This is a genomic window from Methylobacterium persicinum, from assembly GCF_022179525.1.
Taxonomy (GTDB): Bacteria; Pseudomonadota; Alphaproteobacteria; order Rhizobiales; family Beijerinckiaceae; genus Methylobacterium; species Methylobacterium persicinum.
The window spans coordinates 1-57,671 of record NZ_BPQX01000020.1; the positions used below are offsets into that span (position 1 = coordinate 1).

Annotated in this window: 43 protein-coding genes, 1 tRNA gene and 2 pseudogenes (1 of these 46 running past the window's edge); 18 read left to right on the forward strand and 28 right to left on the reverse strand. The window is 67.9% G+C overall.

The annotated features are described in order from the left end of the window. The first annotated feature begins 150 nt into the window (after window positions 1–150). The 8 genes and pseudogenes from MFF22_RS08355 to MFF22_RS08395 all read left to right on the forward strand — a co-directional run. Window positions 151–7,887: a peroxidase family protein gene (locus tag MFF22_RS08355; protein WP_238248509.1), complete on the forward strand. Its 7,737-nt coding sequence runs from the start codon at window positions 151–153 to the stop codon at window positions 7,885–7,887. Between the two features lie 56 nt (window positions 7,888–7,943). Then, window positions 7,944–8,738 carry a hypothetical protein gene (locus MFF22_RS08360; RefSeq protein ID WP_238248510.1) on the forward strand — a complete coding sequence of 265 codons (795 nt, stop codon included), beginning with the start codon at window positions 7,944–7,946 and terminating at the stop codon, window positions 8,736–8,738. Window positions 8,739–8,961: 223 nt separating this feature from the next. Then, window positions 8,962–12,735: a CHASE domain-containing protein gene (locus MFF22_RS08365; RefSeq protein ID WP_238248511.1), complete on the forward strand. Its 3,774-nt coding sequence runs from the start codon at window positions 8,962–8,964 to the stop codon at window positions 12,733–12,735. A gap of 517 nt (window positions 12,736–13,252) precedes the next feature. Continuing rightward, window positions 13,253–13,561, forward strand: coding sequence for a hypothetical protein (locus MFF22_RS08370; protein WP_238248512.1), 309 nt, complete (start codon window positions 13,253–13,255; stop codon window positions 13,559–13,561). A gap of 545 nt (window positions 13,562–14,106) precedes the next feature. Beyond that, entirely contained in the window at window positions 14,107–15,786 is a 1,680-nt protein-coding gene (locus MFF22_RS08375) for a methyl-accepting chemotaxis protein (RefSeq protein WP_238248513.1), read from the forward strand. Between the two features lie 44 nt (window positions 15,787–15,830). Further along, window positions 15,831–16,424, forward strand: coding sequence for a PilZ domain-containing protein (locus tag MFF22_RS08380; protein ID WP_238248514.1), 594 nt, complete (start codon window positions 15,831–15,833; stop codon window positions 16,422–16,424). 1,422 nt (window positions 16,425–17,846) lie between these two features. Then, window positions 17,847–18,635, forward strand: a pseudogene (locus tag MFF22_RS08390) (IS3 family transposase); the annotation flags it as partial. Further along, a pseudogene (locus tag MFF22_RS08395) lies at window positions 18,612–18,824 on the forward strand (IS21 family transposase); the annotation flags it as partial. The pseudogenes MFF22_RS08390 and MFF22_RS08395, both read left to right, overlap by 24 nt. A gap of 782 nt (window positions 18,825–19,606) precedes the next feature. On the opposite strand, the gene MFF22_RS08400 reads toward MFF22_RS08395, so the two are convergent. The 5 genes from MFF22_RS08400 to MFF22_RS08420 all read right to left on the reverse strand — a co-directional run bounded on the left by MFF22_RS08400 (window position 19,607) and on the right by MFF22_RS08420 (window position 23,732). After that, window positions 19,607–19,876: a hypothetical protein gene (locus MFF22_RS08400; RefSeq protein WP_306424668.1), complete on the reverse strand. Its 270-nt coding sequence runs from the start codon at window positions 19,874–19,876 to the stop codon at window positions 19,607–19,609. A 247-nt stretch (window positions 19,877–20,123) separates the two neighbouring features. Beyond that, entirely contained in the window at window positions 20,124–21,578 is a 1,455-nt protein-coding gene (locus MFF22_RS24675; RefSeq protein WP_283206163.1) for a methyl-accepting chemotaxis protein, read from the reverse strand. 6 nt (window positions 21,579–21,584) lie between these two features. After that, the gene (locus tag MFF22_RS08410; RefSeq protein WP_238248516.1) at window positions 21,585–21,815 is read right to left on the reverse strand and encodes a hypothetical protein; all 231 of its coding nucleotides are present in this window, start codon (window positions 21,813–21,815) and stop codon (window positions 21,585–21,587) included. A 92-nt stretch (window positions 21,816–21,907) separates the two neighbouring features. Beyond that, window positions 21,908–22,240, reverse strand: coding sequence for a hypothetical protein (locus MFF22_RS08415; protein WP_238248517.1), 333 nt, complete (start codon window positions 22,238–22,240; stop codon window positions 21,908–21,910). A 10-nt stretch (window positions 22,241–22,250) separates the two neighbouring features. Further along, window positions 22,251–23,732 carry a methyl-accepting chemotaxis protein gene (locus tag MFF22_RS08420; RefSeq protein WP_238248518.1) on the reverse strand — a complete coding sequence of 494 codons (1,482 nt, stop codon included), beginning with the start codon at window positions 23,730–23,732 and terminating at the stop codon, window positions 22,251–22,253. Window positions 23,733–23,955: 223 nt separating this feature from the next. Here MFF22_RS08420 and MFF22_RS08425 point away from each other — a divergent pair, with 223 nt between their 5' ends. Next, window positions 23,956–24,453, forward strand: a complete 498-nt coding sequence (locus tag MFF22_RS08425) for a PAS domain-containing protein (RefSeq protein WP_238248519.1) — start codon at window positions 23,956–23,958, stop codon at window positions 24,451–24,453. A gap of 304 nt (window positions 24,454–24,757) precedes the next feature. Here MFF22_RS08425 and MFF22_RS08430 read toward each other — a convergent pair whose 3' ends face one another. From MFF22_RS08430 to MFF22_RS08450, 5 genes are all read right to left on the reverse strand, one after another. Continuing rightward, a complete protein-coding gene (locus MFF22_RS08430) occupies window positions 24,758–24,976 on the reverse strand; it encodes a hypothetical protein (RefSeq protein WP_238248593.1) in 219 nt (72 codons plus the stop codon). A gap of 276 nt (window positions 24,977–25,252) precedes the next feature. Next, a complete protein-coding gene (locus MFF22_RS08435) occupies window positions 25,253–27,877 on the reverse strand; it encodes a GAF domain-containing protein (RefSeq protein ID WP_238248588.1) in 2,625 nt (874 codons plus the stop codon). Between the two features lie 187 nt (window positions 27,878–28,064). After that, window positions 28,065–28,262 carry a type II toxin-antitoxin system ParD family antitoxin gene (locus MFF22_RS08440; RefSeq protein ID WP_238248520.1) on the reverse strand — a complete coding sequence of 66 codons (198 nt, stop codon included), beginning with the start codon at window positions 28,260–28,262 and terminating at the stop codon, window positions 28,065–28,067. Window positions 28,263–28,645: 383 nt separating this feature from the next. Continuing rightward, window positions 28,646–28,924: a hypothetical protein gene (locus MFF22_RS08445; RefSeq protein WP_238248521.1), complete on the reverse strand. Its 279-nt coding sequence runs from the start codon at window positions 28,922–28,924 to the stop codon at window positions 28,646–28,648. Between the two features lie 255 nt (window positions 28,925–29,179). Further along, window positions 29,180–29,255: transfer RNA gene (locus tag MFF22_RS08450), tRNA-Ala, on the reverse strand. 122 nt (window positions 29,256–29,377) lie between these two features. Between MFF22_RS08450 and MFF22_RS08455 the strand changes: the two genes are divergently transcribed. Continuing rightward, on the forward strand, window positions 29,378–29,680 hold the full coding sequence (locus MFF22_RS08455; RefSeq protein WP_238248522.1) for a YggT family protein: 303 nt from the start codon (window positions 29,378–29,380) through the stop codon (window positions 29,678–29,680). An 11-nt stretch (window positions 29,681–29,691) separates the two neighbouring features. Continuing rightward, the gene (locus MFF22_RS08460; protein WP_238248523.1) at window positions 29,692–30,735 is read left to right on the forward strand and encodes a MaoC family dehydratase; all 1,044 of its coding nucleotides are present in this window, start codon (window positions 29,692–29,694) and stop codon (window positions 30,733–30,735) included. A gap of 112 nt (window positions 30,736–30,847) precedes the next feature. Here the strand turns inward: MFF22_RS08460 and MFF22_RS08465 are convergent, their stop codons facing one another. Then, on the reverse strand, window positions 30,848–31,423 hold the full coding sequence (locus tag MFF22_RS08465; protein ID WP_238248524.1) for a L,D-transpeptidase: 576 nt from the start codon (window positions 31,421–31,423) through the stop codon (window positions 30,848–30,850). 212 nt (window positions 31,424–31,635) lie between these two features. Here MFF22_RS08465 and MFF22_RS08470 point away from each other — a divergent pair, with 212 nt between their 5' ends. The 3 genes from MFF22_RS08470 (at window position 31,636) to MFF22_RS08480 (ending at window position 36,941) form a co-directional block, all read left to right on the forward strand. After that, on the forward strand, window positions 31,636–32,049 hold the full coding sequence (locus MFF22_RS08470) for a hypothetical protein (RefSeq protein WP_238248525.1): 414 nt from the start codon (window positions 31,636–31,638) through the stop codon (window positions 32,047–32,049). 184 nt (window positions 32,050–32,233) lie between these two features. Next, a complete protein-coding gene (locus tag MFF22_RS08475; RefSeq protein ID WP_370877574.1) occupies window positions 32,234–33,454 on the forward strand; it encodes an efflux RND transporter periplasmic adaptor subunit in 1,221 nt (406 codons plus the stop codon). A gap of 337 nt (window positions 33,455–33,791) precedes the next feature. Beyond that, the gene (locus MFF22_RS08480; RefSeq protein ID WP_238248526.1) at window positions 33,792–36,941 is read left to right on the forward strand and encodes a multidrug efflux RND transporter permease subunit; all 3,150 of its coding nucleotides are present in this window, start codon (window positions 33,792–33,794) and stop codon (window positions 36,939–36,941) included. A gap of 301 nt (window positions 36,942–37,242) precedes the next feature. Here the strand turns inward: MFF22_RS08480 and purQ are convergent, their stop codons facing one another. The 5 genes from purQ to MFF22_RS08505 all read right to left on the reverse strand — a co-directional run bounded on the left by purQ (window position 37,243) and on the right by MFF22_RS08505 (window position 40,677). Continuing rightward, window positions 37,243–37,923: a phosphoribosylformylglycinamidine synthase subunit PurQ gene (gene purQ, locus MFF22_RS08485; protein ID WP_238248527.1), complete on the reverse strand. Its 681-nt coding sequence runs from the start codon at window positions 37,921–37,923 to the stop codon at window positions 37,243–37,245. Then, complete coding sequence (gene purS / locus MFF22_RS08490) at window positions 37,923–38,162, reverse strand: phosphoribosylformylglycinamidine synthase subunit PurS (RefSeq protein WP_238248528.1); 240 nt, start codon at window positions 38,160–38,162, stop codon at window positions 37,923–37,925. The genes purQ and purS overlap by 1 nt, the downstream gene beginning before the upstream one ends. A gap of 163 nt (window positions 38,163–38,325) precedes the next feature. Next, the gene (locus MFF22_RS08495; RefSeq protein ID WP_238248529.1) at window positions 38,326–38,556 is read right to left on the reverse strand and encodes a hypothetical protein; all 231 of its coding nucleotides are present in this window, start codon (window positions 38,554–38,556) and stop codon (window positions 38,326–38,328) included. 96 nt (window positions 38,557–38,652) lie between these two features. After that, window positions 38,653–39,252: an ActR/PrrA/RegA family redox response regulator transcription factor gene (locus MFF22_RS08500; protein ID WP_238248530.1), complete on the reverse strand. Its 600-nt coding sequence runs from the start codon at window positions 39,250–39,252 to the stop codon at window positions 38,653–38,655. Window positions 39,253–39,288: 36 nt separating this feature from the next. Then, window positions 39,289–40,677: an ActS/PrrB/RegB family redox-sensitive histidine kinase gene (locus MFF22_RS08505; RefSeq protein ID WP_238248531.1), complete on the reverse strand. Its 1,389-nt coding sequence runs from the start codon at window positions 40,675–40,677 to the stop codon at window positions 39,289–39,291. Window positions 40,678–41,041: 364 nt separating this feature from the next. Here MFF22_RS08505 and MFF22_RS08510 point away from each other — a divergent pair, with 364 nt between their 5' ends. After that, entirely contained in the window at window positions 41,042–42,322 is a 1,281-nt protein-coding gene (locus MFF22_RS08510) for a polyhydroxyalkanoate depolymerase (protein WP_238248532.1), read from the forward strand. A gap of 12 nt (window positions 42,323–42,334) precedes the next feature. Here MFF22_RS08510 and MFF22_RS08515 read toward each other — a convergent pair whose 3' ends face one another. The 4 genes from MFF22_RS08515 to tsaE form a co-directional block, all read right to left on the reverse strand. Continuing rightward, window positions 42,335–42,547 carry a hypothetical protein gene (locus tag MFF22_RS08515; protein ID WP_238248533.1) on the reverse strand — a complete coding sequence of 71 codons (213 nt, stop codon included), beginning with the start codon at window positions 42,545–42,547 and terminating at the stop codon, window positions 42,335–42,337. Between the two features lie 215 nt (window positions 42,548–42,762). Then, a complete protein-coding gene (locus MFF22_RS08520) occupies window positions 42,763–43,545 on the reverse strand; it encodes an SDR family NAD(P)-dependent oxidoreductase (protein WP_238248534.1) in 783 nt (260 codons plus the stop codon). A gap of 42 nt (window positions 43,546–43,587) precedes the next feature. After that, window positions 43,588–44,337: a nucleotidyltransferase family protein gene (locus tag MFF22_RS08525; RefSeq protein WP_238248535.1), complete on the reverse strand. Its 750-nt coding sequence runs from the start codon at window positions 44,335–44,337 to the stop codon at window positions 43,588–43,590. 39 nt (window positions 44,338–44,376) lie between these two features. Next, a complete protein-coding gene (gene tsaE, locus MFF22_RS08530; protein ID WP_238248536.1) occupies window positions 44,377–45,960 on the reverse strand; it encodes a tRNA (adenosine(37)-N6)-threonylcarbamoyltransferase complex ATPase subunit type 1 TsaE in 1,584 nt (527 codons plus the stop codon). A gap of 257 nt (window positions 45,961–46,217) precedes the next feature. On the opposite strand from tsaE, the gene cynS reads away from it, so the two are divergent. After that, complete coding sequence (gene cynS, locus MFF22_RS08535; protein ID WP_238248537.1) at window positions 46,218–46,706, forward strand: cyanase; 489 nt, start codon at window positions 46,218–46,220, stop codon at window positions 46,704–46,706. 6 nt (window positions 46,707–46,712) lie between these two features. On the opposite strand, the gene MFF22_RS08540 is transcribed toward cynS, so the two are convergent. The 7 genes from MFF22_RS08540 to moaA form a co-directional block, all read right to left on the reverse strand. Then, on the reverse strand, window positions 46,713–46,865 hold the full coding sequence (locus MFF22_RS08540; RefSeq protein WP_238248538.1) for a hypothetical protein: 153 nt from the start codon (window positions 46,863–46,865) through the stop codon (window positions 46,713–46,715). A gap of 54 nt (window positions 46,866–46,919) precedes the next feature. Then, the gene (locus MFF22_RS08545) at window positions 46,920–47,357 is read right to left on the reverse strand and encodes an EamA family transporter (RefSeq protein WP_238248539.1); all 438 of its coding nucleotides are present in this window, start codon (window positions 47,355–47,357) and stop codon (window positions 46,920–46,922) included. Between the two features lie 34 nt (window positions 47,358–47,391). Next, complete coding sequence (locus MFF22_RS08550; protein ID WP_238248540.1) at window positions 47,392–48,003, reverse strand: carboxymuconolactone decarboxylase family protein; 612 nt, start codon at window positions 48,001–48,003, stop codon at window positions 47,392–47,394. 169 nt (window positions 48,004–48,172) lie between these two features. Then, complete coding sequence (locus MFF22_RS08555) at window positions 48,173–50,425, reverse strand: xanthine dehydrogenase family protein molybdopterin-binding subunit (RefSeq protein ID WP_238248541.1); 2,253 nt, start codon at window positions 50,423–50,425, stop codon at window positions 48,173–48,175. 7 nt (window positions 50,426–50,432) lie between these two features. Further along, complete coding sequence (locus MFF22_RS08560; RefSeq protein ID WP_238248542.1) at window positions 50,433–51,440, reverse strand: FAD binding domain-containing protein; 1,008 nt, start codon at window positions 51,438–51,440, stop codon at window positions 50,433–50,435. After that, window positions 51,437–51,964 (reverse strand): (2Fe-2S)-binding protein, encoded by a 528-nt coding sequence (locus MFF22_RS08565; RefSeq protein WP_238248543.1) that lies wholly within the window; start codon window positions 51,962–51,964, stop codon window positions 51,437–51,439. Before MFF22_RS08565 ends, MFF22_RS08560 begins: the two co-directional genes overlap by 4 nt. Window positions 51,965–52,136: 172 nt before the next feature. Continuing rightward, entirely contained in the window at window positions 52,137–53,183 is a 1,047-nt protein-coding gene (moaA, locus tag MFF22_RS08570; RefSeq protein WP_238248544.1) for a GTP 3',8-cyclase MoaA, read from the reverse strand. A gap of 82 nt (window positions 53,184–53,265) precedes the next feature. On the opposite strand from moaA, the gene MFF22_RS08575 reads away from it, so the two are divergent. Further along, a complete protein-coding gene (locus tag MFF22_RS08575; RefSeq protein ID WP_238248545.1) occupies window positions 53,266–53,691 on the forward strand; it encodes a gamma-butyrobetaine hydroxylase family protein in 426 nt (141 codons plus the stop codon). 368 nt (window positions 53,692–54,059) lie between these two features. Here MFF22_RS08575 and addB read toward each other — a convergent pair whose 3' ends face one another. Then, window positions 54,060–57,209 (reverse strand): double-strand break repair protein AddB, encoded by a 3,150-nt coding sequence (gene addB, locus MFF22_RS08580; RefSeq protein WP_238248546.1) that lies wholly within the window; start codon window positions 57,207–57,209, stop codon window positions 54,060–54,062. 189 nt (window positions 57,210–57,398) lie between these two features. Between addB and hemF the strand changes: the two genes are divergently transcribed. Further along, window positions 57,399–57,671 carry the beginning of an oxygen-dependent coproporphyrinogen oxidase gene (hemF, locus tag MFF22_RS08585; RefSeq protein ID WP_238248547.1) on the forward strand. It continues 660 nt past the right edge of the window, so the window shows 273 of its 933 coding nt (coding positions 1–273); it begins with the start codon at window positions 57,399–57,401; its stop codon lies beyond the right edge, outside the window.

Here is a 57,671-nt window from a genome sequence, read left to right on the forward strand (position 1 = left end):
CCGACGTCCATCCAGTCGGCCGTGGTCGGCGGTGCGACGCTCACCTTCACCGTCTTCACCCGCACCACGACGACCGATTCGTACACGGACACGCGGACCGACAACCATCACCTCCTGGTCAACCAGGACGAGACGGTCCACTCCTCAGTCGTGACGACCCAGAGCTTCGTGAACGGCACCGCGTCAGGCACCCCCATCCAAGTCGGGAAGACGGTCACAACCGAGGTCAAGTCGCTGTCCGGCGGCGAGCTCGACCCGAAATACCATCCCCAGTTCACGGCCTCGATGGATCCGACGTCGCCGAACTTCGACCCGGCGCACTACATTCCAAACCTCGCCGACCGCACCAACTTGGCGAACGACACCAACTATGCCGTGACCTTCACGACCGACCCCACGACGAAGGCCGTGACGACGCACGAACAGAGCGTCATCGACTACACGCCCCGCATGATCACCCAGACGGTGACGCAGGGTGGCACGCCGGTCGAGTACCTGAAGGTCGCCGACCCGACGGCCATCACACACGACCCCCTTGACGCGACCTCATCGGGCGGCTTCGCCTACACTTACGAAGCGGGAACCGGCGTGGTCCTGCTGCGCGACGGCCTGAACCACAACGTCTATTGGAACTCGAAGGAATACGCGCCCGACCTCGTCAAACTCGTCGAGGCCGACATCACCGCGGGCCATCACTCCGTCGACTACTATCGCACCCTGGCGGCCGGGACCGTCGTCGGGCAGGATGCGCATGGCCACAACGTCCTGTGGAACGCCGACGCCTACAGCTACTCCAAGCCGATTTACGACAACCACATCGACACGAGCGCGCTGATCGAGGGCACGGCCATCGTGGACACTTCGGTGGCGCTGCTGCCCGGCCAAGCGGACGGCACGGGCGGGGTGACCTCCCAGGGCGACGCCAACCTGTATTCGGGCGCGGGCTACGGCACGCTCTCGATGACGGGTCAGCACGATAAGCAGAATACGGATGCCAACAGCGCCACCGGATTCGGCAACCACGAATACTTCTACGGCAACATCGCTTCGATCGCTGGCAACGCCCCGAATAACGGCTGGTTCGTGCTGTTCGGCCAGTTCTTCGATCACGGACTCGATTTCATCGGCAAATCCTCAAGCTACCAGATCGTCATCCCCCTGGCGGTCGACGACCCGCTCTATGGGGTGATCGGACCGGACGGGCAGCCGACCACCTCCATCACCATCAACCGCGCCATCGTCGAAGGGCCGGTTCAGGAGGTTGATCCGAAAACGGGTCAGGGCATGGTGGATGCCCAGGGCAACCCGGTTTATGTGCCGGGCTACCAGAACCACGACAGTCCCTACATCGACCAGAGCCAAACCTATGGCTCGCAACTCGATACGGACAACATCCTGCGCAAGTGGGTCAAGGACCCGAATAGCGGGGCCTGGCATCCGGGCGATACGCTCGTGGATGGCCACACCGTTGCGCCCTACGAGAACGCCTTCGGCAACATCACGACCGCGACCCTCCCAACCCTCGACGAGCTGCGCAAAGAGATCCAAAGCAACGGCGGCAGCGCCGTCGGCGGTCCCCGGGCCGACCTCAGCTGGGAAGACGTCATCCAGGGCCTGCGCGAGCGTAACCCGGACGGATCGATCAAGCTGGTTAACGGCCAGCCGGTCCAGCTCTCGGAGCCGCTGCTCCTCGACAACAATCCGCATTTCGATCGCGCGCACATCAGCCAGGGGGCCCTCGACGCCATCAATGCCGCGCTCCACGCCCAGGGGCTCGACCCATATGCCCTCAGTTTCGATTCGACCGGGGCTCTGAGGAGCGTGACGGGGGTCGGGGTCGGCGCGCTCGCGCCGTTCCTCAACTTCTCGGATTTCACGATTCAGGCGAACCTGTTCGGCGATCCGGGCCAGGCCGCCATCGGCGATCCGTCGACCGCGCTCCACGCCGCCATCGGCGAGCTGATGATGGAGTCCGTCGGCGACCACTACATCGCCGGCGACGGCCGTGCGAACGAGAACATGGGCCTCACTGCCGTCCACCATGTGTTCCACGAGGAGCACGAGTATCAGGTCCAGAACATCGAGACCTACATGCTCGGCATAGACGCCGAGAACCTCACCGGCAGCGATGCCGGCCACCCTCACGCGACGGTTCATGACTGGCAGGTGGCGGTCGACGCCAAGGCGGCAGTTACCAACGCCTTCGTCGGGCTCCAAGCGGATGCGACGGCGTCCTCCGGTCAGATCTACGTCGTCAAGACCGCCGCCGACCATGCCAATCCGACCACGGTCCTGGCCCGTGACGCCAACGGCAACCTCTACGCGACCTCCGGGGCCAACCCGGGTGGCAACGGCGCAGTCGCTTTCGCGAACTTCGCCACGACCCAAGACGGGCGGATGATCGCCGCCGACGAGGGCCTCGTCGCACGCGACGAGAATGGCGACTTCTACGTCACCAGCGCCACCCACCCGCTCGACGGCGCCAACGGTAAGTTCGCCGGCTTCGTCCTGAACGAGTTCGGAAACCCGATCACCGCCGACGGCAGCTACACCGACGCGAACGGCTACCTGTCCTGGGACCAGGACAAGATGTTCAACGCCGCCAAGCTGACGGTGGAGATGGAATACCAGCATATGGCGGTCGACCAGTACGCCCGTGCGGTCTCTCCCAACATCCAAGAGTTCGCTGGCTACGCCTCGGACAAGAACGCCGACATCTCCCTGGAATTCGGTCAAGCGGCCTTCCGCTTCGGCCACTCGACGCTCCGGGAGACCATCGACACGATGGACCCAACCGGCGGCATCACCGGCAAGATCATGAGCTACGCTCTGGAGCAGGCGTTCCTCGATCCGGCGCTCTTCGCCAAGATCGGGCCCGGCGCCATCGCGCTCGGAATGGAGCGCCAGCTCATGAACGAGGTGGACAACAGCATCACACCCTCGCTCAACGAGGGCCTGCTCGGCCAGCCCCTCGACCTCGGCGCGATCAACATCGCCCGCGGCCGCGACGTCGGCATGCCGACGCTGAATGAGGCCAAGACCGCGCTCGGTCTCAAGGCCTATGCCGACTGGGCCGACTTCGGCCTGCAGATGGTCCACCCCGAGCAACTCGTGAACTTCGTCGCCGCCTATTCCTTCGATGGCGACATGACCAAGGCTCAGACCATCCTCGACCTCTATCACGGCGTGAAGTTCACAGACCTTTCGGCCGACGAGCAGGCCTATGCCTCGACGCTGGGGACGACCTATGCGGCGCAGTCGGCCTATGCCAGCCAGTTCATGAACGGCGGCGACAAGGGAATCGACAAGGTCGACCTCTGGATCGGCGGCCTCGCCGAGACCCACGTCGCGGGCGGCGTGCTCGGCGAGACCTTCGACACGATCTTCGTGACGCAGATCGAGAACCTGATGGATGGCGACCGCTTCTACTACCTACAGCGGCTCGTGAACCAGCAGTTCGGCAACGAGATTCAGAACGAGCAGTTCAAGGATCTCGTCGAGCGCAACACCGGCGTGACGAACCTCAACGGCAACATCTTCGCCTACGCTGACCAGTATTACGATGAGGGCCGGGCGGCGAAGGTCGCCACTGCCGACCTCACCGACCCGACCAAGCTCGGCGACCTCTACCAGGGGAATAAAGAGGACGGCTCCTGGCACCAAGTGTTCGCGGTGGATGCGTCCGGCCATTCCGGCCAGTGGCTCGACGCCAGCGGCAATGCCACGGGCACCATCCCTACGGGGGCGATCTACGACCTGTGGGGCCAGGAGGTGACCGACCTCTACGCGGCCGACGGCCACAAGGTGTTCGACCGGGCCACCATGACCTGGACGGACCACGGCTTCGACCCAACGACGGGCGCGGTGGCGGCGGACAAGGTGCTCTACGTCGATCAGGCCACGGACGTGTCAACCGGCATCTCGCCGGGCGCGTCGAGCGCGAACTTCCTGCTGACGGAGCTCGGTGCCGACCAGCACAAGTACGGTCAGGAGGTCGACGCCCATGCTGGCGACGCCAACACCTTCGGTTCGGGCGTGGCGAAGGATGGTGTCAACGAGGCCGGCGTCACCATCATCGATGAATCGCACAATGTCGGCATCGGCATCTGGTCGACGGGCGGGGCCTCGACGCAGGCCAACGGCACCATCTCGGAACACGTCTTCACGCTGCCCCTGAACGACGGCCTGACCGCGCCTGATGGCTCCGTGCCGCCGCTCTTGACGGCCCTGAACGCGATCGGCGCGATTGATCCCTCGGTCCTGGCGAGCGACCACATCACGGTGGACGAGAACTACATCCTCGACATCCGCCCCGACGGCACCACCGTCAACAAGGACGGCAGCCTCGACGTGGGCGCCGATTCGGCTGAGGTGCTCGTGGGCACCCAATACAACGACTACATCGAGATGGGCATCGGTGACGACACCGCCTATGGCGGTGCCGGAAACGACATCATCTTCGGCGGCAAGTCGAATGCCGGGCACAACACCCTCTACGGCGGCGACGGCAACGACATCCTCGTCGGCGGCGACGCCCCCGACCTGATCGACGGCGGCAAGGGCGACGACTGGATCTGGGGCGCCTCCTCGGGTTCCAGCGTCAACGGCCTCGACCAGCTCATCGGAGGCGACGGCAACGACCACATCTTCGGCGGCATCGGCATTGACAAGATCTTCGGCGGCGCCGGCGACGACTTCATCTACGGCGGCCAGGACACCGACCCGACCGTGTTCGGCGGCGACGGCAACGACTACATGAACGGCGGCTCCGGCGTCGACGTGATGAACGGCGACGGCGGCGACGACATCATGGATGGCGGCCCCGGCGTCGACCAGCTCTTCGGCGGCTCCGGCGACGACATCCTGCGCCCCGGACCCGGCGTCACCTCGGTCGGCGGGAACGGCGGCGGCGCCGACGTGCTGATCGGCGGCGATTCGGCAACCGGGCCGAACGGGCAATCCACCGACGACGGCTTCGACTTGGCCGACTACAGCCAGCAGACGATCAACGTCGGCATCGTCGGCGACCTCGCCAATCAGGCACTGGTGTCGCAACTGCCCCAGGACAAGACGCCCCTCCCGGCCAACGTCCCGACCGCGACCGCGACCGGGGACGTCTGGTTCGAGATGGAGGGGGTCATCGGCAGCAAGAACGCCGACGTCCTGCGGGGCGACAGCCCCGGCGACTCGGGAGCCCAGGTCAGCCACGGCGACAACTGGCTCATCGGCGGCTCCGGCGACGACGTGCTCCAGGGGCGCGGCGGCAACGACGTCATTGTCGGCGGCTCGGTGCGCCTCGACACCCTGATCGGCACCTATGTCGATCCGAACGGGCAGGCGGACCCCTATACGAGCTACGTGGACGGGGCGAGCCATCGGGTCTCGGCGGATGCGGTGCTGAAGGGCGGCCTCCTGGCGGCGGCCAGCACCGGCGGCATCACCTTCGCGGCGCACTTCACGGATCTCCTGAAGTCAGGCGCCTACAAGGACTACGTCCTCGGCGACGGCGCCCCGAACGGCGGAAACGATACCGCCCTCTACACGGGCAGCCTGGCGAAATACACGCTGGTCGCCATTGACGCCAACGGCCAGACGATCGCCAACCCCCATGCCAACTGGGGCAGCGTCGCGGCGTTTAAGATCACCGACACCCGCACGGCGGCGGACTTCGTCGACGCCAACGGCAACCCCCTGCTCGACGCAACGGGGACCCCGATGGTCAACGAGGGCACCGACCTCCTCATCGGCATCCAGAACCTCGCCTTCGCCGACCAGACGATCAACATTCAGGCCTATTTTGACAAGGCGCCGACGCTGGATCTGAACTACGTGCCGGGATCGGTGACGGTCGCGAGCGACAATTTCACCGCGACCGGGCTTTTCAGCAATCCCTACGCCCGCGGGACCGGCTGGGCCGGGAACTGGATTGAAACCGGCGACACGGCCAGCTTCAACCCCTCCGGAACCGGCCAGATCCAGGTGGACAACACCGGAGCGGGCGCGAACAATCCGGACCTGCATTTCGTGGGGGCGACCAACCCGCACGCGGACACGATCTCCCGCGCCGCCGATCTCAGCACCGTGACCTCGGCCAGCCTGAGCTTCTCTGTCCGCGAGACGGGTCTGACCGCCGGCGACAGCGTCAAGGTCTACCTCATCGGAAGCGGAGCAGCCCCGACAGCGAGCGACACGCCGCTCTACACCATCACGTCCGCCACGGGGACCACGGCCCAAACCATCACCGCCACGATCGACCCATCGATGCTGACCGCGAGCGCCAAGCTGTATTTCGTCAGCACCGCGCTGGGTAGCGGACGTAACGTCTACGTCGACAACATCGCGATCAACTCCATCGCCGACACGGCCGCCGGCAACAACTACGCCACGACCTACGTCGAGCGAGCCAGCGGCGTCGCCATCGCCGGGAGCCCGCTCATCACGGACCCCGACGACACGAATGTCGCATCGGCGAAGATCGTTCTCCGGGACGGCCTCGCAGGCGACCAGCTGAACCTCGGTGCGCTCACCGGCGGCATCACGGCCTCCAAGGTCAGCGCGACCGAGATCGACCTGGCGGGGTCGGCCTCCAAGGCGGCCTACCAAGCGGCCATCGCGGCGATCACCTTCTCGAACCCGACCAACCACAATCCTAGCGCCGCGGACCGGCATATCGACGTCACGGTCAACGATGGCCTCAAGGACAGCAACCTGGCCACCACCACGGTCCACTTCACCCCGGTGAACGATGCACCGGTGGCCGGGGCGGACACGATCGTCACCAATCTCGGCCTCAACCGGAGCTTCGCGGTCGCGGATTGGGTACTGCTGGCCAACGACACCGACGCGGACAGTACCGTGCTGACCATCACCAACGTGGCGGCGTCGAATCCTGCGACCGCGACCGTCACGCACGCGAATACGACACTATCTTCAACGGTCACCGACACCGGCGTACTCGGGGGCAGCTTCACCTACACCGTGAACGACAGCTCCAAAACTGCGACGGCGACGGCGACGGGTGCGGTGACGCTCAGCAACACGACGTCCACCACCTTCACCGGGACCGGCACGAATAACGACTTCGTGCTGGCGGCCGACACCGCCGCCCACACCATCAACGGATCTGCCACCGGCACCAACACCGTCGATTACTCCGCCTACACGACCGCGCTGAGCGTCGACTTCTCCCAAACCTCCGTCCACGTCACGAAGACGGGCACCACCAACTTCGACACGCTGACGAACGTCCAGAACTTCATCGGCGGGTCGGGCAACGACACCGTTGTGGCGGCGACCGATACCGCGACCCACCGCTACGACGGCGGCGCGGGAACCGACACGATCGACTTCTCCCACCTCACGGGGCCCGTCACTGTAGACCTGCGCAACACGGGCACCACAAGCCAAGGCGGGACCGCGACGATCACGATCCAGAACTTCGAGAAGGTTGTCGGTGGTGCGGGCGCCGACACCGTGACCGTCGGCACCGCAGCGACGACCTTCACAGGCAATGGCGGGGCGGACACCCTCTTCTTCACCTCGTTGAATGCGACGACCAACGCAAATCGCACCACATTCACCGACTTCACGGCGGGGACGGATAAAATCAGCCTCGCCGCCATCGACGCGAACACGCAGGCGCCTAACACCCAGCACTTCACGTTCAACGACGCCACGGCGCTGTGGAACGGGCCGACCGTCACTTCCTCCAATGAGTTTGCGGCCGGCTCTGCCGGGCAGGCCCGCTACCACTACGAGACCGTCAACGGCGTTCTGCACACCGTCCTCGACCTCCACACCACCAACGCGTCCGGTGCGGCCGACCATCAGGTCGACCTCGGGGTCGGCCAGAAGGTCATCCACGCCTCCGACCTGGTCCTGGCCTGATCCCGGCAGCCGGCCCGCACTGCCGCGGGCCGGTCCTCTCTTTTCGGAGACCGACGATGGGCCTCAGCCTGTCCCTCGCCCCCTTCGCCGCGCGCCTCGCCCCCCTGGTCGGGCGCGCGGCCCCGTCCCGGTCGGCCCAGGTCGGCTGGCTCGTCGATACCGAAAGGGCCGGCTTCATCTGGGACGCCCCGCAGCGGCTGCGGACCGCCGCGGGAGGTCCCCGGCATGCCAAATCGGTGACCGCCTGCCCGGCGGTGGTGGACCACGAGGCCCGGCACTTCGTCGTGCCGTGCCCCATCAGCGCCCGCCTGCGCATCGCCGTTGATCCGAAGACCGGGGAGGTCAACCTCGCCAATGCGGACGGCGATCGCGCTAGCATCCGCACCCGGGCGCTGGGCGAGATGGTCAAGCGGGTCAACGCCCGAGAGTGGCGCCATCCCCGCTGCCCGATCATCCAGTTCGTGACGCCGTACGTCTTCGTCTCGGACGATCCGGTCCACATGAGCCAGTTCCCGCCTTTCGCCCACCGGCGCGAGCCGGACTGGCCGGGGCTCGTCATCGGAGGCCGGTTCCCCATCGACGTCTGGCCCCGCCACCTGATGTGGGCCTTCGAGTGGCACGACCTCGACCGGGAACTCGTCCTCACGCGGGGCGAGCCGTGGTTCTATGTCGGGTTCGAGACCCCAGACCCCCGGCGGCACGTCAGGCTTGTCGAGGCGGAGCGGACCGCCGAGCTCGCCCGGTACATGGAGGGGACGCGGGCGGTGGCGAACTACGTCGCGGGCACCTTTTCGCTCTTCGCGACCGCCCGGTCCCGCCGTCCCCGCCGGCTCCTGACCCCAAAAATATGAAGCAGAATTTAGTGAAGATCGGCCTACAGGCGAGCTAATAATTCGCTCTGAATGAAGACAAAATGTGCCAAAGCACGACGTACACGGCTCGTAATATTCGGATTCGGAACTGGCAAAGCCCAGACGACAAGAAACGTGAGTGGTTCTCGTGAGGAAGGCGATGCAGCCCCAGCCTTGCATCGAGCCAAGGGACGGACGAGCCGGATATGGATGGGCACGGCACGTGCCTCTCGCGCCGGTGGCCGCCCTGGCCGTCGGCCTCGTCCTCGCACTTGCTGCGGCGCGGTTGGTGGAGGACGGGAACGACCGGATCGCGGCCTCACGGCTCGCGCAGACGTCCGCCCACGTCATGGCTCAAGTCGTGGGACGGATGGCCGTCTACGAGAAGGCCCTGAGGGGACTTCGCGGCAGCGTCGCGGCCGTCGGTCCCGACGTCATCACCAGCGCGGAGTTCGACCGCTACGCCGAGACGTGGGACATCGACGTCGAGTTTGCTGGGATGAGGGGCTACGGCTTCATCCGCCGGGTGGCCCGGACGGATGTCGCGGCGATCGTCGGGAGGAGGCGGACGGAGGGCGATCCGGATTTCGCCTTGCGCCAGCTGTCTCCGCAGGACGGCGAGCGCTACGTGATCGAGTTCGTCGCGCCTGCCGGGCGCAACGCCGAGGCCCTTGGCGTCGACGTGGCATCCGAGGAGCACCGCCGCGTCGCGGCAGATCGCGCCATGGAAACGGGCCGGGCAACCCTGACGGCGCCGGTCACGCTCGTCCAGGCCAGTGGGCTGAAGGGCCGGGGTTTCTTGCTGTTCCTGCCGGTCTTCCGGCCCGGCGCCCCCACCGGCACTGTGGAGGCCCGGAGGGCGGCAACGGTCGGCTGGGCCTACGGCGCGCTCGTGATCGACGAGATCCTCGCCGGCGCGCCCCTGGATGATGAGGAGGTCTCGGTCTCGATCCGGGACAAGGCAGCCGGAAGCATGGCGTTCATCGGGACGGACGGCGCCGTGGACGGCCTTCCGTCGCTGTCCGACGCCAGGACGCTCTCGGTCTTCGGGCGCGAATGGGAGATCGTCACGCGGGCCAAGCCCGGCTTCGTCGCCAACCTAGGACTGCCCCGGCCGGCGAACGTCGCGTTCGTCGCCTTCGTCCTGACCGGCCTCGTCGCATCACTCCTTTCGGTCCGGGCGTCGGCGGGCCGCCTCAAGCGGAAGGCGGCGGCCGAGCACCGTCGGGTGGCCGCCCTCGTGGCTAGCGCTCAGGACGCCATCGTCGGCAAGACCCTTGACGGAGTCGTCACCGACTTCAACCCGGCGGCGGAACGCCTGTTCGGCATTCCGGCGTCGGCGGCGCTGGGGCGGAGGGCCGCCGAACTGATGATCCCGGAGCATCGCTGGGCCGAGGAGCGATGGTGCTTGGCGCGGGCAGCGTTGGGGGAGCCGACGCCGCCCAATGCGTCCTGGCGGAGGAGAGCGGATGGGAGCGAATTCCCCGTGCAGGTGAGTGTCGCCCCCATCCGCTCCGAGGGGGGACGCGTGACCGGGGTCGCGACGGTGATCCGGGATGCCACCGACCAGGTGGCCGTCGAAGAGCGGATCCGGGCCCTTAACGCCACGCTCGAAGGTCAGGTGGCCGAGCGGACCGCAGCCCTCCAGGCGAGCTCCGCCCTGCAACGCGCCGTGGTCGCCAACGCCGGCTACTCCGTGATCGCGACGGACCTCGACGGGACCGTCACGCTGTTCAACCCGGCCGCCGAGCATCTGCTCGGCTACACGGCTTCGGAGGTCGTCGGCAGGATGTCGCTGGCGACGTTCCACGACCCCGACGAGGTCGCCCGCCGCGCCGAGGCGCTATCGGTGGAGATCGGGCGGCCGGTCGAGCCCGGGATCGAGGTTTTCTGCACGCGGCCGAGGCAGGGGCGGCCGGAAACTGGGGAATGGACCTACATCACGAAGGGCGGCGAGCGGCTGCCGGTGCTGCTCAGCCTCGGCCTGTTGCGCCGCGACGACGGACAGGATCTCGGGTATCTCGGCATTGCCACCGACCTCAGTGAGCGCTACCGGCACCAGGCCGAGATGCGCGCGGCCGAAGCGGGCACCTGGAGCTACGCGGTGACGACGGGCCGCGTGCTGCTCTCGGCCGAGTGCGCCCGGCAGCACGGCTTGCCGGACCGGGAGGTCGAGATCGACCTCAAGCGCGACTGGCGCCCGCTCGCCCACCCCGACGACGTGCCCCACGTCTTGGACGGCCTCGCGCAAGCGATCGCGCAGGGCGGGAGCTACACGACCGAGTTCCGGGTGCCGCGGCCGGACGGCGGTATCCGCTGGATCAACGCCCGCGGCCGGGTCGAGACCGACGCCGCCGGCCGGAAAGTTCGCGTCATCGGGCTGACCCTCGACACCACCGCGCGCAAGGAGGCCGAGATCGCCCTCTCGGAGGCCAAGGCCGAGGCCGAGCGGGCGAACCGAGCCAAGACGGACTTCCTGGCCGCAATGAGCCATGAGATCCGCACCCCGCTCAACGCCGTCATCGGCTTCACCGACCTGATGCTCTCTTCGGGACGGCTCGACCCGGACACACGGCGGCAGGCGAACCTCGTGCGCTCCTCGGGTGCCGCCCTGCTCACGGTCGTCAACGACATCCTCGCCTTTTCGCAAGTCGAGGCGGGGGCGGTCGAGCTAGTGGAGCGGCCCTTCGGCCTGCACATGCTCCTCGACAACTGCGTCGCCATCGTGCGGGGATCAGCCGAGGCGAAGGGGCTCGACCTGCGCATGCAGATCGATCCCGCACTTCCGAGATGGATCCTGGGCGACGAAAGCCGCCTGCGGCAGGTCCTCCTGAACCTTCTTAACAACGCGGTGAAGTTCACGGCAGCGGGTTCGGTCACGCTCGACATCGCGCCGGTGAACTGCCCCTCGGGAGCCGACCTCAGGGTGCAGGTCATCGATACGGGCATCGGCATCGCGGCGGACAAGCTCGACCGGCTGTTCCGGCGTTTCAGCCAGGTCGACGGCTCGATCCAGCGGGAATACGGCGGTACGGGGCTGGGCCTCGCCATCTGCCGCCATCTCGTCGGCCTGATGGGCGGCACGATCCAGGTTTCATCCGAAGCCGGCGCCGGGTCGACCTTCACGGTCGCTCTCCCGCTGCGTCCGACTGTCCCCGACGAGGACGGTCGGGAGGCCCCTTTGCCCCGGGTTACCCGTCACGCACACATCCTCCTCGTGGACGACTTCGCCGTGAACAGGGAACTCGCCAAGGCCGTGCTGGCCGTCGCGGGGCACTCGGTCGAGATCGCGGTCGATGGCGAATCCGCCGTGAGAGCGGTGGAGCAGGGGAGTTTCGACCTCGTCCTGATGGACGTCCAGATGCCAGGCATGGACGGGATGGAGGCCACGCGTCTCATCCGGGCTCTCCCAGGCCCGGTGGCGCATGTTCCCGTGCTCGCCATGACGGCGAACGTCCTGCCTGAGCAGGTCGCTGCCTACCGCGCCGCCGGCATGGATGGCCACGTGGGCAAACCGTTTGCGCACGACGATCTCCTGGAGACCGTCGCCGGCCTGCTCCCGGACGACCAAAGCGCTGGGGGCTGGCGTGATGGCGATCTCGACGAGGCCGTCTACGGCGCCACCGTCAGGACCATTTCGCCGTCCTGCATGCTCAAGATTCTGGACATATTCGCCCGGGAGTTGATGACCAGCCTGGATGGCGATCCCGCCGACGACCACACGCGTCTGAAGCAGCGACACAACGCCCACAAGCTCTGCGCGTCTTCGGCCATGATCGGGTTCACCGCCCTGTCGGTCGCCTGCCGCGAGGTCGAAGCCTGCGATGATCGGAGCATCGACGCCGATGGCGGCAGAATCTACGCGGCCAAGCTCGGGCGGGCGCGGGTTTCAGCAGCACGCGCACTGAGGACCGTCGAGCGTTTGAGGTCTGAGATCGCCGCGGACGCCGAAGCCACGGCGGCGGATTGGCCCACGCCATCTCCCACCGTTCACTGACGGCCGACGCGCCTTCGGGCAATGTCGGGCAGGCCCATGCCAGATCTGTGGCCCGTCCCACCGCCCCGAGGGGCCGCGCGCCGGCCGCCCGCGTCACCTGTGCGGAGCTGGAGGGATGTCTACTTCGAAGACGCAGTTGGAGGCTGCCACATGACCGATAAGGGCGGATTGCCGCCTGGCTCGTTTGGCCCCGAGCTTCAAGCGAGCGTTTCAGGCCGACCCCACTTTCGTGGCCGGATCGTGCGCAGGGTGTCCCATCGTCGGTCACCTCGCCGGCTCATGCCGACAAGGCTGCGAGACAGACGGGTGCCGGCGGGGGGCCACCCCCTGTGAAAGCCCCGGCCACTGGCTCGAACATCACGACGCAAGGCGAGGCCGCGCAGCGCGCAAACGCCAGCGCCTACGGCGCGCAGCAGGCAGACGCCCTCGGCACCCTGCGCTCATTCTCGGACCTGATCGGAACGGACACGCGAGCCCAGGCAAGGGCGCCGGGCAAATCGGGCAGGTCGGCAACTTCATGCGGGGCTCGGCCTCGGTCCTGCCGTTTGAACTGAACGCGGCCAGCCACGTGGGTGACACGATGAAGACGCTTGGCGGTCTCGCCCAGGGGTGGGGCAAGGTCGGCGTGTCGGCCGGGCTGAGCGGCGTGGGAAAGGCCGCGGATACAGGGCTACCGTCGCTTCCGACATTCGCCGGGTTTGGGAGCCCGACAATCGAAGGCGTCGCCGCGGCACAGCCGACGCAGCCGCTCTCGCTCGCCAGTGCCTTCGGCGTCCTGCCGTTGTTTGCCCGAAGTAGCGCGAGCAACCCCTACCGGACGTTCTGATACTGCATGCCGACGCTCGGTGGCGCCCGCATTGGGTCTTTCCGGCGTTCAGCGGCAGCTCACAACGTCAGAAATTCAGCTTTGCAAGTGTTTTCTTCTGAGAAGAAGGCGGGGGTAAGCAAACGACACTGCTTCATCCGCTTGTGACTTATGCCAGCCGTACAGACCGCTATCGACCCACCTCGAAAGCTAGGTGCGCGAAAAATCAAATTTTGGGACGGGCGCGACAGTTCTTGGACAAGCAAATTTGCTCGATTTTTGAGAATTTTCAGTCGACTTAAAACCCAAAACGAGCGGTCTAGTACGTAAGTACCAATCAGAGGCGCTACGTACCAGTAGACAATAAGGGAACTGAAGGCGGATTAAACCGAATTTATGTTTGAATGACAGGAAAAATTTTCGTGATCTTGGCAAGATTTGTCGAAAAGTGACGAAATTCATGTCAAAATTTAGTTAAATGAGAGATAAGCGACAAAGATAAATTACGATGAATTAAGTGTGCAAACCTAGTTTTGGCGCGATCCTATAGCAGAAAAGGAAGCGTCATGCGGTTCAGCATCGGGCTGAAGATCCAATCACTCGTCTTGATTTCCCTTCTCGGCATGGTCGCGACCGCCGGCGTTGCGGCCTTCGGACTGCACACGGCCATCACGGAAGCGCGTGCTCTGAAGACCCGAGACCTGGTCCAGACCGCACACAGCATCCTCAGGCATTTCGAGGAGGATGAGCGCGCGGGGCGGATGGACCGTGCACAGGCTCAGGCGCAGGCCGTCGCAACGGTCCGTAGCCTGCGTTACGCCGGCAACGAGTATTTCTTCATCATCGATAGCCAACCGCACATGATCGTCCATCCGTTGAAGCCAGAGCTCGACGGTAAGGACCTCGGCAAGACCGTCGATCCGACCGGCAAGGCCCTGTTCCGGGAGATGGCCGACGTCGCGACGGCGGCCGGCTCTGGCTACGTCCGCTACGAATGGCCGAAGCCCGGTGCCGACCAGCCGGTCGACAAGATCTCCTTCGTCCAGGCTTTCACACCGTGGGGGTGGATCATCGGATCGGGCGTCTACGCCGACGACACGCTCGCCCAGATGAAGCCGACCGTCATCGAACTGCTGATCGGGCTTCTGGTCGGCGGCCTCGTCATCGGTAGCCTCGCCTCCGTCATCGGTCGCGGCATCGCCCGTCCGACCGCAGCCCTCGCGGATGTGATGAGCGCCCTGGCAGCCGGAGACCTGAGCAAGCCGGTGCCAGAGACGCGGCGGCGCGACGAGATCGGCCGGATGATGGAGGCGACCCGGGTGTTCAAGGATGGGCTTGTGCGCTCGCTGGCCCTGGAAGAAGCGACGCGGGCGGCAGAGGTCGAGGCCGCCGCCGAACGACGCGCCGCCCTCCACGTTCTCGCTGAAACCTTCGAGCGCAATGTTGGAGAGGTTGTGGAACGCGTCGTGACCTCGTCGACCGAGTTGGAAGCTACGGCCGGCGCGATGAACGGCACCGCCGCCGAGACGGCGGCGCAGTCAGAAGCAGTTGCCTCTGCCGCTGAGGAGGCTGCCAGCAATGTCACGACGATCGCGGCCGCCACAGAGGAGCTGGGCGCGTCCGTACAGGAGATCGGTCGGCAAGCTCATGGCTCGGCGGATCTCGCCCGGGTCGCGGTCGCCGAAGCGGAAGGCACGGCGAAGCTCGTGCAGGCTCTCACGCAGACGTCGGCCCGGATCGGGGACATGGTCGAGATGATCTCGCGCATTGCTGCGCAGACGAACCTGCTGGCCCTCAACGCGACCATCGAGGCGGCCCGGGCCGGAGAGGCGGGACGCGGCTTCTCCGTGGTGGCATCTGAAGTGAAGGCTCTCGCGGGCCTCACCGTTCAGGCCGTCGAGAAGATCACGGCCGAGATCGCCATGATCCAGGACGTGACCGAACAGACGGTGACAGCCATCGGCAGCATCACCAACCGTGTTCACGAGATCAGCGCCACTGCAGCCTCCATCGCCGCAGCGGTCGAGGAGCAGGGAGCCGCCACCCAGGAGATCGTGCGCAACGTTGCCCAGGCCGCAGCCGGAACCGGGGAAGTGACCGCCAACATTGCGGGCGTCGCCGGAGCGGCGGAGTCGACGGGCGCGGTGTCGAGCGCGCTGCTCGCCTCGGCCTCCGAACTGTCGCGTCAATCTGGACGGCTGCGCAGTGAGGTTGGGGACTTCCTCGCGACCGTCCGCGCTGCCTGACATACGCGTCATGGGTGCCGCATATGTCTCCTCGCGCTACGACCTTGACCATTCCGGTCGCGCTGCCCGCGCTTTGCTGGCGGGAGCTGCGCGACGAATTCGACGCCGTCACCCAGGAACTCGCCCGGGACGGCATCCAGTTCAAGTCCAGGACCATCCCCGCCCTCTTCGAACACATCGTGTGCGATATCGGCGGGGTGGGCCATCTGAACGGGCGTGTCATACGGGTTTCGCCGGCTGGCTTTTTCCTGAAGGTGCTCACGAAGGGTCGCCATATCCGCCACCTTGTGGGGAAGCTTGTCGCCATCGCCCGCGAGCAGAAGCCGAAGTCATACCCCTGGCGGGACGAGCGCATACAGGCGGAGAACATCAGCCTCAATCTGACGTTGCAGAGCGGGAGCCAAATCCCAGCAACTCTGATGAACGTGTCCGCCTCCGGTGCCGCGCTGCATGTCGCAGAGCCGCTTCAGGTCGGCGAACTCGTGATGATCGGCTCATCAGGGGCCCGGGTCGTGCGTATATTCGATGGCGGCGTTGGCGTTGTCTTTCTTCGCCGTTTGAATATGCCACAGATCGACACTTCGCTTGAGAGATCAGGAGCGCTTGCCTACAATAAAAGAAATATAACTTTGCTATAAATAAACCTCTATAACATTTACTCGTGACGCTCATGCGTCGCGATGATGTCTAATGTCCTGTTGGATCTGGCCTCTTCCGTTCCACCGAAACTCCCAAAGTCATGGCTAAACAGCATACCAACCAAACGACGACATCACGCCGCCGGACGCGAGAGCCGAGAAGGCCCAACGCCGCATTCCAGCTTCAAGACCGCGTCCGCTTGCGGGCGGCCGTCAAGAGCGAGGATGGAGGAATTGTCTATGCCGGCTGCGTCGGCACCATCGTCGTACGCTGGGCGCACGGAGCTGCCTTCGACGTGGAGTTCACCCATCCGGCAAAGACATTTGCTATCATCGAACCGAATGATCTGGAGTTGGTCGAGCGGGCTCGCGGTCAAGTTGTGCACCCACATCCTAACGGTCCTAAATAATGACACTGGCTGCTGATAGGGGCGGCCTTACGGTGAGAAGCAGCCAACGGCATTCAGCCCGGCGATATTTGTTCCGTCGGGCAGCTGAGGTTGGACGCCGCCTAGTCGTCCGCGGCAGCGATCTGCGCGAGCGAATGGGCGCCGTCGTTCAGCGAGTTACGGACGGCCCTGGCGAGCTCAACCCTGGCAGCCCAGTCCGCCAGCACCACGAGGCTGACGAGAAGGAGCCCGAGAAGTACAAGTCGATGAGGTGTGGGTAGTGCGATCGGCATAGCATGCGCCCTGAGGACGCTTCATCGTAGCCGGATCGCCGTGCAGTCACTGCCACCCCGGGAGCACACCGGTAGGAAGAAGGAGCGTGCGCGCTTGCCGCACGGTCGAATCCGCCGCCCATTCCTTTTGCGATGCCCGGCGGCTACCTCACGCGGAACTGCTTTCCCGGGGGCGACGTAGCTTAACGTGGCGCTAACCATGCGGTCTGGTCGTGGGATCGAGCCGTTTTGCGCGGGGTTGATCCGGCTGGACACCGGTCGCCCCGGCGCTTGGCCTTAAATCTGATCAGGCAGCGGGGTGACTTTGTTGAGGAGCGACCAGGGTGAACCGAATAGCTGATTTCGGTGAAGTGAAGTTGTCTGACGAAGAGATTGATCGTCGGGCTCGGCAGCTGTTTGCAGAGGTCCGGGCGGAGCAACCGGAGGCGAAAGCCGGGAGGGCGTTGGCAACTGCTGCCGAGGTGGCCGGAGAGGTCGTACCTGGACTGCCTGACTGGCTTCAGGATGCCGACGTTACACCCGTGGATGCCAGCAACGATTGATTGCTGCTGAATAAGACCGCCTTCTTGAGCGCCTTCGGCGTCGGCTTCGGCTCGACATGAACCTCGCGCGCTCGGAGTTTTCCTAGACCCAGGGACTTTGCGAGGCTGGAGCGCTTCTCGCTGTAGGTCATAGCTGATCCACCCCCATTGAAGTGGTCCGCCCTTCGGTATGGCTTTTGAGCCTGGAGGACGGACGATATGGCCAGGGACCCGAAGCCCAAGGAGATCGTCGCCAAGCTACGGCAGGCGGATGTGTTGATCTCATAGAGCCAGAGCAACTCCGATACGATCCGCGCCCTCGGCGTGAGTTCAGTGACGTACTACCAGTGACGGCGTGAGTTTGGCGGCCTGAAGAGCGATCAGGTACGCCGGATGAAGGATCTGGAGACCGAGAACCAGCGGCTGCGCAAGGCGATCGCCGACCTCACGCTCGACAAACTGATCCTGCAGGAGGCGTCCCGAATACCCCATCTGAGCCCTGCGCGCCGACGCGCCTGTGTCGTGCACATCATCGATGTCCTGCACGTCTCCGAGCGCCGCGTCTGTCGGGCGATCGGACAGCATCGCTCGACACAGCGTAAGATCCCGCGGGGCCGTGACGACGAAGAGGCGCTGACGGCCGACCTGGTAGCGTTGGCCGAAGGGTATGGACGCTATGGCTACCGCAAGATCAGCGCGCTGCTGAAGGCGGCCGGGTGGCTCGTCAACGACAAGCGCGTCGAGCGGATCTGGCGACGTGAGGGCCTGAAGGTCCTGGTCAAGCAGCCTAAGCAAGGGCAGATCCAGGACAACGACGGCTCCTGCCTCCGTCTTCGCCCGAATCACCGCAATCACGTCTGGTCGTATGACTTCGTTGATGCCCGCACGAATGACGGACGTAAGTTCCAGATGCTTAACGTCGTCGACGAGTTCACGCATAAATGCCTGGCCATCCGGCGCAAGTTCTACATCTTTAGCCAGTCGATCAAGGACATCGTCCGCGACCTGCACGGCTCCCGCAACACCGTGCGAAGGGTCATTCGCTCGGGAGCCACCAGCTTCGCCTACGCGCGCGAGTTGCAGCCGCTGCGCAAGCTGAGATCATGGCGGGACGACCTCGACCGGATGCTAGCCGCAAACGCCAGCAGGCCGGCGCGTGAGCGGCTGACCCTGATCCGGGTGTTCGAGGCGCTGCGCGTACCGAGGTGCGCGCCTACGCCGAGTGCGTCGAGATCTGCCAGGACGGCCGCATCGTTGCCGAGCATGGACGATTGCATTAGTTCGATAGAAGGCCGTCCGCTTTTCCTACGTACCTTCTCTGAAGCTGCCATTCCGTTTTCGGCCAGCTTCGGCCTCACCGGTAGGCCAGTCGGGATGACTGGGGTGGGTGGTTTTCTGCCCGTCCGCTTTCGGACACACCGAGGGCAAAGCGGACGCTTCAACGGTCTCTATGTTGGGCAGGTAGGACGTGTTTGCGTCTCCGAGCATGACCGCAAGGACCCGACGATAGATCGCGTGCCACTCCTCTGCGATGGTCTCGGCCTGCACCGAAGGAAGCTCGGCTCCGGCATCCTCCAACCTGCCACCGCATTGCGCGATCGCATAGCGGGCCAGCACGACCATGTCGGGGGCTGGCTCGTGCGGATGGATTGAGATCAGGGCTAGGGCGGTCTGGCTGTGCAGGAGCGTACGCCGGAGAGCGATATCGCGCATCATATCCGGCAGGTCCCGCGGCAAGCCGGGGACCCGTTCGTTCATGCCTTCGAGGATGACGGCGGTCCGCGCATCGTACGCGAGCTGCAGCGGGAAGGTCACGTCGTACGGTGCCTCGCGGACGGGATGGCCGGACGGGCCACATCACGCGTCGGGTGGTCGGTCCCACTTCGGTCATTTATCCGCCGCGGATGACCGCAGCTTCGGCGCCGCTCGCGCGGTCCGGGAGAGCGGCACCCTGCGGATGACAGGGTGCTGCCCCGGCATCAATAGCCCACGTAGCCGCCGGCACCTTGGCTCGGACGCACCGTGCCGCTGGTGTTCAAGGGCGCGGCCTGCTGCCGCTGCGCCTGGCGGTTCGCCAGGGCGCGGCCGGCCGCGCAACCGCCGACGGCGCCGAGGATGCCGTGTCCGGCGTAGTGGCCAGCGATCCCGCCGACGATGGCGCCCTTGATGCAGCCCTTCGCTTCGGCCGCCGGGCTGGCGACCACGAGGGCACTTGCCGCCACGGCGGCCATAGCGACACGCTTCATCATGATGAGTGTTCCTTCAGCGGCACTCCCGCCGCGGGCACGATGTAAGTCTCCCTCGCCTTCCCGTAAGAGGTGGCGCTACGAATTTTTATTGGTCTTCGGAGTCTTGAAGTTTCCGCATCGTTTTCATAGGCCGATCAGAGCTTAGATCCGCAATTCCCGGAGATGAATGTTGCTTGAATGGGCGGCTTGCGTTCGTGACATCCGGTCTCGGCCGCAAACAAAGGAAGCTAGTCGCGGTCGACTTCCGTCATAGCGTGCGGGCTGACGCCGAGAATTCCGTGACCCGGGCGTGCAGACCCTCCACCGAGTGCCGGACGGACTGGAGCGTCGACATCACCCGCCCCACGTCGTCGCGCGAGGTCTTGGAGATCGCGGCGACGCTGTTCATGCGGCCGGCCACATCCTGGACGAAGGTCGCCAGCGTCGCCATCTGCCGCGAGACCTCGTCGGTCTCGCCGGCCTGGGAGAGCATCGTCCCCGCCAACTCGGACGCGACGCGATCGAGCTCCACCATCAGACCGGTCGCCCCCGCCGCGTGGTCGCCGACGCTGCCGATGCCCTTCAGGATCCGGCCGATCTGCTCGTCGATACGGCTCGTCGCGGCCGAACTCTGCAGGGCCAGTTCCTTAACCTCGGCGGCGACGACCGCGAAGCCGCGTCCGGCCGCACCCGCTCTGGCGGCCTCGATCGAGGCGTTCAGCGCCAGCAGGTTCGTCCGCTCGGCGATGTCGTGGATCAGCGCGGTCACCTCGCCGACCGCCTGCGCCTCCTCCAGGAGAGCGGCGCTGATGCGCGAGCCCTCCTCGATCCGCTCCCGGACGGTCACGATCGTCTCCGTGGTCCGCGCGAGCTTCGTGCCGCTCTGCCCGGCTGCGGCCGAGAGCCTTCCGGTCACCTGGACGGCCCGTTCGACCTCGGTGGCCGACGCCCGGGACGCGTCGGTGACGATCTCGACCTGATCCGCGGTCGTCTCCAATGACGCCAGGAGGACGCCGGCCGCCTGTTGCAGGGACGCCGTCGCATCGACGAGTCCGTCGCAGCGGGCATGGGCATCCGCGTCGAATTCGTGGGCGGCCGCGGCGAGCTGCTCGCGGCGGTCGGATTGCAGCTGCCGCTCGTCCTCGCTGATCCGGGAGAGTTTCTCGGCATAGGCCTGCGCCTCGCGGGAGGCGCGCGTCGCCTCCATGTTGTGGGCGAAGCTGCGGGCGAGCGCCTCGGACAGCCAGATCAGCACGGCCGTCTCAAGCACGACGATCACGGCGTGCAGCACGACCCGCCAGATGTCGGCGCCGCCGGGGAAGACGAGCGCCGGCACGAGGAAGTTCAACAGAAGGTGGTGGAGCGCCGTCAGCGTGGCGGCCAGCAGGATGCAGCGCCAGTCGCACCATGCTGCCGTGATCGCGAGGCAGGCGAAGAAGTACATGTGCAGGTCCGGCTGCCATGCATGGCCGGCGAACGCCGCAAGCAGGAGAGCCGGCATGCCGGCGAGGGCTGCGCTGCTGACCAGGCGCGTCGCGATGCCGACCGGATCCTCCCAGCGGGCGACCGTCGCGGCCGCGACGAGGAGACCTGCCGCCGCCAGGGTCCACGTCGAGCCCAGTCCGAGGACCAGGACGACGAAGCCGAGGACCGGCAGATGGAGCCAGAGAAGGGCGAGCAGGATGCGCGAGAAGCGCTGCCGCAGGAGATCGAGTTCGCTCACAAGGGGTCACCGTACCGCGGTAGGGCAGCCGGCCGCGAAGGCCGGGTCGAAGACGAGCCATGCGCCGGCCCCGTACAGGCGCGCGGTGAAGCCGGGCCGGTCGGAGACAGCCAGCACGACGTTCGGCGTCGGTCCGAACCGGAGAAGGGCTCCGTCCGCGGCGGCGACGATGCCGGCGGCCTCGGCCTCCGAGCTACCCGGAGGGACGAGAACCGCGACGCTCGGACCGGCAGGCACCAGGACCGCCGGGATGGGGGTAAGGACGGCTGCCGCAAGCAGCAGGACACCCCACCTGCCCCTGCGCCCGCCCGCCGACCGGGTTCCTCCGATCAACGCGACCCTGCGGCTGCGCGCGGCGCCGTGACCGTCATGGTCGAAGGGTCGACGATCGCGATCAGAGTCTCGACCTCGATCATGAAGTTCCGAACGGCGTCCTCGACCGTACTCCGTCTCGGATCGCCGGCGGGCAGGGTATCCACCGCCGACATCATCGCCTCCGGCAGCCCCCGCAGTCCCGTCAGGATCGACTGCTTAAGGACCTCGATCTGATGTCGGCGCGGACCCGGATCCCCGCCCGCCTGGAGCACCGCGACGAGTTCGTCGGTCAGGCGCCGAGTGGACTCGCCCACGAGCCGGACGGGAAGTCTGTGGATGTGAGCCATCGGTCTCCCCTCAGCGCGCGAGGACGCGGGCCGCGCCCTTGGTCGTCTCGACCGCCTGGGACACGTTGCCGACCGCCTGCGAGATCGCGCCGATGTTCTGCGCGATCGCGCCGACCGCGCCGGCGGCGTCCTGCATGTTGGCGGACATGTCCTGGGTGACCACGCTCTGCTCCTCGACCGCCGCCGCCGTGCGAACGACGTAGTCGCGCATCGTCTCGACCGAGCCCAGGATCGCCTGCAGCGAGCCGACCACCTGCGAGGAGACGGCCTGCACGTTGCCGATCTCCCCGGCGATCTGATCGGTCGCGCGGGACGCCTGATTGGCGAGGTTCTTCACCTCCTGCGCCACGACCGCGAAGCCGCGGCCCGCCTCGCCGGCGCGGGCGGATTCGATCGTGGCGTTCAGCGCGAGCAGGTTGATCTGGCTGGCGATGTTCTGGATCAGGCCGACGATGCCGCTCATGGAGGTCGCGGTTGCACTGAGCTTCTGGGTCAGCTCGCCCGCCGCCTGCGTCTGCGTCTGCGCCTCGTCGCTGGTCGCGCGCGCCTTGCTCATGCTGGCGGCGATCTCGTTGACCGAGCGGGCGAGCTCCTCGGCGGCGGCGGCCACGGACTGGACGTTCTCGGAGGTCCTCCCGGCTGCGACCCGCGCCTCCTCGGATTCGCTGTTGGACAGAAGGACCGCCCGGTCGACTTCGGCGAAGTTCTCGTCGATGAGCACCTTCAGCTCGGTCAGGCGCTTCACGTCGTCGGTGACGTCGCTGGCGAACTTGACGATCTTGGCCACCTTGCCGAAGCGGTCGAGGATCGGGTTGTACGAGCCCTCGATCCAGATCGGCCTCCCGTCGCGGGCGAAGCGCTTGAACTGCGCGGCCTGGTACTCGCCCCTGCGAAGCCGATCCCAGAACTCGGTGTACTCGCGGCTCGCCCGGGCCTCCGGCTCCACGAAGATGCTGTGGTGCTTCCCCTGGACCTCTTCGAGGCTGTAGCCCATCAGGTCGAGGAAGTTCTTGTTGGCAGTGACGATCGTGCCGTCGGGCTGCAGCTCGACGACCGCCTGCGAGCGGCTGATGGCGGCGATCTGCGCCGTGTAGTCGAGGTTCAGCAGGCGCTCCTGCGCATCCGCCCATTCGACGACGAAGCCGATGCGCTTCCCGCCGTCCGACAGGGGCGTCACCAGCAGGTCGAACACGCGCTTGCCCACCCGGATGGTCGCCTCGTGCGGCTTGTCGAGGACCGCCAGCATGCGGCGCTGGTGCGATGGGTCCTTGTGGAAGATGTCGATGTTGCTGCCGATCAGTTTGGCGGCATCGAAGCGGGGAAGGTCGGCCTTCAGGTCGGCCTCGGCCTGCTCCATGAACCGCGTCAGGGCCGGGTTCATGTAGGTGATGTTCATCCCCGCGTCGGCGATCATCACATTGGTCCTCAGCGCCGCGAGCGCCGCGATCTCCATGACGTTGGCAGCATTCGTCCCTCGACCGAACCAGTTCATCGCACTCCCCCGGATCCCACAGCTCTAAATCGCGGCGGCGATGTCGAACGAAGAGTATCGTTCGTCGGGCCGCCGTAATGCGACCATTTGGCGTAGCAGGTTCTAACGATGTCTGAATTAGGCGGAAGTTCTCACGGAAATCGGTGAGCGGTTTCCGGCAACGCCTGTTAAGCGGGAGTTAACGGATCCTGAATATGGATTCGGTCCCTGAGGAGCAGGGGCCATGCAGCTGTTGGACTTCATCCGGCATTTCGCGGACGAACTCGACGTCGCGGTCGTGATCACCGACGCGGAACTGAACCGTCCGGGCCCGACCATCCTGTACGCGAACCCCGCCTTCCTGCAGATGAGCGGATTCGAGGCGGTGGACGTCCTCGGTCAGACGCCCCGCATGATGCAGGGCCCCGGCACCAAGCGCGAGGCCACGCGGATGGTCCAACGGGCGCTGAGGCAGGACGGCCGATTCCTCGGTCGCCTGCAGAACTATCGCCGGAACGGCGAGGCCTACCTGTGCGAGATCGACGTCCGCGCGATCCACGGTCTGGACGGGCGTACCGAGGGGTTCATCGCCTTCGAGCGCGAGGTCGTCCGCCGGCGGGGCAAGCCGAGCCACGGAGGCGCCGGCCGCTACAGGCCCGTCGATGGACAGGAGGTCGGTACGATCCACTTCGTGGAACTGCCGATCTTCGGCGACGCGGTCGATCGAAACCTGATCGGCTGATCGGCGTCACGCCACCGATGCCCTGAACGGTCGAGTGGGATGAAGTGCCGCCGCCCCGCTTCCCGTCGAGCAAGATCCAAAGCGGGAGGTCGTTGGCCGGGGCAGGCAAGAAACCGGCCGTGGTGGCTGCGCCCCTCGCGCCGCGCTAGTGCGCCCACTCAGGCGTCCACAGCGCTTAGCTGACTAGGACCGCCCTTCGTCGACGCCGACGGGATGGCCGTCCCCTCTTCGGCCTGCCTGTCCGTGCGCAGGCCGCCGACCAGGGTCGTCACGGCATCGCCGCCGTCCGCGAAGCCGGCCTCCTTCAACAGCGCCCCGAGGACCGGCCTGTTGAACTGATAGCGCAGAAGGTGACGGGAGAGACTGTCTCCGAAGCCTGCGGAAAGCCGAGGGCGCCCAGATCGAGTTCGTCGATGAAGACCTCGATCACCCGAACTGGATTGTCGGCGGTGACGTAGTCGTCCAGCGAACTGGGCAGCAACCAGGACTGCCGACGGTCCTGCCCTTCGACAAACCGACCCATGTTGGCCTCCGCAGATGAGGCCGCAAGTCTATCTCAGATGGGACTTTTGACACAGCCTCGGACGGCAACGTACGTGAGCAGACGTTGCCGCCGCGCCCATTCACGACACTCCTGAGACATTCGGAACGTCCACTTCGTGGCAGCGCCGCGTGGGTCACCTGGTTTGCGTGCGACCCGCCCGATGAACTGGTCGTTTGTCTTCGCCAGCATCAAGGATTGCATGTATGGCAGAGGTGCGCGGGCGTATCTGGTCAACGTTCGGCTAACGGAAAGCGATCAGCCAGCGAGAATGCGCTTGCGCCTCTGCCAGGTCGCAACCTTGCGCAGGACACGCGAGAGTTGCTCGACCGAGTACGGCTTGTGCAGAAGCTCGAACCCGTAGGTTCCGTTCTGCGCGAGGACGTGGCTGTATCCCGAGGTCAGGACTACCGGCAGGTCGTGATACAGCTTCCGGATCTCCTGCCCTAGTTCGATCCCGCTCATGCCGGGCATCATCACGTCCGAGAACACCACATCGAACCGGGCCGCCCCCTTGGCCAACTCAGCCAGCGCCTCCTCGGCGTTGGCCGCCCAGACCGTCCGATAACCTAGTTCGGCCAGCGACTGGGTCGCAAAGCTCCCAACCTCTACGTTGTCCTCAACGACGAGCACGCGCGTGCCGTGGCCCGCGACGAGCGCCGCCGGCTCAGGCTCGGACGTCATCGGGCGCTGGTCCTGTCCGGCGCGAGGCAGGTACAGCGTGAAGGTTGTGCCTTGGCCAATCACGCTCGTCACCGTGACCTCGCCCCCCGACTGCTTGGCGAAGCCGAATACCTGGCTGAGGCCAAGGCCCGTCCCGTGTCCGACGGCCTTTGTCGTGAAGAACGGTTCGAAGATCCGCTCGATGTCGGTGGCGGCGATCCCTGAACCCGTGTCCGTGATCGACACGGACACGAAGTCCCCCTGCATGGCGGCGTGGCCCCGAAGCGCCGGGATGCCCGACACTGCTTCGACTACGATGGCCAGCACGCCCTCACCGTCCATCGCGTCTCGAGCGTTGATCGCCATGTTGACGATTGCGGTATCGAACTGGCTCGGGTCGGCGTCGACGTAGACGGCCTCCACAGGCAATTGGGTCGCTACCCGGATGCGAGAACCGGTCAGGGTGCCGAGCATGTCACCGATAGCCGCAACGCTTTTGCCGAGATCGAACACCTCCGGCTTGAGGGCCTGGCGCCGGGCGAAGGCGAGCAGCTGGCCCGTGAGCTTGGCGGCGCGGTCAGTGGTGTCCGAGATCGCGGTCACGTAGCGGAGGCGGCGTGCCTCGGGCAAGTCGGGTCGCTTGAGCAGGTCGGTCGACGACTTGATCACGGTGAGCAGATTGTTGAAGTCGTGCGCGACGCCTCCGGTGAGCTGGCCGATCGCCTCCAGCTTCTGCGACTGGCGCAGGGCCTCCTCGACGACCGCTCGCTCGACCATAGCCTTCGCTATGCGCTGTTCGAGGGTTTCGTTGAGGTCGCGCAAGCGCGCTTCGGCAACGCGGCGCTCTTCGAGATCGTGCTGGGCGGCCTTGAACAGCTGCGCGTTGTCGATCGCAATGGCTGCCTGTGCCGCGACCGCCGTCATGAGGTGCTCGTGCCGGAGCTGGAACCGCGCTGTCTCAGGGTGCCCGAAGAACAGGCCGCCCAGCACCTCGCCGGAGCGCGAGATGACCGGCACCGCGAGGTAGCTGCGCACGGGTAGATGCCCCTTGGGCATGCCACGATGCGGCGCGTTCTTCCCGTAGCGATGATCGGTCAGGATGTCGTCCGAACGCAGCACCCCTTCCCCGCCGAAGGTCGGGGCGAAGACGGAGGTGTTGCGCGGCATCGGGAACTTGTCGAACTCGGAGCGGTCGACGCCTGAGAGGGTGTAGAGCATGTAGCTCTCCCCTTCAGGGTCGAGCACGTTGTAGAAAAACGCTCCGAACTGTGCCCCCGTCAGCTCGACCCCTGCATCGGTGACCATCTGAACCACACGTTCGAGGTTGAGTTCGGCGGCCAAGGCCGTCCCGACCCGGTTGAGGGTCTCCAGCGTCCGCCGCTCCTCGCGCAACGCCACCTCGGAGCGCGCCCGCTCGACCGCTGCCCAGGTCCGTTCGGCCACCTCCTCGATGAGCCGGACCTCATCGTCGATCCAGCGGCGCGGAGTACCGTTCAGCGCATAGAGCAGCGCGACGAGCCGACCTCCCTTGACGAGGGGAGTGTTCAGAAACGACCGCGTTCCTATGGCGGCATAAGCAGGCCCCGTATCCGGCCCGGTGGTCGGATCGGTGGCGGTATCGTCGATGCGAACCGTGCGGCCGGCCCGCAGCTGAGCACTCATGACCGGCCCATACTCGTCGAGCACGTGAAGCCCCGCGGCGCTCGCGAAGCCAGGGGCGGTCCAGTCCCGTTCAATGAACGTGCGCTCACCAGTCTCGTCGATTGCTTCGGCATAGCCGACGCAGCCAACGCCAAGATGTTCGCCGAACGTCGCGCAAGCCGCCGCCTGGATCTCCACGGGATCGCTCAACCCACGCAGGGCATCGTCAAGCGCTGCGTTGAACGCCTGCCGCCGGCTCGCCAGCACCTGCCGCGTGGTCTCGTTGGTGACGCAGAACAACCCGACGACGGTCCCGCTTTCGTCCCGCAACGGCGAGTAGGAGAACGACCACCACGTCTGCTCCGCGTCGCCATAGCGCGCCATGGTCAGGGGCAGGTTGTCGAACCGACTGGCTTCCCCCGCCAGCGCGCTCTCGGCGATGGGTCGGACTTGGTCCCAGACGTCGGGCCAGAGGTCGGCGATCGGTACGCCGAGGGCGTGAGTACGACGTGGGCCCAGGATTGGGCTGTATGTGTCGTTATGAAAGAACAGCAGCTCCGGCCCCCAGGCCAGGAACATGCTTTCGGGCGAAGCGAGGATCAGCTCGATGGCGAGGCGCAGGGCGGTGGGCCAAGCCTGCGGCGATCCGAGCGGGAAAGCCGACCAGTCATGTGCCCGGATCGCTGCAGCGACATCCCCGTTGGTGGCGGGGAATGGCGGCAGTGCCCTTGGTGTGAGCGAATGCGGAAAAGCGATCACCAATGCCTCAGGGGCGAGGCTCGGCGTGAGCAGACACCGGTCTACAGCGCCTACGCTTCATCATTTGCTCGTGCTCAATCAGCAAACGCAGACCCGCGCGGACGGCTTCGCTGGCGTTGCTGTAACGACCTGACGCCACCAGCTCGCGGATAAAGCCATCGAGTTCTGCCGTCAGGGAAAAGTTGCGGGTCGGTGTGGTCGACATGGGCGTGTAGGTAACAGGCCATGGCGATCTGTCAAAAGTTGACAACTTCCTTGTGCCGCTTCGACGCGAGCTGGATGAGTTCGGCGGTCACCACCGCCGCATTAGCAATCAGTTGGCGAGGCTCAACTTCGTAGAGGATGAACCTCCGCCACTTGCGGAGGTCTGCTGGTGACGGCGCACCTGAGGTCCCCTTCCCACGCCAAGCTGAAGTTGCCGGACGGCCTACGAACGTCTGCTTCAGAGAAGCGATGACGGCGGTCCAAGCGTCTGGGTTGGGTCGGACGCGGAACGTCCGCTTCTGAGCGAGCGGCTCCCGTAAGCTCCGAACGTACGATGCAGGGCTGACCTGGACAATTGATACGCTTGCACCGCAATGAGCCCCGTCAACCCGACCGGCATGCCATCGTCACCAGCGGCTGTGGCACGCGTGTGGCGGGCGACCGGCCGTTAGCGGGTCCCAGGAGCGATCGCAGCGGCGTGCCTACCAGCCGCGCTGCGACCAGCGCGCCGAGCGCCAGCAAGGCCGCGCCGAACCCGGCCACGCGCGCCAGAGCCCCGAACAGCGCCGGCCCGACCACGATGCCGCCGTAGGTGAACAGCAGGCCGCCGCTCGTGGCCGCGCCGGCTTGTACGCCAGTTCCGGTTCTGGCGGCACGCGACATGGCTCGTTAAGCGCACGCTTCCTTGGCGAACCCGCGTCTCGCGTTCACATGCGAACCGGTCTCCAGACCCGGGTCCACTCGGGCTCCAGGAAAACGCCATGCGCGATAGCGAGAACGGGGGAGTCTGTGCGCCTGACGGCGGCCGACGGAAGAGCGGTTGGACAGCTCGGAGACCTTTTGGGCCGCCGCTAAGCCACAGCTGCGGCAGCACAATCGCCGCGCGGCCCAAGACGCTGACTTTTCACCAGGAAAGCCTGGTGGAGCTGAGGGGATTCGAACCCCTGACCTCCGCAGTGCGATTGCGGCGCTCTCCCATCTGAGCTACAGCCCCGTCGAGGCGCCGGCCTTGTAGGCGCGGGGGCCTCAACCTGTCAATTCCCGTCTCGCATGTCCGTCTCGCTTTGCGCGGCGATGGCGCGCGAAACCCGATCCCCGAGGACATCGCGCGGCCGCATGAACGCCCTGATCTGGCTCTTCGATACCGTCGTCCAGCTGTTCATCTACGTGCTCATCGCGAGCGCGGTCCTCAGTTGGCTCGTGGCCTTCAACGTGGTGAACGTGCGCAACCCCGTCGTCGCGCAGATCGGCGAGGTGCTCTACCGCATCACCGAACCCGCCCTGCGGCCGATCCGTAACCTGCTGCCCAACCTCGGTGGCGTCGACATCTCGCCGATCATCCTCATCCTGCTGCTGCTGTTCATCAGCAGGCTGCTGCATGAGTTCGCCGTGCCCGCCGCCTACGTCTACACCCGGTAAGGAGCGGCCCCGTGAAAACCAATCCCGGCCGCTTCTTCGAGGATTTTCGCCTCGGCGAGACGATCCGCCATGCCACGCCGCGGACCGTCACGGCCGGGGACGTCGCCCTGTATACCGGCCTCTACGGCCCGCGCTTCGCCGTGCAGTCGTCGGACGCCTTCGCCAGGGCGATCGGCTATCCGAAGAGCCCGCTGGACGACCTGCTCGTCTTCCACGTCGTCTTCGGCAAGACCGTCCCCGATGTGTCCCTGAATGCCCTGGCCAACCTCGGCTACGCGGAGGGCGGCTTCCGCCGGCCCGTCTATCCGGGCGAGACCCTGTCCACCGTCTCCGAGGTGATCGGCCTCAAGGAAAGCTCCAATCGGCAGACCGGGGTGGTCTATGTCCGCTCCGTCGGATCCGACGAGCGGGGCGAGACCGTCCTCAGCTATTGCCGCTGGGTGCTGGTCCGCAAGCGCGATCCAGAGGCGGCCATCACGCAGGAGCACGTCCCGACCCTGGCCAAGGCCGTCGATCCGCGGGACCTCGCCGGCGCCCTGCCCCCGCTTCAGGGGTCGGCCTACGACCTCGCCCTCGCCGGCTCCCCCCACCGGTTCGGTGACTACGCCGCGGGCGAGAAGATCGACCACGTCGACGGCATGACCGTCGAGGAAGCCGAGCACCAGATCGCCACCCGCCTGTTCCAGAACACGGCCAAGGTGCATTTCGACGGGCTCGCCGCCAAGGATACCCGCTTCGGCCGCAGGCTGATCTACGGCGGCCACGTGATCTCCCTGGCCCGGGCGCTCAGCTACAACGGCCTCGGCAACGCCTTCGCCCTGGCGGGCATCAATGCCGGCCGGCATGTCGGGCCGCTCTTCGCGGGCGACACGGTCTACGCCTGGAGCGAGGTGCTGGAGACCGCCGATGTCGGCCGGGACGATGTCGGCCTGCTGCGCCTGCGCACGGTGGCCACCAAAAACCAGCCCTGCACCGCCTTCCCGGACAAGTTCAACGACGGGTACGACCCGGCCGTGATCCTCGACCTCGACTACTGGGCCTTCATCCCGAAGTAGGGGGTGTCCAGAGGGCGAGCCCTCTGGCGGGGGCGGGGCAGAGCCCCGCGACACGTTTCCAGGGGCCTCGCCCCTGGACCCCACCAAAGGACCTGTCCTTCGGGATTACCGATTAATCCCGCACGACGACCTTCGTGCCGACCTTCACCCGGTCGTAGAGATCAGTCACGTCCTTGTTGGTCATGCGGATGCAGCCCGAGGACACCGCCGCGCCCATGGTCTCCGGCTCGTTGGAGCCGTGGATGCGGTAGAGCGACGAGCCGAGATACAGGGCGCGGGCGCCGAGCGGGTTGTCCTGGCCGCCGGCCATGTAGCGGGGCAGGTCCGGGCGGCGGGCCAGCATCTGCTGCGGCGGGCGCCAATCCGGCCATTCCTTCTTCATGGTGACGGTCTTCACCCCGGACCACGAGAAGCCCTCGCGGCCGACGCCGACGCCGTAGCGGATCGCCTCGCCCCCGCCGAGCACGTAGTAGAGGCGCCGCTGACGGGTCGAGACCACGACCGTGCCGGGCTTCTCCTTGCCCGACCACGCCACCGTCTCCCGGGGAATCGCCTGGGTGCGGAAGCCATTGATGAAGTCGGCGATCGGCCCCCGGTCGAAGAAATCGGCCCGGGCCGGAACGGCCCCAAGGGGCACGGCCCCGAGCATCAATCCGGCGATCGCCAGCGTCGCGATGCGTCCCGACATGCGGTATCCTTACGTCCATCGATAGGTGGGCCACGCCGGCCCTCAATCGGAACGGGCATCGGCTTCGCGGCGAGGATGAGGCCGCGGAAGCGCGGGAGGGCGGGTTCGCGGCGGGGTGTGTGCTCCGGGCCACAGGGCCTGCGGCGCTGCTTGCGATTGCATCCGCGGGTCTCGATGCTTATCACAGGGCCGTGACCAGCCAGCTTGCCTCAATGGCCCGCCCCAGGGCGGATCTCACGGCACCCCACCCCGCGGCGCTCGCCCCGGACCGGGGCCTGCTCGCGCTCGGCCTTTTTGCCCTGAGCTTCGTGGTTCTGGCCTTCCTCGCCTTCGCCCCGGGCGGGAACGCCCCGTCCGCATCCGGCCCGTCGTTCCGGCCGGCCCTGGCGATGGTGGCCCCGCACACGGCGCCCGCCGAGGCTCCGCTGATGCACCGGCTCGACCGGGACGTCACCGCCGTCACCGCTGCCGACATCGAACTGGCCGCCGATCCGGCCCTGCCCGGCCAGCTGGCCGAGGCCATCCCGGCACCGAGCTCCGTCGCCGTGCCGTTCCCCGAGACGAGCGCGGCCCTGCCCGCACCGGCGCCCCAGGCCTCGCCCCTGCGGCCTCCCCGGGCGGCCTGAGCCGGCGAATCGGGGCGGGAACGGGCTATGGTGAGCCCGGATACCGGCCCCGCCCGCGCCCATCCCTGCCCGTATCCTCCGATCCGCCCACAGGACTTCGTCTCGCGTGCCGAGACGCCAGTCAGGAGCGACGCAAGCCGTGATCCGTCTGTCCGCCCTTCGTCCCGTCCCGCGTGCCTTCGCGCTGCTCTCGGCCGCACTCCTTGGCCTGAGCCTCGCCGCCTGCAATCGCCGCGAGGCCGCCACCCCGACGCCTCCGGTGCCGGAAGTCGGGTTCGTCAGCGTGCATCCGCAGGCGATCCCCTACGTGCGCGACCTGCCCGGCCGCGTCGCGCCCATGCGCATCGCCGAGGTCCGCTCCCGGGTCTCCGGCCTCGTGGTGAAGCGGCTCTTCGAGCAGGGCAGCCAGGTCAAGGAAGGCGACATCCTCTACAAGATCGACCCCGCCCCCTACGAGGTCGAGCTCGCCAGCGCCGAGGCGGCCCTCGCCCGGCAGGAGGCTGCCCTGGTGCTGGCCCGTCAGCAGGCCGACCGGCTGGAGCAGTTGCTCTCACGCGCCACCGCGAGCCAGGCGCAGTACGATGCGGCCTATGCCGGCAAGAAGCAGGCGGAGGCCGAGGTGGCCGGCGCCAAGGCCACCCGGGACCGGGCGCAGCTCAACCTGTCCTGGACCGACGTGCGGGCCCCGATCACCGGCCGGATCGGCCGGGCGCTCCTCACCGAGGGCACCCTGATCGAGCCAGGCCAGACGGGGGCGCTCGCCACGATCCAGCAGCTCGATCCGATCTACGTCGACATCACCCAGTCGGTGGGCGAATTGAACCGCCTGCGCCGGGACCTCGCCAGCGGCGAGCTGGCGCGGCTGGAGGAGAATTCCGCCAACGTCCACCTGATCATGGATGACGGCAGCCTCTATCCGCTCGCCGGTCGCCTGCTCTTCTCGGACGTGACCGCCGACCCGAGCACGGGACAGGTGACGCTGCGGGTGCAGTTCCCCAACCCGCACGACGAGTTGTTCCCCGGCATGTATGTCCGCGCCCGGATCAAGCAGGGCATCGATTCGGACGCCATCGCCGTGCCGCAGCAGGCGATCCAGCGCACCGATGACGGCCGGGCCGAGGTGTGGCTGATCCGGGACGACCAGACCGTGATGCGTCAGCCCGTCGAGGTCGGGCCGGTGGTGGGCCACGACTGGCTGATCCGCTCCGGCCTCAAGGCGGGGGAGCGGGTGGTGATCGACGGCTTCCAGAAGATCACCGTGGGCATGACGGTGAAGTCCCTGGACCAGACGCCGTCCCATTCCTCCACCGGGCCCGGTGCCCCGGCCCCCAAGCCCGACGCCGACGAGGCCACCGAGAAGGCCGACACCCAGCAGCGGGCGCAGGCCGCCGCCCAGCGCCGCTGAGGGGAAGCGCCATGTCCCGCCGCGAACCCCCCTCGCCCCGCCTGCGGGGAGAGGGCCGTTTGCACCTCGCCGTGCAAACGGGAAGCGCAGGCGAAGCCGCAGTGACGGTGAGGGGGCTCCCCGGAGGAGTCTCGTCCGGCACGCCCCCTCACCCCCGGCTGCCGCCTCGCCGCGCCGACATCCCAAGTCGGGCCTGCCCGACTTGGGCAACACAAGTCGGATCTCGGGCAGGCCCGAGGTCCGGGGTCGTCGCGGTCCTCCCCCCGCGAGACGGGGAGTGGGGATTCGTCCCGTCGGCCGTGAGCCTGTCCGAACCGCCCACCCAGGGAGCCACCTGATGGCCCGCTTCTTCATCGACCGGCCGGTCTTCGCCTGGGTCGTCGCGCTGTTCATCCTGCTCGGCGGCGCCCTGGCGATCCCGAACCTGCCGGTGGCGCAGTACCCGGTGATCGCGCCGCCCTCCATCGCCCTCTCGACGGCCTTTCCCGGCGCCTCGGTGGAGAGCCTCTACACGGGCACGACCCGGCTCATCGAGGACGAGCTGAACGGGGCGGCCAACATCATGAGCTTCGAGTCGACCACCGACTCGTTCGGCTCGGTCAACATCACCGCCACCTTCCGGCCGGGCACCGACCCGTCGCTGGCCTCGGTGGAGGTGCAGAATCGCCTGAAGCGCGTCGAGGCCCGGCTGCCCCTGGAAGTGCGCCAGAACGGCATCCTCGTGGAGGAGGCCTCCGCCGCGACCCTCAACATCATCACCCTCGTCTCCACGGACGGGGGCATGGACGAGGTCGGGCTCGGCGACTTCCTGATCCGCAACGTCATCAACGAGATCCGCCGCATCCCCGGCGTCGGCCGGGCGACCCTGTACTCGACGGAGCGGTCGCTCCGTGTCTGGGTCGATCCCGACAAGCTGCGCGGCCTGTCGCTCACCCCCGGCGACGTCAGCGACGCGATCCGCAACCAGAACATCCAGATCGCCTCCGGCGCCGTCGGCGCGCAGCCGAGCCCGTCCGCCAACGCGCTCACCGCGCCCATCGTGGTGAAGGGCCAGCTTTCCACGGTGGAGGATTTCGGGGCCATCGTCCTGCGGGCGAACCCGGACGGCTCCAACGTGCGCCTGCGCGACGTCGCCCGGATCGAACTCGGCGGCGACGCCTACCAGTTCTCGACCCGCCTCAACGGCGGCCAAGCGGCCGGCATCTCCGTCACCCTCGCCCCCGACGGCAACGCCCTGGAGACCGCCAAGGCCATCCGCGCCAAGATGGAGGAACTCGCCCAGTTCTTCCCGCCGGGGCTGAAATGGGACATCCCCTACGACATCACACCCGCGGTGAAGGCGTCCATCGAGAAGGTGATGCACACCCTCGTCGAGGCGGTGGTGCTCGTCTTCCTGGTGATGTTCCTGTTCCTGCAGAACATCCGCTACACGCTGATCCCGACCATCGTCGTGCCCATCGCCCTCATGGGCACGGTGACGGTGATGTGGCTCACGGGCTTCTCCGTGAACGTGCTGACCATGTTCGGCATGGTGCTGGCCATCGGCATCCTCGTCGACGACGCCATCGTCGTGGTCGAGAACGTCGAGCGCATCATGAACGAGGAGGGGCTTGCCCCGAAGGAGGCCACCAAGAAGGCCATGGACCAGATCACCGGGGCGATCATCGGCATCACCCTGGTGCTGATGGCGGTGTTCGTGCCGATGGCGTTCTTCCCCGGCTCGGTGGGCATCATCTACCGGCAGTTCTCCATCGCGATGGTGACCTCCATCGCCTTCTCGGCGCTGCTGGCCCTCTCGCTCACGCCTGCCCTCTGCGCCACCTTCCTCAAGCCGGTTCCCAAGGGCCATGGGCATGCCAAGGGCGGCGTGTTCGGGATGTTCAACCGGTTCGTGGACCGGGAGACCGCCCGCTATGGCCGCGGCACGGCGTGGTTCATCCGCAAGTCCGGCCGGGTGATGCTGGTCTACCTCGCCCTTGTGGCGGGGACGGCCTACGCCTTCGTCAACCTGCCGGAGGGCTTCCTGCCGGTGGAGGACCAGGGCTTCTTCACCGTCGACGTGCAGACCCCGCCCGGCGCCTCGTTCAACCGGACCATGGCGGCGGTGCGCAAGGTGGAGGAGCACCTGCTCGCCCAGCCCGGCGTCGCCACGGTGACGATCCTCAACGGGTTCTCGTTCTCCGGCCAGGGGCCGAACACCAGCCAGGCCTTCGTGACCCTGAAGCCCTGGGACGAGCGGGACGCAGCCAGTTCCGCGAGCGCCCTGGTGAAGGGCACCAACGAGGCCCTCGCCGGCTACCGCGACGCCACCATCGACGCCCAGGAGCCGCCGCCCGTCGACAACCTCGGCAACGCATCGGGCTTCTCGTTCCGCCTGCTGGACCGGGCGCAGCGGGGCTATGCGGCCCTCACCGCGGCCCAGGCGCAGCTCATGGCCATCGCCAAGCGCAGCCCGGTGCTCAAGAACGTGAAGATCGAGGGGCTGCCCGCCACGCCCCAGGCCGAACTCGTCATCGACCGGGAGAAGGCGGCGGCGCTGGGCGTGAAGTTCGAGGACATCAACGACGTCATCCAGGTGAACCTCGGCTCGGTCTACACCAACGACTTCCCGAACCGGGGCAAGATGCAGCGCGTCTACGTGCAGGCCGAGCAGCTGCAGCGGCTCAACGCCTCGGACATCCTGAACTACGCGGTGAAGAACAGCTCCGGCACGATGGTGCCGCTCTCGTCCATCGCGGAGCTGAAATGGGGAATGGGCCCGAGCCAGATCGTCGGCTTCAACGGCTACCAGTCGGTGCGCGTCACAGGCGAACCCCAGGCCGGCTACACCTCGGGCGACGCGATCGCCGAGATGGAGCGGCTGATGCTGCAACTGCCCAAGGGCTTCGGCTACGCCTGGACCGGCCAGTCGGAGCAGGAGAAGCAGGCCGGGAGCCAGGCGACCCTGCTGCTTGCCCTCTCGGTGCTGATCGTCTTCCTGCTGCTCGCCGCCCTCTACGAGAGCTGGGCGATCCCGGTCTCGGTGCTCCTCGTCATTCCGCTCGGCGTGATCGGCTCGGTGGCGGCGGTGCACCTGCGGGGAATGCCCAACGACGTCTACTTCAAGATCGGGCTCATCACGATCATCGGCCTCTCGGCCAAGAACGCCATCCTGATCGTGGAATTCGCCCGGGACCTGTGGAAGCCCGGCACCTCCGTGACGCGGGCGGCGATCGAGGCGGCGACGCTCCGCTTCCGGCCGATCGTGATGACCTCGCTGGCCTTCATCTTCGGCGTGGTGCCGCTGGCCATCGCCACGGGAGCGGCCTCCAAGAGCCAGCAGGCCATCGGCACCGGCGTGATGGGCGGCATGATCACCGCCACCGTGCTCGCGGTGTTCTTTGTGCCGGTGTTCTTCGTGGTTGTGATGCGCCTCTTCCGCCGCAAGGCGGTGCGGGAGGGCGAGGCGGCCCCGGCACCGCGCCTCCACGCCGACGCCGCCGAGTGAGGGGGGCGCACCCCTCCCCGTGGCACAAAAAAAGCCGCCCCGGGGGGCGGCTGAGCGAGTCTTCAGGGAGGCATCAAACAGAGTGGACGAGATCACTCGCACTCGACATCCAGAAAACTGGATGCCTCCTTCATAAAGCGAAAACCTTAACGGCTTGTTAAGTAAAGTTCGGCGACCACGACTGAGGATGCTCGAAATCAGTCTATCCAAGCCCTCACCTCATCCTGAGGTGCTGCAAAGCAGCCTCGGCGGGCACCCCAGGATGAGGTCCGGGATGGGATGATACCGAGAGGGGAGAGCCTTAAGCCGCCAAGCTCTCGAACAGGCCGCGGCCGTCCGTGCCGCCGATCAGGCCTTCCACGAAATTCTCCGGATGCGGCATCATCCCGAGGACGTTGGCCTTCTCCGAATAGATCCCGGCGATGCTGTTCAGGGAGCCGTTGCGGTTGGCCGCGACGGTGATATGGCCGGCCTCGTCGCAGTAGCGGAAGGCGACCCGGCCCTCGCCCTCGATCCGGGCAAGGGTGTCGGCATCGGCGAAGTAGTTGCCCTCGCCGTGGGCGACGCAGACGTCGATCACCTGTCCCTGCGTGTAGGACCGGGTGAAGCGCGTGTCGGCGCGCTCGACCCGCAGGGTCTGCCGGTGGCAGATGAAGCGGCGGTCGACGTTGCGCATCAGCGCGCCGGGCAGAAGTCCCGACTCGCACAGGATCTGGAAGCCGTTGCAGATGCCGAGCACGAGGCCCCCCCGGGCCGCGTGGGCCCGCACCGCGTCCATGGCCGCCGCGCGGCCGGCGATGGCGCCGCAGCGCAGGTAATCCCCGTAGGAGAATCCCCCCGGCAGGACGGCGAGGTCGGTCCCCGGCGGCAACACCGTCTCGGCATGCCACACCATCGAGACCTTCGCCCCCGACAGCCGCAGCGCCCGCGCAACGTCCGCTTCGCGGTTCGACCCGGGGAAGACGACGATCGCGGCGTGCATCAGGCGATCTCGATCGCGTAATTCTCGACGACGGTGTTGGCGAGCAGCTTCTCGCAGGCCGCCTTCAGGGTCGCCTGCGCCGAGGCGGCGTCGGGCGTGGAGACCTCAAGGTCGAACACCTTGCCCTGGCGCACCCCCTCGATGCCGTTGATCCCAAGCGACTTCAGGGCGGCCTCGATCGCCTTCCCCTGGGGATCCAGCACGCCGGTCTTCAGGGTGACGGTGATTCGGGCTTTCATCACTGTGTACTCACCGGTTGCCGAACGCGCACCGCGCTGGCGACATCGAAGATGTGATCGGCGATCCTTAGAGCAGCCGGAACACCTTGTCGAACGCTCTCAAGCATCGTGATCCGGTCCGCAAGACGGCCCGGAACATGGCAGCCTCAGGCCCTGCGCGGTCTCAGGATCGCCGGGGGGCGGACAGGGGTTCGATGCTCGTCGCCCGCCGCCAGAGCTGGACCATGATCCACACCGCGAACAGGCAGAAAAGCCCCATCAGCACATGGCCGACCCGATCCCCGAGATCGAACAGGCCGGCCAGCGCCCAGCCCGCTGCGATGGCCACGGCGAACACCTCCGTGCCCACCAGAACCATCATGCTCAGGATGGTGATCGCATTGCGTGCGTTCACGGGTCACACCTTTTCCGCCCGGCGACCGGGCCCGCAAGGCGCCGTGCTAACCCAGGCCGGGGCGGCGGCGCAAGCGGCGCCACCGTCTCCCGCTGGTCAGCGCGGGGCGCGCTTGGCCAGGATGCGCTGGAGCGTCCGGCGGTGCATGTTGAGCCGTCGTGCCGTCTCGCTGACATTGCGACCGCACAACTCGTACACCCGCTGGATGTGCTCCCACCGCACCCGGTCGGCCGACATCGGATTCTCCGGCGGATCCGCCCGCTCGCCCGGCTGGGCCATGAGCGTACCGTGGATCTCGTCGGCGTCGGCCGGCTTGGCGAGGTAGTCGAACGCCCCGAGCTTCACCGCCGTCACCGCCGTGGCGATGTTGCCGTAGCCCGTCAGGATGACCCCCCGGGCCTCCGGCCGGCGCTCCTTGAGCCGGGCGATGACGTCGAGGCCGTTGCCGTCGCCGAGCCGCATGTCGATGACGGCGAAGGCGGGGGCATGGGCTTCCACGGCGGACACGCCCTCGGCGACGCTCTCGGCCACCTGCACATGATAGCCACGGCTCTCCATGGCCCGGGCGAGGCGGGTCGAGAACGGCTTGTCGTCGTCCACGATCAGCAAGCTGCGATCCGAGAAAGCGGCGAGCGGATCAGCGTCGTTCAATATCACGGCCTCGGAGGCCGGAGCAGTCCCGGATTGCGTGAGCATCGGGAACTCCTTTCGATGATGTCTTCTCTGAGTTCTCTATATAGGCACGATGTCGCGTGACGGCAGGGGCGTGGAACCGCTTATCTCGGGTGAATGTCGCGGAACGGCGCCGCGCTCGAAGATGTGACGGGCCCAGGAAACCCGCACGATCGCGCCGTGCTGTTCCTGCCCGAGGGCGTTCGAGAGGGTGATCTGCGCGCCGGAGCGCTCGATCAGCGTCTTGGCGATGAACAGCCCGAGGCCGAGGCCCACCGTGGCCGTGCCCCCGGGCTGGGATTGCTCGGCGCTGCGCGTCGTGACGTAGGGCTCCCCGGCCCGGAGGAGCACCTCCGCCGAGAAGCCCGGCCCGTCGTCGCGGATCTCGATCCAGACCCGCTCGTGGTTCCAATGGCCCTCGATGGAGACCCGCGTCTCGGCGAAATCCGCCGCGTTGTCGAGGATGTTGCCGAGGCCGAACATCACCCCGGGGTTCCGGCGGCAGGACGGCTCCGGCCCCTCCCCCCGGCAGGACGCGTCGATCACCACGCCCAGGGCCCTCTGGGGGGCGACGAGTTCCTCGACGAGGTGGCTGAACGTCACCGTGGTGAGGAATCCGCCCCCGTCCCCGTCGCCATCCCCATCGCCGTCCAGGGAGGTGAGCTTGCCGAGGATGCTCCGGCAGCGGTCCACCTGCTCCCGGAGCAGGGCGAGGTCCTCGGCGACGGCGGGGGAGGCGTCGGGCCCGATCTGGCGGATCAGTTCCTTGGACACGACCATGATCGTGCCGAGGGGCGTACCGAGTTCGTGCGCGGCGGCGGCGGCGAGCCCGTCGAGCTGCGACAGGTGCTGCTCCCGGGCCAGGACCAGTTCGGTGGCGGCCAGCGCCTGGGCGAGCAGGCGTGCCTCCTCCGCCACCCGCCACGCGTAGACGCCGGTGAAGGCCGTGCCGAGGAGGATCGCCGTCCAGACCCCCGAGACGTAGAGGAAGGGGAGTTCGATCCGGCCGTCGGCGAACCAGGGCAGCGGCCGGTGGACCAGGGCCAGCAGGGTGGCGAGGCCGATGGCGAGGAGCCCCAGTGCCAGGGTCCGCTCCGGGGGCAACGCCGTCGCCGAGATCAGCACCGGGGCGAGGAAGAGGAGCGAGAACGGGTTCTGCAACCCGCCCGTGAGGAACAGCAGGGCGGCGAGCTGCACGATGTCGAAGGCGAGCAGCAGGGCCGCCGAATCGGCGTTCAGGCGGTAGCTCGCCGGGAAGCGGATGCGCAGGGCAAGGTTCAGCCACGACGAGGCGGCGATCACGAGGAAGCACCAGCCGAAGGGCAGGTTCAGGCCCAGCCCGAACTGCGCCCCCACCACGGCCGCGCTCTGCCCGGTGATGGCGAGCCAGCGCAGCCTGACGAACGTGTCGAGGCGAAGCTGTCGCGCCCGGCCGTCGAGTCCCGACAATCGCTCCTGGATCGTATGCATTGCCTGACTCTAGGGTGCGATCGGCAAAACTGAAATCATCCCGTGCGAAAACCACAGACGCGGCTCGTTCCCGTCGGCGGATCCTGGAGAAATCCGGGCGGCGGCGTTCATTCCCACGGCGTCCCCAAGGGCAGGCCGCTCTTGTGGCGGGCCGCTCTTGTGGAGGGCCGCTCTTGTGGAGGGCCGCTCTTGGGCCAAGCGTCCGGCCCGGCGGATCGGGATCGCGCCCCCGGTCGTTGAAGTGACGCACTTCCTAACGTCGGGCGAATCTCCACTTCGCCTGGACGTGCGTCCTCTTCGCCGCCCCGTCGGCGGCGAACGGGATGCCACCAAGGAGACCGCCATGCTGCTGGCTTACGGGATGTTCGAGGGCGCGCGAATGATGATGGCGCCGGCACGGCTGGCCGTCGACATCACGCGCCACAGCATGCAGAGCCCCGCCAATCCCCTGGCCTATTCCCCCTATGCCCGCTCCATCGCCGCGGGCTGCGAGATGTTCGAGCGCGTGACCCGGCGCTACGGCAAGCCGGCCTTCGGCTTCACCCACACCGTGGTGGAGGGGCAGAAGGTCCAGGTCACCGAGCGGGTGGTGTCGGAGCGGCCGTTCTGCCGATTGGTCGCCTTCGACCGGGCCTTCCTCACCCCTCCGACCGAGCCGCAGCCGAAGCTGCTGATCGTCGCGCCGATGTCGGGCCACTACGCCACGCTCCTGCGGGGCACCGTCGAGGCGATGCTCCCGAACCATCAGGTGTTCGTCACCGACTGGACGGATGCGCGGATGGTGCCGCTGCTTTCCGGGCCCTTCGACCTCGACAGCTACATCGACTACCTGCGCGATATGTTCGCCGAGCTCGGCCCCGACCTTCACGTCATGGCCGTGTGCCAGCCGGCGGTCCCGGTGATGGCCGCCGTCGCGCTGATGGAGGCCGAGGACGAACCGCACGTCCCCTCCTCGATGACCCTCATGGGCGGCCCCATCGACACCCGCCGCTCGCCCACCGCCGTGAACTGCCTCGCCCAGGAACGCGGGCAGAAGTGGTTCGAGAAGAACACGATCAGCCTCGTGCCGCCGATCTATCCGGGGGCCCTGCGCCGGGTCTATCCGGGCTTCCTGCAGCTTTCGGGGTTCATGGCGATGAACCTCGACCGGCACGTCACCGCCCATACCGACATGTTCGCGCATCTGGTGAAGGGCGACGGCGATTCGGCCGAGAAGCACCGGGAGTTCTACGATGAGTACCTCGCGGTCATGGACCTCACCGCCGAGTACTACCTGCAGACGGTCGAGACGGTGTTCGTGAACCACGACCTGCCGCGGGGGCGGATGACATCCCGCGGGGTGCGGGTCGATCCCGCCGCCATCCGCCGCTGTGCCATCCTGGCGGTGGAGGGGGAGAACGACGACATCTCCGGGGTCGGCCAGACCAAGGCGGCCCTCGACCTGACACCGAACCTGCCGGCCTCCCGCAAGGCCTACCACCTGCAGGAGGGCGTCGGGCATTACGGCGTCTTCAACGGCTCGCGCTACCGCGCGGTCATTGCCCCGCGGATCGCGAGCTTCATCCGCGAGATGGGCACCGGGGCGAAGCAGTCCCGCCCGGCCTACCTGCGCAGCGTCGGCTGAGGCGGGGCGGCCTCAGGCCGCCTTGGCCTGCACCACCGCTCGGGGTCCGAACAGGGCCTGGTACAGGGCGCCGGGCGTCCGCGAGCGGCCATCGCCGTCGATGATCGCCACCTCGGAGCGGCCGGCGGCGACGAGGCTCATGGCCTGATCGAGGGCCGATAGCAGCGAGGCATGACGATGGTCGCGGCGGCCGGCGGCGCAGCGGGCGGTGACGATGTAATTCACGGGTTGCGATCCTGGGACGTCCGGCCCCGCGCTGGGGCATACGGCACCGTCTCAGTGCCCAGCAATAACGGCCACCTGTTGATTGAATGTTGTCTATCGCAAGAATTCGTTGACGATCACGCCAATTTGAATTGTACATAAACTTTTGGTGCGTTCCGCGCACTGTCGAGGGCGACCATCCCCTCTCCCCGCCTGCGGGGAGAGGGGATGCAGCCCTAACGCCCGCCGCCCCGCAGGGCCGGGAGCCCGATCCCGGTGGCCTCGAAACCCCCGTCGACCGCCACGACCTGACCGGTGACGTATCCGGCACGCTCAGAGCACAGGAACACGATCACGTTCGCCAGCTCGCTCTCCAGCCCGTAGCGGGCCAGCGGCACGGCGTCGTGGTAGGCGGCGCGGATTTCCGGGCTGTGGACCGCCTGGGCCATGGCCGTGTCCACCGGGCCGGGGGCGACGGCGTTCACGCGGATGCCGTGCTGGGCGAGTTCGATGGCCTGCTGCTTCGTGAGCTGGGCGAGGCCGGCCTTGCTGGTGCCGTAGGCGACCCGGAGCGTCGAGGCGCGCAGCCCCGAGATGGAGGTGATGTTCACCACCGCCCCGCCGCCGCCCGCGGCCATGACGGGCGCGGCGGCCTGGGTGCAGAGGAACGGGCCGGAGAGATTCACCGCGAGCACCTTCGACCAATCCTCGAAGGTGGTCTCGAGCAGGGGCTTGAAGATCGCGATGCCGGCATTGTTCACTAGGGCGTCGAGGCGGCCGAACCGGTCCACGACCTGCTGCACGGCGGCCTTCACCTGCGCCGGGTCGGACACGTCGGCGGTGATCGCCAGGGTCGTCTCGGGCTGGGCGAGGCGGGAGACCGTCGCCTGCAAATTCGCCCCGTCGATGTCGAGGAGGGCGACCCGCCAGCCGTCTTCCAGAAACCGCTCCGCCGTGGCGAGGCCGATGCCCCGCGCCGCGCCCGTCACGAGGGCGGTCCGTCCCTGGGTGTCCTGCACGGTGCGATCTCCTTCGCGTGGTGGGCCGGCCGGCCCTTGAACTCAGAGGATGCGGGCGCTCGCCTGCACCCGCTCCTCGGCGGCGCGGATCGCCTCCGGCGTGCCGACATGCAGCCACTGGCCGTCGAGGCGCATGCCGGAGAGCCGCCCGGCGGCGATGGCCTTGTCGAACAGGAGGTTGAGGGAGAACGACCCCTCCGGCGTGTCGGCGAACAGGGACGGCGTCAGGATCGCGACGCCCGCGTAGATGAAGGGCGCCACCTTGCGCTCGCCGCGCCGCTCCAGGCACCCGTCGGCCTCCATCAGGAAGTCGCCCGCGCCCTCGTAGCCGAGGCTCGTCGTGGTGGGCGCGACGAGGAGGAGCGCGTCCATCCGCGCCCCGTCCCAGCCGGCGATCAGGCGCGCGAGGTTCGGCGCCGGGCCTTCGAGCCAGAACGAATCAGAGTTCATCACCACGAAGGGCGCGTCGCCCAGCAGGGGGAGGGCCTTCCGGATGCCGCCGCCGGTCTCGAGCAGGGCCTCGCGCTCGTCGGAGATCGTGATCCGCGGCGCCCCGGACCGGTGGGCGAGGTGGCCTTCGATCAGGTCGGGGAGCCAGTGGACGTTCACCACCGCCTCGGTGAGGCCGGCCTCGGCCGCCCGGTCGAGGGCGTGATCGAGGAGGGCCTTGCCCGCGACCTCCACCAAAGGCTTGGGGACGGTCGCCGTCACCGGCCGCATGCGCTTCCCCAGCCCGGCGGCGAGGACGAAGGCGCGGGTGATGCCCTGCGGGTTCGGGGAGGCGTCGCTCATGGGCTCAGGCGGGCTCGCGGCGGAAGATCGGGGGCGAGATCAGGGCGCGGGAGACTCGGCGACGAGGCCGGGCAGGTGCTGCGCATGCCAGTCCCGCAGGGGGGCGAGGGCGGGATGGGCGAGGTTGCGGGCGAGGTAGCCCTCGATCCGTGGCAGGTGGGCGAGATAGCTGGGCTTGCCGTCCCGCCGGTCGAGGCGGGCGAAGATACCGAGGATCTTCGTCGCCCGCTGGGCGGCGAGGAGGGCGTAGGCCGTGGCGAAGGCGCCCATGTCGAAATTCGGGTCCCGGGCCCGGCGCTCGCGGACGTAGAGGCCGAGCAGCCTCAGCTCGAAATCGGCGCTGGCATCGACCCGGGCATCCTGCAGCAGGGAGGCCACGTCGTAGGCGGGATGCCCCATCACCGCGTCCTGGAAGTCGATGACCCCGACCCGCTCCAGCCCCTCGCGGGTCGGCAGCCAGATCAGGTTGGGGGAATGGTAGTCGCGCAGGGTCCAGGTCGGTCGGGCGGGCATGGCCCCATCCAGGGCCTCTCGCCACAGGGCGACGAACGCCGCGCGCGCCTCGTCGGTGAGGGTCACGCCGCGGATCGCAGGCGCGTACCATTCGGGCAGGAGCTCCGCCTCGAACAGCAGGGCGTCCTTGTCGTAGGCGGGGATGACGTGGTCGATCCCCGCGGCCACCGGCAGCACGGCGGGCAGGTCGGTGGCGTGGAGCTTGGCGAGGAGGCGCACCGCCTCGGCGTAGCGCTCCGGCCGGGGCGCCCCGGCCTCGACCACGGGCTCGGTGCCGAGGTCCTCCAGGATCAGGAGGCCCTCCGCGAGATCCTCGCCGTAGATCTTCGGCGCCGAGAAGCCGAGCGCCCGGAGTCCCCGGTCGAGGGCTACGAAGGCGTGGACGCTCTCGGCGAGGTGGACGATGGCCGAATAGGGCTTGCCGTCGCGCACCGGCGGCCCGTCGGACCGGGCCGGGGAGATCATCAGCACCGCGGTGGTGCCGTCGGGCTTGCGCAGGCGCTCATAGGCCCGGGACGAGGCGTCCCCCTGCATCAGGATGCGTTCGGCGTCGTCCCAGCCGGCCCGGGCGAGGAGCTTGCGCACCGCCCTCGCCCGGTCGATCCGGGCGCGCATGCCGCCGAACCCCTCGATCCGGGCGAACCGCGAGCCCTCGCCGAATTCCGGCCGCAGGGAGAGGGTCACGGCCAGGAGCGGCCCGTCATGGGGCGGCATCTTCTCCGGCCACTCGATCAGGGTGATCGCCCCTTCGGCCATCTCCTCGAAGCCGAGTTCGGTGAGATCGTCCGCATCGCGCAGGCGGTAGAGGTCGGCGTGGACGACGGAGCGGCCGTCGCGGGCCGTGTAGGGCTGGATGAGCGTGAAGGTCGGGCTCGGCACCTCGAGGCCGGGATCGCCCGTCAGTTCGCGGATGATCGCCCGGGCGAGGGTCGTCTTGCCGTCGCCGAGCCCCCCCGTGAGGGCCACCCGGTCCCCCGGCAGCAGGATCTCGCAGAGGAACAGGCCGAGATCCTCCGTGGCCGCCTCGTCGGGCAGCACGAATTCCCAGGCGGGGGCCGCTGGTGCCCCCTCCCCTCCTCCCTCGCGCACATCCTGTTCGTCGCCGGCCAAAACCACCTCCGCGAGCCTTGGCGCATGGTCCGTAAAGCGGTGACCGATGCAAGTCTTATCCCGCCCAATCCCATCCCCCCGGCGTCTAACTCCGCCGGGCGGTGCAGGGAAACCACGCTCCCCGCCGTTCCGGTGCAGCGGGCGGGCAGACCCGGTCCCACCCGCGCCGTCAACGACCCATGGCACACGGTTTGCCAAAGCGGCACGCCATGATGTCGGGCTCGGGACAGCGGTCCGGCATGGCGCGGAGGACAAAGATGAAGCGTGAAGACCTCACCGAGAAGCTGCTCGACATTAAGCGTGAGAAGGGCTGGACCTGGAAGCACATCCACGAGCAGATCGGGGGCCTGTCGCCCTTCCTGATCACCGCCGCCTGCATGGGCCAGATGAAATTGCCTAAAGCGCAGGCACGGCGTGCCGCAGAATTGTTCGGCCTGACCGAGGCCGAGGAGCGCATGATCAACGAGGCGCCCTACCGGGGATCGATTCCGTCCATGCCGCCGACCGATCCGCTGATCTACCGCTTCTACGAGTTGGTCATGGTCTACGGCACGACCTTCAAGGAGCTGATCCAGGAGGAGTTCGGCGACGGCATCATGTCGGCCATCGACTTCAACATGGACATGGCCCGGGAGGCCAACAACAAGGGCGACCGGGTGAAGCTGACCATGTCGGGCAAGTTCCTGCCCTACAAGTATTACGGCAACGACGACGAGACGCCCGAATACGGCTTCAAAGAGCAGTAAGCAGGATCACTGCGATGCCGTCACGCTGATCATCGGCAGGGTGACAGCGAGGCTGGCCTCGGGCTCCCGCGGGGGGCCGAGGCTCGCCAGAGCCGCGAGGCCGAGGCCCAGGGACAGGGCGAGGAGCGAGGTCTCGAACCCGCGATAGATCCATTCCATCGTCACCTCCCGCGTCGAGAGGGGAGGATCGGCGGGAAAGGTTACGAAACCGGCCTACCAGCCCGACGCCACGAGGGCGGCCCCGGCCGCAATGAGCACCACGCCGGCCCAGGCGGCGGCGCTCAGGGTCTCCCCGAGCAGGCTCGCCCCGAGGATTGCCACCAGCACGACGCTGAGCTTGTCGATGGGGGCGACCCGGGCCGCCTCGCCAAGCGACAGGGCGCGGAAATAACACAGCCACGACGCCCCGGTGGCGAGCCCCGACAGGATCAGGAACAGGAGGCTGCGGCCGGAGATCGTGCCGAGCGCCGCCCCCTGCCCCGTCGCCACGACGATGGCGGCGGCGAAGAGCAGGATCACCACCGTGCGGACGAGGGTCGCCACGTCCGAGGGCACCCCCGAAACGCCGACCTTGGCGAGGATCGCGGTCATCGCCGCGAAGACCGCCGAAAGGATCGCCCAGAACCGCCAGGATTGCAGCAGTGACGTCATCGCTTCTCGCCTCGACCGGGACCGCCGCCGCCCCTCACTCCGGCAGGCGCGGCAGAGGCGTCCCGTCCTTCGGAAGGGGATAGCGGGCGGCGTTCAACTCCATCGCCAGGAACGTGTAGTAGCCGCCGATGGCGGCGAGATCGACCGTCCCGGCCTTGCCGAAACGGGTCTCGGCGCGGGCGAAGGTCGTGTCCGAGACGCGCTTGTTCTCCTGCAACTCGGTCGTGAAGTCGTAGACGATGGCCTCGTCCTCGCTCATCGCGGCGGGCCGCCGCCCGTCGCGGATCGCCGCGACAATCTCCGGCGCGATCCCCGCCTTCTCGGCGATGGGCGCGTGCACGTACCACTCGTAATCCTGGGTCCAGCGCCGCGCTGTAACGAGGATCACCAGTTCGGACAGCGTCGTGCCGATCTTCGGCTTGTAGCGCAGGTAATCGCCCATGGACCGGGCAAGGCTCATGACCTCCGGGGAGTACATCAACGGCTCGAACGGGCCGAAGACCGGCTTCTTGCGCGCCTCCTCGAAGTCCTTGGCGGCCTGCTTCTGCTCGGGCGTGTACTGGTCGGGCGGGATGGTCGGCAGCCGGTCCTGGGCGACGGCGGCGAGGGGGAAGAGAACGAACAGGGCGGCAAGGCGGGTCTGCATGGATCGCACCTTCGGCAAGGGAGCCGCGTTTCTTGCCGATGCGGCCCCCGAACGCGAGGGGGACGCCACGCGACCGCGAAACGAAACGACCCGCCCCGTAAGGGGCGGGCCGCCGAGGGTCCGCGTAGTTTCTAGCGCAGAACCGACATCCATTTCAGCGGACGAAGCTTCAAAGCAGCTTGTCGATGGTAATCGGCATGTCACGGACGCGCTTGCCGGTGGCGTGGAAGACGGCGTTGGCGATGGCCGCCGCCGTTCCCACGATGCCGATCTCGCCGACACCCTTCACGCCCAGCGGGTTGGCCTTGTCCTCCTCGTCCACGAAGATCACGTCGAGGTCGTGGATGTCGGCATGCGCCGGCACGTGGTACTCGCCGAGGTTCCGGTTCATGAACCGGCCGAGCTGGTGGTCCAGCATCGATTCCTCATGGAGCGCCGAGCCGATCCCCATCACGGTGGCGCCGATGATCTGGCTCCGAGCCGTCTTGGGGTTGAGGATCTTGCCCGCGGCAATGGCCGAGACCACCCGCGTCACCCGCACCTGGCCCAGTTCCTCGTCGACCTTCACCTCCACGAACACCGCTTGGTGGGTGAAGCACTCGAACTCCTTGGCGAAGTCCGAATCCGGCCCCGCCTCCCCGATCACCTCGATCCGGTCATGGCCCCCGGCCTTCATCGCATCCGCGATGGCGACCGAGCGGGACGGATCGTCGGCGAGCGCGATGCGCCCGTTCGAGAAGACCACGCGCTCGAAATCGGCGTTGGCGAGGGGCGAATCGTCCATCTGCCGGGCCAGCACGAAGACCTGCGCCGCGATCTCCCGGCACGCCTTCATCGCCGCCGTGCCTGAGGACGCCGCCGTCCACGAGCCGCCGGCCACGGGGGCCTCGGCGAGGGAGGTGTCGCCGAGCTTCGTCGTCACGTCCTCCATCGACAGGCCCAGCGTGTCGGCGCCGATCTGCGTGAGGATCGTGTAGGTGCCGGTGCCGATGTCGCCGGTGGAGTTGCCGAGTTCGAGCTTGCCGTCGCTGGTGAGCACCGCGCGCACCTTGGACGGCATCATCAGTGCCTCCCAGATGCCCGAGGCGACGCCCCAGCCGACGAGTTCGCGCCCGTCCCGCATGGACCGGGGCTCGGCGTTGCGCTTGGCCCAGCCGAAGCGGGCCGCGCCCTCCTCGAAGCAGGATTTCAGCGCCTTCGAGCCGAAGGGCTTGTCCTCGATGGGCTCCCGGTCGGTGTAGTTGATGAGCCGCAGCTCGATCGGGTCCTTGCCGAGGTCCCGGGCCAGTTCGTCCATCGCGCTCTCGAGGGCGAACAGGCCGGAGACGGCGCCGGGCGCCCGCATGTCGCCGGGCGTCGCCGTGTCGATCTTGGCGAGCTTGTAGGTGAGCTTGACGTTGTCGCAGGCGTAGAGCGTGCCCGACCAGTTGACGATGTTCTCCTGGTAATCCTCGTAGTGCGAGGTGCCGTGAACGGCATCGTGCCGGAGGGCCTGGAGGGCACCGTCCTGGCCCGCCCCGAGGGAGACGGTCTGCACCGCCTCGGCCCGGTAGGTGAAGCTCCACATCTGCTCACGGGTCAGGACGATCCGCACCGAGCGGTTCAGGTCCCGGGCGGCCAGCATCGCCAGGAAGGCCTGGAACTGCGGACGCAAGCCCGAGCCGAAGCCGCCACCGAGATAGGGGTTGAGCACCCGCACCTGCTCCGGCTTCAGGCCGAAGGCGCCGGTGAGGTATTGCTGCGTGTTCGAGACACCCTGCACCTTGTCGTAGACGGTGTAGTGGCCGTCCGCCTCGACCACGACGGTCGTGGCGTGGGGCTCCATCGGGTTATGGTGCTCGTTGGCCATCCGGTACTGCTGGCGCAGCTTGATGGGCGCCTTGTCGAAGGCTCCGTCCGCATCACCCCACGGCTCCGGCGGCGGCTTGATGCCGTCGCGCTTCTTGGGCGGGTCGTAGGCCTCGCCGACCAGGGCGTCGATGTCGGTCCTGGGCGTCTCCGCCTTGTAGCCGACCTTCACCAGGGAGGCGGCGTAGCGGGCCGTCTCGAAATCCTCCGCGAGCACCACCGCCACCGGCTGGCCTGAGAACAGGATGGTGGCATCGAGCAGCGGCCGGTAGGGCACGCCGGGGGGCGCCACCGCGTCCTGGTAGACCTTCGGGTCCTCGGACATGTCCGGACGGTTCTCGTGGGTGAGCACCTTGATCACGCCGGGCACCGCTTCGGCCGCGGTGGAATCGATCCCCGTGATCGTGCCCCGGGCGATGGTGCTGGTGACGACGTAGCCGTGGGTGAGGCCCGGCGCCGAGAACTCGGCGGCGTACTTGGCGAGGCCGGTGACCTTCGCGGGGCCGTCGACGCGGCTGCGGGGGCTGCCGACGTGACGGTCGGTGCCGGAGGCGGGGCTGATCTGAATGGTCATCGGGACCTCACTGGATGCGCTTGTCGCTGAGCGACTGGGGCGTGCCCGCGGCGGCCTGTTCGAGGCCGCGCACGATGGCGCGCCGGGCGAGTTCGATCTTGAAGCCGTTCTCGGACTGGGGCTTCGCCTCGGCCACGATCAGGTCCGCCGCCTTGGCGAAGGTCTCCCGGGTGGCGGGCTTGCCGGCGAGCAGCGCCTCGGCCTCGGCGTTGCGCCAGGGCTTGTGGGCGACGCCGCCGAGGGCGAGGCGGGCGGTCTTAATGCTGTCGCCGTCGAGTTCGAGGGCGGCGGCCACCGAGACCAGGGCGAAGGCGTAGGAGAGCCGGTCACGCAGCTTCAGGTAGGTGTAGTTCTGCGAAAAACCCTGCTCCGGCAGGTCGACGGCGACGACGATCTCGCCGGGCTTGAGGGTCGTGTCCTTCTCCGGCTCGTTCCCCGGCAGGCGGTGGAACTCGGCGAAGGGGATCGACCGCTCGCCGTCCGGCCCGTTCACCTGCACGACCGCGTCGAGGGCGCTGAGCGCCACGCACATGTCGGACGGGTGGGTGGCGATGCACTTGTCGCTGGTGCCGAAGATCGCGTGGATGCGGTTCACGCCGCCGATCGCCGGGCAGCCCGATCCGGGTTCGCGCTTGTTGCAGGGCGTGCCCGCGTCATAGAAGTAGTAGCATCGGGTGCGCTGGAGCAGGTTGCCGCCAGTCGTCGCGGCGTTGCGCAGCTGAGCCGAGGCCCCGGCCAGGATCGCGTTGCGCAGGAGCGGGTAACGCTCCGCGACGCGGGAATCGTAGGCGACGGCGGCGTTGGTGGCGAGCGCCCCGAGGCGCAGGCCGCCATCCTTCTCCTCGATGCCCTTGAGGGGCAGGTGGGTGATGTCGATCAGCCGGCCCGGCTTCTCGACCTCGTACTTCATCAGATCGAGGAGGTTGGTGCCGCCTGCGATGAAGCGGGCCCCGGCCCCGAAGGCGCCGACCGCCTCCGCCACCGTGCCGGCACGGACGTATTCGAAGCGGTTCATCGGGCACCCCCGTGCTGCATCACATCCTCGATGGCATCGACGATGTTGGTGTAGGCGCCGCAACGGCAGATGTTGCCGCTCATGGCCTCGCGGATCTCGTCCCGGCTGTGGGCGTGGCCTTCGCTCATCATGCCGACGGCGGAGCAGAGCTGTCCCGGCGTGCAGTAGCCGCACTGGAACGCGTCGTGCTCGATGAAGGCTTCCTGGATCGGGTGCAGGTTGTTGCTGCCCTTCCGTTCGCCGAGGCTCGCCAAGCCCTCGACGGTGGTGATCTCGGCCCCGTCCTTCATCACCGCGAGGGTGAGGCAGGCATTCACCCGGGTGCCGTCCACCAGCACGGTGCAGGCGCCGCACTGGCCGTGGTCGCAGCCCTTCTTGGTACCGGTGAGGTCGAGGCGCTCGCGCAGGAGGTCGAGGAGAGTCGTCCAGGGGGCGACCTGAAGCTCCCGGCGCTGGCCGTTGATGGTAAGCGTGATGCCGATAGGCGTATCCGCCGAGACCGGCGGACTCTGTTCGAGCAGCATGGCGTCGTCCGCGAAAGGGGCCGGCAGGGCCGGCGGGAATGATCGGGCACCGGCCGCAGCGGCGATGCGCAACGCGACGGCCCGTGGGCGCCGTCGATAACCATTCCAAACTGTCCCTGTTCCGGGAATTCAAACCCTGCGACCGAAGGGACCCCACCTAGTACGGGGCGGCCTAGCCCCCGGTGACGCTCATGTGCCGCGGCACGGCGGCGGGGCGCTGGCGGGCGATGACGAAATCATGCCCCTTGGGCTTGCGCGAGATCGCCTCCTCCACCGCCCGGGCGAGGACGGCGTCGTCCCCAGTCGCCCGCAGGACGGCCCGCAGATCCGCCGAATCCTCCTGCCCCAGGCAGAGGTAAAGCTGGCCGGTGCAGGTCAGGCGCACCCGATTGCAGCTCTCGCAGAAATTGTGCGTCAGGGGCGTGATGAAACCGAGCCGACCCCCGGTCTCCTCGACGCGCACGTAGCGGGCCGGGCCGCCCGTGCGGTCGGGCAGGTTCGTGAGGGTGTAGCGGCTCTCCAGGCGCTGGCGCACCACCGAGAGGGGCAGGAACTGGTCGGTCCGGTCGGCCTCGATCTCGCCGAGCGGCATCACCTCGATCAGGGTCATGTCCATGCCGAGGCCGTGGGCCCAGGCGATCATGTCCGGAATCTCATCGCCGTTGACGTCCCGCAGGGCGACGGCGTTGATCTTCACCTGCATCCCCGCCGCCCGGGCAGCCTCGATCCCGCCGAGCACCACCGGCAGGTCGCCCCGGCGGGTGATGTCCTTGAACTTGGCCGCATCGAGGGTGTCGAGGGAGACGTTAATGCGCTTCACGCCGAGCGAGGCCAGCTCCGGCGCGAACCGGGCGAGCTGGGTACCGTTGGTGGTGAGCGTCAGCTCCTTCAGGGCCCCCGAATCGAGATGCCGCGAGAGCCGCCGGAACAGGTGCATGATGTCCCGCCGGACCAGGGGCTCGCCGCCAGTGATGCGGAGCTTCCTCACCCCGCGGGCGATGAACACGCCGCAGAGACGGTCGAGCTCTTCCAGGCTGAGCAGATCGCGCTTGGGCAGGAACTGCATGGTCTCGGACATGCAGTAGGCGCAACGCAGGTCGCACCGATCCGTCACCGAGATGCGCAGATAGGAGATCGCCCGCTGGAACGGGTCGATCAGTGGCGCCGGTCCCGTGCCGTGCGGCGGAACGGTCGGCGGAAGGGAGATGGCATCGGACATCAGTCGGGATATGATGGGAGGAACGCCCAGGGGCAAGCGCGCCCAGTGAGCGCAACCCCCGATTGGCCTGAAGGTGTGACCGTTGAACCCATCACCGGACCAAGAGTTCTGGCCGACCGAGCTTCGCCTGTCGCCGGACAAGAAAATCCTGACCGTCGCCTTCGATGACGGGACGCGCTTCACGCTCCCGGCGGAATACCTGCGGGTGTCGAGCCCCTCGGCGGAGGTGCAGGGTCATTCCCCCGCCGAGCGCAAGGTGATCGGCGGCAAGCGCAACGTGGCGATCCTGGCGGTGGAGCCCGTGGGCAACTACGCGGTGAAGCTCGCCTTCGACGACATGCACGATACCGGCCTGTTCGGCTGGGGCTATCTTCACGAGCTCGGCCGCAACTACGTCCGGCGGTGGGAGACCTACCTCGGCGAGCTCGCCGCCCGCGGTCTCGACCGGGATACGATGGCGCCGGCCAAGTCGGGCGGCTGCGGCTCGGGCTCCTGCGGCTGCCACTGAGATCGTGCGTCCCTGATCGTCGCTGACCCCGTCATTGCGAGCGCAGCGAAGCAATCTAGGGATCCGCCTCGTCCTGGGGCGTCCCGCTGCCCTGGGTTGCTTCGCTTTCGCTCGCAATGACGGCTCGGATTCACGGTGAGGGTGCCCAGCCCCACCCTTCCCCCTCATCCTGAGGTGACCGCGTCAGCGGGCCTCGAAGGCCTCATCCTGAGGTGACCGCGTCAGCGGGCCTCGAAGGAGGGCTCCAGAAGGCTCCGCGATCCCTGGAGCCCTCCTTCGAGGCTGCTTCGCAGCACCTCAGGATGAGGGGGGAGGAAGGGAACGGCGGTCAGAAACCAGTCCCGCTTGGCTCCGGGAAAACCCCGGCCCTACTCGTCCTCCCCGCCCTCCCCACCCAGGGACCATTCCTTCACCCGGGCGAGGTGATCGTAGGGCCCGGCGCGGTTGGCGTGCTGCGGATAGGGGCGCGCGATGTAGGCGGCCTCGCCCGTCAGAAAGCGGCCGATCAGGCCGCGCAGGCGCTCGGCGTGCTCGACCACGATCGCCTCGACGCTGCGCTCCTCCCCCCGGCCGGGCTTGACCGGGATCGGGACGAAGGCCTTCCGCCCCCCCGAGGCGTGGACATAGAGCAGGTCCGGCGTCGCCTTGGCCGCCGGCAGGTCCCGGAAGGCGCCGTGCATCAGCATCGCCGCCTCCAGGGTCAGCTGGGGTGAGAAGCCGGTGAAGATCTCCTTGGCGCTCGGCACCCGGCCCGTCTTGAAGTCGACGATGCAGGCGGTCCCGTCCGGGCGCAGCTCGATCCGGTCGGCCCGGGCGCGCAGGGTGAAGGTCTCCCGTCCCATCGGGATCGCCCAGCGGCCCGAGACCTCCGCATGCACACGCCGGAGGCCGGGGCGGCGGTCGGCTTCCCACGGGAGATACGCTTGGGCCATTCGGGCATAGCGCGGCCACCATTCCGCGAAGAGGCTGGGATAGGTGTCGCTGATCGGCGCGAAGGCCGCGACGGCGATCTGGTACAGCCGCTCCTCCGCCTGGGCCGGTAGACCCTGCGGGTAGGCGGTGGTGAACTCGGAGAAGACCCGGTGGACCAGAGAGCCCCGCTCCCCCGCCCCCGGAAGGGCGGCCAGCGGCTCCAGGGGATCGAGCCCCAGCACGTGCCGGGCGAAGATCGCGTAGGGGTCGCGGACGAGGGTCTCGATCTCGGTGACGCTGAGGGTGCGGGGGAACAGGGCCGGATCGGGCTTCGGTGCGGGCCGCCTCAGCCGGGGCTGCGGCGGGGCGGTATCGAGGGCGGCGGCGAGCCCGGCGAGGCGGCGGCCGGCGGTGAGGGCCGTGCTCCAGGCCTCCTCGCCCGCGAAGGCCCGCATCCGCTGGATCAGCCGCGAGGGCACCGTGGGCGCCCCGTCCCGCTTGAGGGCGCGGGTGATCACCGCGTCCCGGCAGCCCAGCGCCTCGGTGAAATCGTGGGCCATCTGGCCGATCCGTCGCTCGGGCGGATCGAGGCCGATCCGCTCCCGCATCGGGCGGTTGAGGAAGGCGTCGGTGACGGTGCGCACCGGCCAGACGCCCTCGTCGAGGCCGCCGACGACGATCCGGTCGGCCTGGAGCAGCCGCGCCTCGATCAGCCCGAGGATGCGCAGGCGCGGATGGGGCGAGGGCCCCGAGCACGCGACCTTCCGCTCCCGGGCGAGGGCCGTGAAGAAGCTCGGATAGTCGTCGAACCGGCCCGCCATGCCGCCGGGCTCGGCCATCTCCAGGTCGTCGAACAGGGTGTCGAGGCAGGCGAGCGACCCATCGGCCTCCGGCGGCTCCGCATCCTCCGGGCCGGCGATCAGCGCCTCGCAGGCGAGGCGGTGCCCGGCGGCGGCACCCACCAGATCGCAGCCCTCGCTCCCCGCCGGCCCGGGGAACTCCGCGAATGCCGCCTCGATCCGGTCGAGGACCAGGGCGGCCAGTTCCCAGTCGATCGCCTTGAGGCGCCGCTCGGCCCGGGGGGCGCGGCGGTCCTGGTCCTCCCCCGCTTGGCGGGCGGCCAGGGCGAAGCGCAGCCCGGCGAGGCTCGGGGCCGGGGCCGGGCCGCGCAGGAGGCCGATCTCCAGGGCGGCGGCGCCCCGGACCAGGTCGCCGCGGGTCATGCCGAGGCGGACCATCGGGTGCGAGAGCAGGGCGACGAGCCGCGCCGGGATCGAGTCGGCCTGCCGGTGGACGAGGTCCGCCGCGAATTCGGCGGCGAGCCGGGCGAGGCGGCCGGCGGGGGAGGCGGCGAGCGCCAGCCCGGCGGAATCCTCCGCGACGATCCCCCAGCGCAGCAGCTCCACCGCCACGCGGCCCGCGAGCCCCCGGTCGGGGGTGACGAGGAAGGCCGTGGCGCCGGGCACCTCCAGGGTCTCGCGCAGGGCCAGGGCGGCGATCAGCGCCTCCTCCCGCTCGTCGGCGGCCTCCACCAGGGCGAGCCCCTCCAGGCCGCGCCGGGCCGTGGCCTCCCGCTCCGCCGGGTTGAGGGCGGACCATGCGTCCGTGGTGTCGGCGGGCCGCAGGACCTGTGAGAGCATCCGGGCCCGGGCGATCCGGCCCTCGTCGGGGGAGCCCAGGGGCACGATCTCCCCGCGCTCCATGCCGAGGCCGTGCGGCCCGAGCAGGCGGTGCAGGATCGCCTGCGGATGGCCGTGGGCGACGGTGCGCGCGAAACCCTCGCCGGTCTCGATCCCGTCCCACCCGGCGGCGTCAAGGTCGAGGTCGAGACCCGGCAGCACCACGGCGCCCCGGGGCAGCTTCGCCACGGCGGCGATGAGCCGGGCGGTGGCGGGCACGGAGCCGAGGGAGCCCGCCACGATCACCGGGTCGGGCGGGGCCTTCGCGAGGCGTTCGGCCTCCGCCAGGATCAGGGTGCGGGCCCGGGCCACCGGGTCGGCGAGGCCGCGCTCGGCAAGGAGGCGGGGCCAGTTCTCGGCGGCGATCTTCACGAAGTCCAGGGTCAGGCCGAAGTAGCGGGAATACTCCGCCTCCACCGCCCCCGCGATCTCCGACCAGGGCAGGCCCTCGACGGTGAGGGCGTCCATGAGCCCTTCGAGATCCGCCGCCAGCCCCACCGCGTCGGCCGGGGAGGACGGCACGAGGAACGGCACCTCGGCCTGGAGGGGCAGGAGCGACCGGTCCACGGTCTCGGCCCAGGCGCGCACGAGGCGGGCGAGGATCAGCCGGCGTTCGAGGGGGGGAATCGGTGCGCTCGCGGGCGCGACGCCGGCGAGGGAGTCGGCCGCGAGGTCGAGTTCGGCCTCATCCGCCTCACCCAACGGTACGGTCCGGGGCAGGAGGGCGGCCTCGCCCAGCCGCTCCGCGAGGATCGCCGACAGCGCCCTCGCCGCCCGCCGGGTCGGCAGGTAGATCGAGACCGAGGCCAGCGCGAGGGGGTCCTGCGCCACCGGGCCGACGAGTTCTCCCGAGAGGAGGGACTCGGCCAGCGTCGGCAGGAACGGAACACCGCGGGTGACGGTGAAGACGGCCGGTCGGGCGGTCATGGGGATCGGGGGGTTTCACACAGTTGCGGGTTCATCCCCTCGCCCCATCCTGCGGGGAGAGGGCTCACCTTATACACGGCCTCGCCGCGGGAAGCCGACCCATGCCGCCGTGCCCTCCCCCCTCCGCGGGGGAGGGCACGGCGCTGTCCCGGATTGACGCCTGTCCGGCAGGGTGGGAAAGCCATTACCATGAGTCCGCCCCACGATCCCCGTGCCGCCCTGAGCCTCCCGGCCAGCGAGGCCGACATCGCCGCCATGAAAGCGCAGGCGGCGGCGTGGTTCGCCGAGTTGCGCGACCGGATCGTCGGCGCCCTCGAAGCCCTCGAGGACGAGGCCGATCTGCCCCTCCACCCGGACGCCCCCCGGGAGCCCGGCCGCTTCGTCCGCACCCCCTGGGAGCGCACCGACCACAGCGGTGCGCCCGGCGGTGGCGGGGTGATGGCGATGCTGAAGGGCCGGGCG

What these genes read in the sequence shown, in the direction of transcription:
- MFF22_RS08420 (WP_238248518.1), bottom strand. Translation starts at nt 23,732, where the DNA reads ATGAACTGGTTCGGTCGAGGGACGAATGCTGCCAACGTCATGGAGATC.
- MFF22_RS08465 (WP_238248524.1), bottom strand. Translation starts at nt 31,423, where the DNA reads ATGTCGGGACGCATCGCGACGCTGGCGATCGCCGGATTGATGCTCGGG.
- MFF22_RS08430 (WP_238248593.1), bottom strand. Translation starts at nt 24,976, where the DNA reads ATGGGTCGGTTTGTCGAAGGGCAGGACCGTCGGCAGTCCTGGTTGCTG.
- purQ (WP_238248527.1), bottom strand. Translation starts at nt 37,923, where the DNA reads ATGCACGCCGCGATCGTCGTCTTCCCCGGGTCGAACCGCGAAGCGGAC.
- MFF22_RS08415 (WP_238248517.1), bottom strand. Translation starts at nt 22,240, where the DNA reads ATGGCTCACATCCACAGACTTCCCGTCCGGCTCGTGGGCGAGTCCACT.
- MFF22_RS08375 (WP_238248513.1), top strand. Translation starts at nt 14,107, where the DNA reads ATGCGGTTCAGCATCGGGCTGAAGATCCAATCACTCGTCTTGATTTCC.
- addB (WP_238248546.1), bottom strand. Translation starts at nt 57,209, where the DNA reads ATGACCGCCCGACCGGCCGTCTTCACCGTCACCCGCGGTGTTCCGTTC.
- purS (WP_238248528.1), bottom strand. Translation starts at nt 38,162, where the DNA reads ATGAAAGCCCGAATCACCGTCACCCTGAAGACCGGCGTGCTGGATCCC.
- MFF22_RS08560 (WP_238248542.1), bottom strand. Translation starts at nt 51,440, where the DNA reads ATGAACCGCTTCGAATACGTCCGTGCCGGCACGGTGGCGGAGGCGGTC.
- MFF22_RS08480 (WP_238248526.1), top strand. Translation starts at nt 33,792, where the DNA reads ATGGCCCGCTTCTTCATCGACCGGCCGGTCTTCGCCTGGGTCGTCGCG.
- MFF22_RS08445 (WP_238248521.1), bottom strand. Translation starts at nt 28,924, where the DNA reads ATGTCGCGTGCCGCCAGAACCGGAACTGGCGTACAAGCCGGCGCGGCC.
- MFF22_RS08360 (WP_238248510.1), top strand. Translation starts at nt 7,944, where the DNA reads ATGGGCCTCAGCCTGTCCCTCGCCCCCTTCGCCGCGCGCCTCGCCCCC.
- moaA (WP_238248544.1), bottom strand. Translation starts at nt 53,183, where the DNA reads ATGTCCGATGCCATCTCCCTTCCGCCGACCGTTCCGCCGCACGGCACG.
- MFF22_RS08565 (WP_238248543.1), bottom strand. Translation starts at nt 51,964, where the DNA reads ATGCTGCTCGAACAGAGTCCGCCGGTCTCGGCGGATACGCCTATCGGC.
- MFF22_RS08525 (WP_238248535.1), bottom strand. Translation starts at nt 44,337, where the DNA reads ATGAGCGACGCCTCCCCGAACCCGCAGGGCATCACCCGCGCCTTCGTC.
- MFF22_RS08540 (WP_238248538.1), bottom strand. Translation starts at nt 46,865, where the DNA reads ATGGAATGGATCTATCGCGGGTTCGAGACCTCGCTCCTCGCCCTGTCC.
- MFF22_RS08370 (WP_238248512.1), top strand. Translation starts at nt 13,253, where the DNA reads ATGCGGGGCTCGGCCTCGGTCCTGCCGTTTGAACTGAACGCGGCCAGC.
- MFF22_RS08400 (WP_306424668.1), bottom strand. Translation starts at nt 19,876, where the DNA reads ATGATGAAGCGTGTCGCTATGGCCGCCGTGGCGGCAAGTGCCCTCGTG.
- cynS (WP_238248537.1), top strand. Translation starts at nt 46,218, where the DNA reads ATGAAGCGTGAAGACCTCACCGAGAAGCTGCTCGACATTAAGCGTGAG.
- MFF22_RS08555 (WP_238248541.1), bottom strand. Translation starts at nt 50,425, where the DNA reads ATGACCATTCAGATCAGCCCCGCCTCCGGCACCGACCGTCACGTCGGC.
- MFF22_RS08550 (WP_238248540.1), bottom strand. Translation starts at nt 48,003, where the DNA reads ATGCAGACCCGCCTTGCCGCCCTGTTCGTTCTCTTCCCCCTCGCCGCC.
- MFF22_RS08455 (WP_238248522.1), top strand. Translation starts at nt 29,378, where the DNA reads ATGAACGCCCTGATCTGGCTCTTCGATACCGTCGTCCAGCTGTTCATC.
- MFF22_RS08425 (WP_238248519.1), top strand. Translation starts at nt 23,956, where the DNA reads ATGCAGCTGTTGGACTTCATCCGGCATTTCGCGGACGAACTCGACGTC.
- MFF22_RS08510 (WP_238248532.1), top strand. Translation starts at nt 41,042, where the DNA reads ATGCTGCTGGCTTACGGGATGTTCGAGGGCGCGCGAATGATGATGGCG.
- MFF22_RS08470 (WP_238248525.1), top strand. Translation starts at nt 31,636, where the DNA reads ATGGCCCGCCCCAGGGCGGATCTCACGGCACCCCACCCCGCGGCGCTC.
- MFF22_RS08500 (WP_238248530.1), bottom strand. Translation starts at nt 39,252, where the DNA reads ATGCTCACGCAATCCGGGACTGCTCCGGCCTCCGAGGCCGTGATATTG.
- MFF22_RS08545 (WP_238248539.1), bottom strand. Translation starts at nt 47,357, where the DNA reads ATGACGTCACTGCTGCAATCCTGGCGGTTCTGGGCGATCCTTTCGGCG.
- MFF22_RS08435 (WP_238248588.1), bottom strand. Translation starts at nt 27,877, where the DNA reads ATGTTCCTGGCCTGGGGGCCGGAGCTGCTGTTCTTTCATAACGACACA.
- MFF22_RS08440 (WP_238248520.1), bottom strand. Translation starts at nt 28,262, where the DNA reads ATGTCGACCACACCGACCCGCAACTTTTCCCTGACGGCAGAACTCGAT.